Here is a 57,671-nt window from a genome sequence, read left to right as displayed (position 1 = left end):
CCCCGAAGTGCCACTTCGGAAAAAGGATACCGAAACATGATTTTACAAACAGAAAAAGAAAGACGAAAAGAAAAATGGAATTCAAATCACTAAAGAACATCGAGACGAGTTTCCGGCAGATACGTCTGTTCGGCATCGTCTATACGGCAGCCTGCGCCCTCGTGGTGGTCTGCTCGGTTGTGTGCGCCTTCCGCTTCGCCGAGGCACAGCGGCAGAAGATATACGTCCTCGACGGGGGCAAGAGCCTGATGCTCGCGCTCTCGCAGGACCTGTCGCAGAACCGTCCGGCGGAAGCGAGGGAACACGTGCGCCGTTTCCATGAGCTGTTTTTCACGCTCTCGCCGGAGAAAAGCGCGATAGAGCACAACGTGAAGCGTGCCCTGCTCCTGGCGGACAAGAGCGCGTATAACTACTACGCCGACTTCGCCGAAAAAGGCTTCTACAACCGCATCATCGCTGGCAACATCAACCAAGTGCTTCAAGTGGACAGCGTGGTGTGCAACTTTGACCGCTACCCCTACGAGGCGAGGACATACGCAAGGCAGATGATTATCCGCGAGAGCAACGTGACGGAACGCACGCTTGTGACCGCCTGCCGCCTGCTCAACGCGAGCCGCTCGGACGATAATCCGAACGGATTTACCATCGAGGGCTTCACGGTGCTGGAGAACAAGGACATCCGGACCATAGAAAGATGATGCGCGTATGGGAAAGATGAAAACTCTGATTGAAGGCTTGAAAGGCGGGGTACGCAGGAAACTGGAAGCCCTGCCGCCGAAGGCGCGTCTGGGGATAGTCCTCACGGCATTTGCCCTCTTCGCCGTCCTTTGCCTGTACATGACCGTCACCGCCATCGCCGGTTTCGGCAAGGGGAACGGGGCAATGGAGATACGGCACATCGAGAAATTGGACCTGCCTGTGCAGGAGAATATGAACCTATATAATAATGTATATGGAAAAGGAACAGAAGAAGAATGAACAGAAAGAGAAGAAGCCGCTGACCGAACAGCAGCGGCAGCAACGCAAGAAGATGCTGGTCTATCCGCTGATGGGACTGCTGTTCCTGGGCTGCATGTGGCTCATCTTCGCACCGTCCTCCGAGGACAAGGAGAAGGCAAAGCAGGGTCAGGGATTCAACACGGACATGCCCCTGCCCGAAGATTCGAAAATCATCGGTGACAAGGCGAAAGCCTACGAGCAGTTGCAGTTGGAGAACCGGCAGAAAGAACGCCGGGGCATGGTGGGCGACCTGTCCTCGTTCTGGCACGACGGCGCGGAAAAGCCGGACACGGCGGCTGCATCGGACGACTACCGCCTGACACAGACGGAACCGTCCGAAAATGAGCGTGCCGATAAGCAACAGGCGGGCATACGCACCTCCGCTGCCGCCTACGAGCGGCTAAACACTTCGCTGGGCACGTTCTACGAGCCGCCGAAGGAGGACCGGGAAAAGGAGGAGCTTCGGGAACGCATCGACGAACTGGAAGCCATGCTGATGGCGCAGGAGGGCAAGCCGTCCTCAATGGAGGAACAGGTCGCGCTCTTGGAAAAGTCCTACGAACTGGCGGCAAGATACCAGAACGGGAAGGGCAATGCCGGGCAGACCGCACAGCCCGAAGGGACGGAAACATCCGCCAAGTCTGACGAAAGGAGCATGAAGGCTGAACCGGTAAGCGGGGTGCGTCCGGCAGTGGTATCCGCCTTGCCGCAGCCCATGACGGACTCGGCTTTCATCGCGGACTACGCGGGTGAACGGAACTACGGCTTCCACACCGCCATCGGCACGGCGGAAGCGCCGGAAAAGAACACCATCGCCGCCTGCGTGCAGGGCGACCAGACCCTCACGGACGGGCAGACGGTGAAGCTCCGGCTGCTGGAGCCGATGCGCGTGTCGGGGCGCGTCATCCCCCGGAACACGCTCCTTGTGGGCGCGGCACGGTTGCAGGGCGAAAGGCTCGGCATCGGCATCATCTCGCTGGAACACGGGGGAAACATCATCCCGGTGGAATTGGAGGTGTACGACAGCGACGGACAGGCGGGCATCTTCATCCCCGGCTCGATGGAGATAGACGCGGCAAAGGAAATCGGGGCGAACATGGGCAGCTCGCTCGGCAGCAGCATCAACATATCGACCGACGCGGGGGCGCAGCTCGCCTCCGACTTGGGGCGAGGGGCGATACAGGGCATCTCGCAGTACATCTCGAAAAGGATGCGCACGGTCAAGGTACATCTGAAGTCAGGGTACAGGGTATTGCTCTACCAAAAAAAGGAATGAACAGTCCAAAAACATAAAGGCGAAAAAAGAAAAATAATCAACAAACTAATTTTTATTTACCACTAAATCCAACGTAAAATGAGTATCAAGAAAGTAATGACAATGTTTGCCCTGCTGATGGGCATCGCCTGTGCGAGCTACGCGCAGGGAGTGACGAACGACAGCACCGCCAAGGAGGACGGTCTGGAACTGGTGAAGGACGTCTATCCGCAGACGGAAGAGGACGGCGACCTGTACCACGGTCTGACGAAGAAGCTGATGTTCGACCGCATGATACCGCCGCACGGTCTGGAAGTCACGTATGACAAGACCGTCCACATCCTGTTTCCGGCGGCGGTGCGCTACGTGGACTTGGGTTCGCCCAACCTGATAGCGGGCAAGGCGGACGGTGCGGAGAACGTCATCCGTGTGAAGGCGACGGTCAAGAATTTCCGCAACGAGACGAACATGAGCGTCATCACGGAGGACGGGTCATTTTACACATTTAATGTGAAATACGCCGATGAGCCGCTTATCCTGAACGTGGAAATGAAGGACTTTATCCACGACGGCAGCACGGTGAACCGACCGAACAACGCGCAGGAAATCTACCTGAAGGAACTGGGCAGCGAAAGCCCGATGCTGGTACACCTCATCATGAAGTCGCTGCACAAGGAGGACAAGCGCAAGGTGAAGCACATCGGCTGCAAGCGTTTCGGCATCCAGTACCTGCTGAAAGGGATTTATGTCCACAATGACCTGCTGTATTTCTACACGGAGATAAAGAACCAAAGCAATGTGCCGTTTGACGTGGACTACATCACGTTCAAGATTGTGGACAAGAAGGTGGCGAAGCGTACCGCCATGCAGGAACAGGTGCTGTTCCCGCTCCGCGCCTACAACTACGCCGTCCGTGTAGCCGGGAAACAGTCCGAACGCACGGTGTTCTGCCTTCCGAAGTTCACCATCCCCGACGGCAAACAGCTCGTGGTGGAGATGAACGAGAAGGACGGCGGACGCCACCAGACGTTTACCGTGGAGAACGAGGACTTGGTACAGGCTGAAACCATCAACGAGCTGCGTGTGCGATGAAAGCGAGAGTCCTTTTCCTTGTAACGCTTCTGTCCGTCCTTTTCATGGGACGGGCGGAAGCCCAGCGGTGCCTGCCGAAGATGCGGGGCATCGAACTGAAAGCCGGGCTGAACGGGGCGGACGGCTATGTGCTGGGAGCCACGCTGTCAAGCTACGCGAAAGGCGGGAACAAGTGGGTGTACGGGGTGGAATATCTGCAAACCAACCATGATTATAGGAGTACGACCATCCCTGCGGCGCAGTTCACGGCGGAGGGCGGTTTCTACTACAACTTCCTGTCGGACGCGAAAAAGGTGGTGTTCCTCTATGCGGGCGCGTCAGCCCTTGCCGGGTACGAAACGGTGAACTGGGGCGAAAAGACGCTGTACGACGGGGCAAGGCTGAACAACGGGGATGCCTTTGTCTATGGCTGCGCCGCCACGCTGGACATGGAGGTGTACCTCGCGGACTTCATCGCGCTGACGGCTTCGCTCAGGGAGCGTTTCCTTTGGGGCGGCAGCATGGGCGTGTGCCATACGGAGTACGGGATAGGCGTGAAATTCATCATTAACTGACGGATGCCTATGGACATAGAAGCGATGAAACGGTTTCCCATAGAGGACTTCCTTGCACGGCTGGGGCATCACCCGGTGCAAAGGCGTGCCAATGCAATTTGGTACAGGTCGCCTTACCGGGAGGAGAAGACGCCTTCTTTCAAGGTGAACCCGGAGAAAAACCTCTGGTTTGACTTCGGCGAAGGCAAGGGCGGCAACATCTTCGCCCTTGCCGGGGAGTTCATCAAGACGGGCGACTTCCTCACGCAAGCGAGGTATGTGGCGGAAGTGGCGGGTATGCCGGCACAGGACTATGGACCGCAAAAAGCCGTTGATACGCACCGTTCCAACGGGCACAGCTTCGAGGATGTAGAGGTGCTGCCTTTACAGAACTGGGCGCTGCTCCATTACCTGCAAGAGAGGGGCATACCGTCCGCCGTCGCCATTGCGAACTGCAAGGAGATGCGCTACACCACGCACGGCAAGCGGTATTTCGCCGTGGCTTTCGGTAACGAAGGCGGCGGCTACGAGATACGCAACCCGTTCTTCAAGGGCTGCGTGCCGCCGAAGGACGTGACCCTGCTGTCGGTCGGCTCGGATGCCTGCAACGTGTATGAGGGTTTTATGGACTACCTTTCCGCCCGTGCGCTGGGCATCGGCGGCAGGGAGGACCACCTCGTGCTCAATTCGGTGTCCAATGTGGCGAGGGCGTACAGGCATCTGGACGGCTACGGAAGGGTGCAATGCTATCTTGACAACGACGAAGCCGGGTGGCGGACATTGGAAACCCTGCGCACACGCTACGGCGAAAGGGTGTCGGACTGCTCCGGCATATACAACGGATGCAAGGACCTGAACGAGTACCTGCAAAGCCGCCTGAAACAAAACGAGAAAAATAACAGGAACATCAGACTTAAAATGTAATGATTATGAACATGAATAAATTGAACAACAGACAAAAAGTGAGAAGAAACATAGTGAGAACCTTTGCTGCCCTCTGTGTGGGTATGCTCTCCATTGGCTTCACCGCCTGCGACGACAAATTGGACGTGACGCAAGCCTACCCGTTTACGGTGGAGACCATGCCCGTGCCGAAGGAACTGGCGCAGGGCGAGACGGCGGAGATACGCTGCGAGCTGGTACGTGAGGGCGAGTTTGACGGGGCGGTCTATACCATCCGCTATTTCCAGTACGACGGGGAAGGCACGTTGAAGCTGGACAACGGCCTGGTTTTCCGACCCAACGACCGCTACCTGTTGGAGAATGAAAAGTTCCGCCTGTACTACACTTCGGAGTGCGACGAATCGCAGAGCCTGACCATCACGGTGGAGGATAATTTCGGCAATGCCTTCGAGTGGGAAGTCGAGTTCAACAACGACACGGATGAGGACGTGGCAGTATCGGACACCTTGAACGTCAGCCGATGATGCGCATGGCGTTGCTCCTGCTGCTGGCGGCTGCCCTCTGTGGCAGTCTGCCGGCACAGAATATGGAGGAAACAGCACGGCTGCTGGCTCTGTTCAACAGCCACCCGAAAGCGGACATAGCCGTCGAGCTGATAAAGAAATACGAGGGGCTTCATGATCGTTCGGATTTCCCTTACTATGGTTACGGGCATAAAAGGTTGCCAAAGGAAAAGCTGTCCTACGACATGACGGAGGAAGAAGCCGAAGCCCTGCTCCGCAAGGACTTGGCGGTGCGTTACAGGCTGTTCCGCAACTATAAGAAGGACGCCTTGCTCCTGACCGTCCTAAGCTACAATGTCGGTCAAGGGGTACTGCTCGGTCATGGCAGGTACCCGAAAAGCAGACTCATCCGCAAGCTGGAAGCCGGAAACAGGGACATTTATCGTGAATACGTCGCCTACTGCCGGTACAAGGGCAAGCCCGTCCGCTCGATAGAGCGGCGGCGCAAAATGGAGTTCCTGCTGCTGTATGAGCCGTGAGGCTATGGTTGGCTGTACAACAAACAAAATCCGATGGTGCCTTTTGTGGCTTCATCGGATTTTTCCATATTATCGAAGATGGAAAGTAACGGTTTCTTTGCTACTTTCTTATCCGCCTGTCCTGCTCATGAAAGAAAGTAGCGGGCGGCAATTCCTGCCACCCGCCAAAGGGTCATCCTGCCATTATACGCTTCTGTATGCGTTCAAGGGTACGCTCGGCAATGGGGCGTGTGTCCTTTGTCCAAAGGTCATAGTCATGCACGGATATTCCCACGCTCCGCAGGTCACGGATATAGCCGGACACATAGTCTCCCGAAGGGAGGTAAACGAACTGCATCCATGCGTCCTTGCCGTCTGTCAGTATAAAATAGTATTTCATGATGCCTTCTCTTTTAATGGTGTTGGAAGTGTGGGCGGTGGTATCCACCGCCACGCACTCAAAATTCTCTCATATCAGCGATAGTCGTACAGTGTGTGAGCCATTCCTTTACGCAGGGCATGTTGTATTCGGAAGTGATGACTGCCGTATGCTCGTTTATTTGCGTAAACCTCGTACTTTCATAGTCCTCCACCCATCCTTTGAGGGTGTCAGTTCCCCATGCGTCCGCATCGGCAAACATTCTGTCCAACACACAAATGGGGTCGCTGTATGTCACAATCAGCGTGTCATAGCCTGCTGTCATAGCCTGTCCTCCTTCGTTTTAATCCATTCGTCACGTAACCGCCTGCACTCGTCCAGCGTGGGCTTCACGCAGGAGAACAACTCTCCGTCCGTATGGCGGTAGTCGTATTGCACGAAAGTGCGCCTTTTCCTGCCGATACTCATTTGGAAACTCTCGTATTTCTCCGTTCCTGCCGCTTGGCAGGTGCTTACTCCGTTAATGGTCATTCTCGTTGTCATAGCCTTATCAATTAAAATTCAACAATCAGTAGTCTGTTCTCCAAACATTGGTCGGGGTCGGATGCCTTCTTCTGCGTCACCCAATTATCAAAACCTTTTGATAATTGGATTTATCACAAGAAAAATAAAATCAAAAGTGGTATTGAACTTGTTTGCATAAACGACTGATTCACAAACAAACTCTTTTATTTTCCACTTTTGATTTTATTAGTATTAAATAAGCCCTTTCAGGAAAGCCTTCAGTTTAGGGTCTTTTTCCCAAGACTTCTCTATTGTGGGGGTTCCTATATTTTCATACGCCTTTTCTAATGCTTCTCTTTTTAGCTTAGAATCCGCTCTTGCATAAATTTCAGTAGTCTGTATTGAAACATGTCCGAGTATATCTCTTATGTATATAAGATTAACTCCCGCCTGCAACAAGTGCATTGCTCTGGAATGCCGAAGCACATGAGGACTTACAACACCGGGGAACAATTCCGCATTTTTTATTTTGGCTATAGAAACGTACTTTTGCAATATGTATGTCATACCCGTAGAGGTGAGCTTTTCTCCCCAGCAATTGCTGAAAAGGGGGCGGCTTTGGGTTGAAAACGAATTAAGGTTCTGTTCCTCCATGTATTCCATTAATAATTGCATAATTCCGTCCTCTATCGGAACAATTCTCCTTTTTTTTCCTTTGCCCAATAATTCGACAGTATATGGTTTTGATGTTCTGACAGATTCAGGGGTTAAATCAATGATTTCTTGTACCCGTGCTCCTGTATGATACATTAAAGCCAACAATGTCATATCCCTTCGCCCGTGTTTTGTGTCTTTGGGTATTTGTTCCAATAAATATTTTACAGCATCAATCGTGAGATAGGAAATACTTTTCTTAGAAGCCCTTTTTAGCCGTATGGTACAGATGTCTTTCCATTGTGACATATGCTTTGGGTCTTCGTAAATCATGAACCTGAAAAAAGAACGGATTGCCGCATATCTTTGATTTCGGGTGCTTGCGGAACTCCGGCGTTCATCCTGAAGCCAATTAAGAAAACCTATAACCGTTTTTCGATTAACATGATAAAATGAAAGGTTCTCCGCTTTCACATGCTCCTTGTCCTGCATGTAAGTAATAAACAAGACAAGCGTGTCACGATATGAACGTATCGTATGATGACTTGTTCCACGTTCCTTAACAAGGTACTCCATGAAAAATTTTTCTACACACCTTGCAAAATCTTCATATTCATTCATTCTTGTGTAATATTAAATGTTTTTTACGATACATGCCCCTTATATATACCGGATGTAACGTTTGGAAATTCGCTTATTAATTCCGGATACATACTTTGGGTAAGTCTTAAGTAATGTTCTGTATTTATGGGATTCTTATGTCCCATGAAAGTTGCAAGAATTGGAAGCGTACAGTATATGTCCATCCCGTTGCGAACCATATTAACCATTGTATGAACACATGCCGTATGACGGAGGTCATGTACCCTTGGTCCGTCATGGTTTCCGATATAAGGTATTCCTGCATTGATTATTATCTTATGAAACCAACGGCTTACCGTACTGGAACCGACTCTTTTTCCCGTACCGGAAACGAACAGATAGCCGTTCGGAGCAGTAATGTTTGGAACGGATAGCCTGTCCCTGTAACTTATATACTGTCGTAGCACAATTTCAAGGCTATCGTTTATTGGAACCAAACGCTGAATATGGTTTTTGAGGCTATCCACGACAATAAAATGTCTGTCAAAATTTATATCCCGATTCCGAATGTTCAATGCTTCGTTTATTCTCAAGCCTGTACTATAAAGTAATCTTATTAATGAAGGTAACACCATTAATATTGTATGTGAATGGTATTGACTTGCAATTCTTAGCCTGTCGCACTCTTTGAAGACCTTTTCCATTTCTTCATGTGAAAAGATGTAGGGAATAAAATCTGACGAGGGATTCTTATGTGGATACGGTATGTAGCAATCATTTCCGACCGTACACATGTATTTAAGAAAAGCTGTCATCATCAGTACCTTGGTGTGTATTGTGGTACGTTTTCGATTAACAGATGCCCACTCATACCAGCCATCATACAATTCTTTGGTAATCTGTGTAGAAGTCAGATTGTTCTGTTGAAAATAAATATCTAATTCATGGAAAAACCATTTGGTCTGGGTTACAGTATGTCCGATTGCCTCTTTCTCCTTTATATACGCATACATATATGGAGAAAGCACACTATTATATCTCATTTGATTAACCATATAGAACCCCTCCTTTCTGATTATAAAAGTCATCACTAACCGAAGGCACGGAAAGGGAGCACCGCAACAAGGCATTAATATCAATCTTTAAGTATGAAAGCGTAGTTTCGGTTGTACTGTGCCCAAGCACTTCTGAAATAACTGGCATTGAGATTCCATTTTCTAACATTCGTGATGCTAAACTATGTCTTAAGCTATGAGGTCCATGGTGTTTTTCTTGGAATTTGACACCTGATTCCCGAAAATATTCCACTAAAATACATCTGAAAGTTCCTATTGATAGTGGTCTGATTGGAGGGTTTAGAGACAAAAAGACAGTTTTAATATTCGATTGAGGGCGCACATAACGGAGATACTCAGCCAAAGCATTTCCAACTTCGGTCAATAGAGGAAGGACAACTTCCTGTCCAGTTTTTTGTTGGGTCAATCGTATAACATTATTCTCCCAGTCTAAATTGTCAAGATTGAGATTAACAATGTCAGACCCTCTCAGCCCCAATCTGGAAGCGAGCAATATCATGGCATAATCTCTTTTCCCTTTACAGCTACTTCTGCAGACCGCATTTTCAATAGCCAGCACTTCTTCTTTCTCGTAATAAGAAGGAAGTTTTGTTCCTTTTTGACGTACCATACCAAACAAGAGTTCTGACAAGTCTCTATTCGTTTTGCCTGCCGTGAAAAGATAGGATAGGAAGCGTCTTAAAGAAGAAAAACGGTCAGACTGTATATTATGCCGGGAACTGATAAAAGCATAAATATCCGTATCTGACAATGTAGAAAGTGTGACTCCACGCATTTCCATCAATACTGAAAAGTTATTCAGCTGAAACCTGTATTGTCGAATCGTTTCTTTACGGACACGGTTCTCCTCGCTGTAAATTTTTATAAACTCTAACGCAGCCAAACCGATTTCTCCCGGAAATGGGTAATCCTTGTATTGGTATCGAGGATGTTGTGGGATAACAAAAGTTTTTTGTCCTTCAATATAAGCATTTAATGCCTGAATAGCAGGTATTACTTGTCTGCATCTGTACTTGTTTACACTTTGCTCGTATAAATCGTTGATACATTGTTCGCCTATTTGGGGAACATATTCACATACATCATGTGACTCCATGTATCTGCAAAGAAAGGCACAGCCTTTGAGACAGCATCTTATCTGCTCTGCCGATAATTTGTAGATACAAAAAACCTTTTCCGCAAAAGGAATCAAATCTTTACGGGCTACTGATTTTATTTGCATAATCCTAAATATTTAATGGATGGCGACTTTGCCAACCCAATGCAATAATAAGAATTTTGAGTGATATTATCTATAAAGATTATCATAAGTATCACTGAAAAACAAGTATTTATAAAAAATAGTATTACTTACTTTTGATTTTATTTTTCTTGTGATAAACCCATAAATGGTGTGCGCCATACCCAAAGGCGAAAAGGACATTGAAAAGTTCCTTTCGGGCGAACACCTCCATTACACCCCTTACATCCTGCTCGTTCTTTGTCAGCACAAGCGTGTTCAACAGTTCAAGGAACATTTTGGGCAGTTCCTCGTGCCATCCGAAAACCATATTTTCTATTTTCACTTCCATATCATTAACTATTAGTTTGTTATACGATTATGCCACCTGCTTCATCCGCTGCCGTATCTGCTCGGCATTGTCCTCCACCAACTTGATGATGCGGTCGTGGTATTCGGTGTTGGAGTTGCATACGCCACGGCTCTGCACCACTTTCAACGTCTGTAAGTCCACCTCCACCGTTTCGATGCGCTCTCCGTCAATCCGTGCGGACAGTATCAGAGAGTTTTCATCATTGTAATAAGCATTGGTATAGACGCAATGGTGCATGGCTTTCCCTTCCTCGTAAAACTCGTCCACGCTTTGCAATACCTTTACAATGATAAGTCCGTCCGTCAGTATAAGGTTGAGGAAAGCGGCTTTCTTTCGGATATACTCGTCTTTCTCTTTCGTCATATCCTCCAAACGCTTCCGCTCACGCTCCAACCGCTCGGCTTCCCATATCATGCGCCGCCGTTCCCGTTCACGCTCCAATTGGGCTTGCCGTTTCTCCATATATCTGTCGTGAGCCGCCTTGAGGTCGGTCGGGCAAATGAAATGAGGGTTGCGCAAGTCTTTTCCCAATTTCTCCAACAGATATAGAAGGTCGCACCATAATGAAATGTCGGTTATGGCATATTTGTTCCGCATAGCTATCTTGTACGAGTGCCAACATCTGTCAAGTGCTTGCGGCTTGGAGAGGAAATAGCGCAAATGCTCGATGTTGCCCGACTTCATCAGGGTTTCCGCACGGCTGTCCGAAAGCAATGCAGGGATGAGTTTGGTCGGCACAATGCCATAAAAGTCACCCTTAAAACCGTTTCTGCGTAACGTGTCCGTCACCTTGAATTTAGGGTATATCGGAGAATGGGCGATGTGGTCGTATGCGATGTTGTCCTGCCGGATAGCCATAGGAGAGGCAAAAGAGAAAAGGTCAAGATACCTGCCCCAAATCCGCTGTTTGCCGACAACCGCCATGCGTCCTTCCTTGTTCCACCAGTACTGACCGATTTCAAGTACATAAGGGTCAGCCTTGCAGCCTTTCTCCATCTCCACGAAAAGGAGGTACATACGCAGCACTTGGTATTCCCCACACGTGGTAAGAACGGTGAAGTATTGTTTCTGCTGCACTTTGCGGACATAACTTGTTACCACTTCCAGCCTTGCCCCACATTCGGGGCAAGTGTAGTATTTTGTCTGTTTGTCCATAATCCAGCTATGACCGCAGTCCATGCAGGTGGTGCGTCCTTTGGGCAAACGGTGGGCGTAATGGTCAATGCACTCACGGAAAGCCCAATTCATCTGTGCTTTGGTTATGGGGCGGAGTTTCTTGCTCTGTGCAAGTACCGTTTTCTCGAATTTGTTTCTCGGTTTCATAGGTTCAGAATAATGAGAGTTCAACTTGTTGTACATTTGTCTTTTGGCTCGCCTTAGCCTTGCCTCGGTTCTGCAACTTGCGCAGTTCCTCGGCTTGGTATTGGCGGATGGCTTGCTGCCGTGCTTCCGCCTTTTCCTCGTCAGTCAGTTCTACCGTATGGTTCACGACTACTTGGCATTGCAGTGGCTTGCCCACTTCAATGTCGTCCTCGTCATAGTAGTGGACGGCTTGGGAATAGATTTCACCGTCCGTAAAGCCGTTGTAACCGCTTTTCTGTACCCAATTGAGGATATAGGTCACGCAATCCTCTATGTTCTTGTTAGGCTTGTTGTAATTTGCTGCAAACAGCTTGTCCTCGGCTGCACGTTGTTCCAAATAGGCTTGGATTGTACGCTTGAAATGGTCTGTTGTCTTGTTCATATCGTCAGATTTTAGATGTTGTCATTCGTGTAAAGTATGTCGCAGTCCTCCACTTCGGCTGGAAGTCCGAAAAGGGGATAACGTGAGAAATAGGGCTGTGTGTTGCCTTCTTCGTCCGTAAGGGGTGAGACAACCTGCACGTTCCACTTGCTCTGCCACTCGTCAATCATGCGGATTTCCTCGTCCGTCAGTCCCGTCATGTCACCGTTGATGATGTACCCCAAACTCCATGTGGGTATCTTTTCCGTTGTCCTGTTCATAAGGCTGTCAGTTGAAAAGTGTTCCGTCTGATAAGAATTCATATCCGTTGGCTTCGCAGTCATGCTCGAAGGCTTCCTCATCGATGCAATCCTCAACGTCCCTGCTGCAAAAGCGGAAGAAACTGCCGATGCACTCGTCCATAAGGTCATGCAGGTTCGTATGCTTGTCGGGTGCTTTCAGAAAGTCGTATATGGGCTTCAGGATGTCCATGTCAGCACAATAGCCTGTCAGCACGCAATCCTCGGTTACGGATATGCGGCTTCTGCGTTGTTTGTTGAAGTCCTTTCCGTGCCAATAGGTCTTGGGCTTGAAAAGGCTGTGCCAATAGTTGTTCACGATGAATTTCAATAACCGCACACCGCAAAGTTCTTCCTCTTCCTCGCTGTAATTGGAGGTGAAACGGTAGTAACACGTGCAGCCGTCATATCTCCAATCATATACACGTATGTTGAATATGCCTTCAAAGGCTTTCAGCGTTGCCATGTTCTCGCTCTGCCACGGATATTCATACCCTGCCAACCATCGGTTGTAAGCATTTTCCTTTGCCGTGAATGAAAGCTCGTCCACCTTATAAACATTGTATGTCCTTGTTTCCGTTCTCATAATCTTCTGTCTTAAAAGGTCGTCAAATGGTTTCTTTCAAAATCTCTCTCCAATAGACTGGCTCTACCTCGCTTAAAAGAAAGTCTATGAAATCCTTTCTTGCATCCTTGCACAACTCCTTGTACATTTCTCGGAATGTGCTGAAATTGCCGTTGATGTACGTTTCCACCATATACTCAAAGATGTTGTCCACCTCGTAAAACCTGCATTGCTGCGCTGCCGTCTTGCTGTTTCTTTTTGCCATATCCTTATGAATTAAAGGGTTAATAACCAAATGAATGTCCAAATAATTGTCACTATTGAAAGTAGTGCGGTGAGGATGCCGAACATGAAGTTCAACACGCCCAATAGGATTTCCCCTGCGATGCCTACCGCCAAACCTCCTGCGCAAAGGGTAATGCCCCATGCCGCTCTCGCTACTGCGGACAATACTTTCCGCAAAGCCTTTCCGATGTCGTTCAATGTCATTCTCATATCTTCCAATTTTTAAGTTGTTTTTATTTGTCTTACTCGGATGGGGAGGTCGGGTCGAGTCCTTTTTCTTTTCGCCTCTCCGTATGTCCGATGTTTCCTTGTGACGTCTTCCGACCGCGCATCGGTCGTTTTCGTTTCGGGGGCCATGCAAAGGTTAGGGAGTAGGTTCAGCAAATTTTTTCGACAGAATACTACCTGAGCTTGCGAAGTGTGGAGATTGTGGCTAAAAAATTTGTGTTCCTAATCCCGTCTTTACCTTTGCCCCTGCAACGAAAATGACCCACTGATGCCGTCTGGAATGGCGGCATGGGAATATCGGCATACTTGCTGGAGAGGCGGGAAGGAAAAGGGGAAGCATAGAGGATGGCGCAATGCGCCACGGGGAAGTTCAAAGGGCGGCGCAACGGACAAGGGGAAAGCCCCGCTTTCCTGCCGCCGTGACAGAAGTCCTGCAACCGTCATTGTCATGCGTGCATGGCTTGCGGTTGCAAGTTTTCTGCCGACGGCACATGTCTTCAAACGGTCTTGTCTGCCATGCCCGGTTTGGCAAAAGCATGGCAAGACGGTTTGAGGACAGGGAAGACATGACAGCCGGAAATAGTCGCAGGTGCAGATTCACGCTTGCCGTGCCCTGCATCCGGTGGCATTTCGGCTGCCAAAAGAAGACGAGAAAAAGAAAATGGATAAAACGGACTTGTCCGTTTTGCACAAGCATATAAAAGAAGTGCCCACGACGATGGCGGTGTCACTTGTGACATTGTGGTCGTCGTGGGCTTTTCTTTGCTTGTGCCGTTTCTGAAATGGGCTTACGCACATCAAGCCGGAAGCCGTTTTCAGAACGAGGTAACAGTAATATCCCTAAAAAATAGGTAATGATTTGGTGCTATGGGATAAAAAATGTATCTTTGCAAATACGAAAGAGTTGTTTGAATCTATGAGGTAAACCGCAGCAAGTCAGAGCGTTCTGAATGTCGCTAAATCGTTACCTAAAATCTCACACTCTTCAATTCCATTCTGTGTATCAATCAGATACAGCTTTTTTAATTATCCGCTGCAAAGATAACGATTTCTGGATATTTTGCAAACCGATTTTGTCCTGTATATACTTTGCACGGAATAAAATTGTGCATTTAGTGTAACGTAACTATTTTACCACAGCGGACACAGGGTATCACAGGGAAAAATTTAAAAGCCTCTGTGTCTGCTGTGGTGAAAAAATGCACAAACTTGTACCGCGCATGACATACATTACAGGCAAGAATACGACAGAAGAAAACATCGGCACCGCATGGCGTTTGCAGCAAACGACAAGTCTCGTGTGCGTGAAACAATTCCCTGCATAATTTTCCCTAAAACTCTTGACAACCGCCTTCCCAGATAGTATCTTTGTAAGACGCAGCCGCTTGCGGAAGTCCGCGGATATAGGTGCGCCGGCAAACGCATATAGGTGCATCCGGTGTAAGATTATTAATCTTCAGGCTGCAAGATTATTAATCTTACAAGCGGAAGATTAATAATCTTACACCGGACGAAGCCATCTGCGTTGGGAGAAGAAGATAATAACAACAACCTTTTAAATAATCTGAATATGATAAAGTACAGCTTAGTAATGCGCGGCGAACCCCGTCACCCGGAACGTCCGAAGCGGGCTTTCGCCTCGGCACAGTGTATCAAAACCCTCTCGCTGGAAGAAGTGGCACGGCACATCAGAGCCCACGGGTGCGCTTACAGCACGGGAGACTTCATCGCCATTACGAAGATGCTGGCGGAAGCTACCGCAAAGTTGCTGAAGGAAGGCTATCAGGTGGAACTGGATGACCTGGGCAAGTTTTACATTACCTTGGGATGCGAAGGAGCCGAAAGCATGGAAGCGTTCCAGCCCGACCGGCACATCAAAGAGGTGCGGGTAAACTGGGCGCCGGGAGAAGCCTTCGGTAACATGCGCGAAGGAGTAAACTTCGAAGAAAGCCTGAAACGGCACACGGAACGGAAGCTGCTGCGTGCCGAGCGGAACGGCGACAGCATACTGGAACTGTAATAGAAACTGTTTATACCCATCAGAAGTAAAAAGTTCAAAATGTCAGCAGATAAAAGGAGTTAGAAGGAGTTATGCCTTCGGCAGGAGTTAAATGCCGATAGCAAAGAAGCATTGGCTTTTAACTCCTTGCCGGCTTGTCTGATGGCAGCTTGTAGCAGGGAAGCGGCATTTTACAGTTTTATCTGTGTCCGATATTCAGACGGTGTGCGCCTGATGATTTTCTCAAATTGGGCAATGAAATGGGTGACGCTGTTATATCCTGATTCGTAGGCTATTTGCGAAATGTTCATAGTTGAATAAGCCAGCAATTTGCATGCGTGTTCAATCCGTATCTCTGCCAGACATCGGAAAATGCTTTTGTCCGTGCGTTGTTTGAAATACCGGCACAATGCCGTAGGGTTCTGGTTGGCATACTCCGCTATTTCCTCCAAAGTCACTTTTTCCTTGAAGTGGTTATACAGATAGGCATATACCTTATTGACGGGTTCTTTCATGTCGGGGACAGGATTCGCCTGATTGTATGCTGTACTGGAGAGCAATTTGAAATGCTGGCAATCATGCAGCTTTTCGAGCATGCGCAACAGGCAGACCATACGCGAGGTGTATTCGGAAGAATCGAAAGCCCGTACCATCTCCATCATTTCATCAAACAGACTTTCATCGTAGAAGCGGATTCCATATTGGCTTTTCTGCAGCAAATCGTAGATGAGGCGGTAATCCGGAATGTCTTTCATATTGTCGGGAAACATATCCGGCCTGAACTGTATGGCTTCTCCGGCACTCCATTCACCTTCCGGATGACTTGCTGATGTGGAATGCAGCTTGGTATGGCACAGGTGGAGATGAGGCACATTGCTTCCGATGAGGGCGATGTCTCCGGCTTTGTATTCGGATACACCTTCACCGACAAACTGTTTCCCGCTGCCTTGGGTGAACAGCATGATTTCGTACTCCACATGTTTGTGCAAGGGAAGCACAAAACGGGGGTAGGAAATATGGCTGCATACCGTCGCCATGTTATGTACAATCTTACGTTCTAATACGGGCATACTTTCATTTTTATCCGGATGCAAATATAATGGATAATACTGCAAATATAATGGAATCCCGTCTTCTTTATTGCTGTTATTTTTGCAATGTCAAATGAAAGGAAGATGCACAACAAAAAACATTACTGATTATGGAATATCGCAGACTGAACGGTTCGGGACTTTTTGTCCCGGCATTGACTTTGGGAACAGGAACCTTCGGCGGCTCTCATGGCTTCGAGGGCTGGGGACATACGGGAGTAGCGGAAGCCACCCGCATGGTGGATATGTGTCTGGAAGCCGGACTGAACATGTTTGATACGGCAGATATGTATTCGCGCGGACTTGCCGAGGAAATATTGGGGAAGGCCATTGCCGGAAAGCGGAACAGGCTGCTCATTGCTACCAAGGGGACATTTCCCATGGGCGAAAGCCGCAACGAGGAAGGGGCTTCGCGCTTCCATCTGATAGAGGCATGCGAGGCGAGCCTGCGCCGTCTGGGTACCGACCATATCGACCTGTACTACATCCACGGTTTCGATGCCAATACACCTGTAGAGGAGACGCTCCGGGCTTTGGATGACCTGGTGACGAGCGGCAAGATACGCTACATAGGCTGTTCCAACTTCTCCGGCTGGCAACTGATGAAATCGCTTTCGGTATCCGAGCGGCGCGGATGGAGCCGGTATGTGGCGCATCAGGTATATTACTCGCTGCTGAACCGTGATTTTGAATGGGAACTGATGCCGCTCGGCATAGACCAGCAGGTAGGCAGCATCATCTGGAGTCCGTTGGCTGCCGGACGTTTGGGAGGGCGCTACCGCCGGAACAACCCCATGCCGCAAGACGGAAGAGTGGCACGCGGAGGCGCACCCGTAAGGGATAACGTAGTGGCTTACGAGCGTCTGTATAATATAATAGATGTGTTGGATGAAGTGGCTGCGGAAACGGGAAAGGCTGTGGCACAAGTGGCATTAAACTGGTTGTTGCAACGTCCTACGGTGTGCAGCCTTGTCATCGGAGCCAGTTCAGAAGAACAACTCCGGCAGAACTTGGGGGCAGTAGACTGGAAGCTTACGGCAGAACAGATGCAACGCCTCGATGCAGCCAGCAAGACGGAGAAGCCTTATCCTTACTGGCACCAAGACGAACGGCCTGAACTTTCCTCCCAACTGTTTTAACACGGACTGTCATGAAATTAAAACTCATATTCATTCTGCTGCTTTGCGGATGGCTGTTCATTCCGGCAAGCGCACAAAATCTACAAAATATGTACACTTATAAGCAAATAGGCAACAAATATGTTGTCAGTATCCAAAATCGTGCGGAAATCGTCAAAGCCCTGAACGCTTTCTGCGAAGAACGGGGCATCCAGTCGGGAACCATTTACGGGATAGGGGCGATAGATGAATTAATCCTTCGCTTTTTCAATCCCCAGACCAAGCAATACGTGGACAAGACCTATCAAGAGCAGATGGAGATTGCCAACCTGACAGGAAACATCTCCCAAATGGACGGGAAGACCTATCTCCATTTGCACATCACCGTGGGACGCAGCGATTATTCCGCTTTGGCAGGACATCTGCTTTCCGCTACGCTGAACGGCGCCGGAGAGTTTGTGGTGGAAGATTTCGGAACCCCCGTCACCCGCGTTTATGTCCCGGAAATAGGATTGAACTGCTATAAATTGGACGAATAAAGCTTATGAAAACAAGATTGTTTTATGCTATTCTGGTTGCGTTCGGCATCTGCCTGCAAGGTTGCACCACCTCGTATGCGAAAGACAGAGAAGATGCGAAAGAAACTCCCGCAGGAGAACGGTTGGAGATTTCTTTCCGCTTCCAGCGTGGCGGCATTGCTTCCAGCCAATATGCCATTTGGATAGAAGACGAAACGGGCAAGTTGGTACGTACCTTGTATGTTACGTCTTTTACAGCAAAAGGAGGATATGAATACCGGAAAGATGCCGTTCCCACATGGGTTGCCAAAGCTGATCCGAAAAATAGGATATCCGACAATATTGATGCTTTCACTGGTGCCACTCCTCGGAACGGGACGTTACATTATGTGTGGGATGGTAAAAACAATGAAGGTATGCCTGTACCCAAAGGGACGTATATGGTTTTTATAGAAGGCACGCTGTATTGGGAGAGCAGGGTTGTTTTCTCCGCTAAATTGCATTGGGGAAGTTGCGAAGAGGAATCAGTTCTTGTATCTTCCCGATATTATGGAGCTCCTTCAGTGAATAAAGACATGATAACAGATTTGAAAGTCTTTCATATGGCAAAGTGAATTTTGTGTCTGTTGTTCATGCAGTTGGAAAGACATCGGAAACAGGAGAAAAACAAATCCGCCGGCTTCCTTGCTCACGCAAGCTTGCCGGCGGCATTTGAAATCTAAGAGAGTTTATAGATCAATGCTGTATTTAGTTGACTAGGTAACTAGGTACTAGTTGACTAAGTCTGTAGATACTAAGGTGTTTAGAACCTAGTTCCTAGTACCTAGTCACCTAGTGCCTATGAATTTATTCTGTCTTCAGGTTTTCCACCGGATTCTCTCGTGTGGCTTTCAGGCTGATGAGGTATACCGAAACCAGTGAGATGAGGGCTACCACGGTGATGGAAGCTATCGGAACCCACCACGGGAAGGTGCTGTCGAAGGTCACAATCTTGTCTATCTGGTGTACGCCGAATATCATCAGCGGGACGGCTATTGCTAAGCTGATACCCAAGGAACCGAGCGAGAACTTCATCAGCCTCTCCTGCTCGCTTAGCGAACTGGAGCCGAATACCTTGCGTATCGCCATGTCGCGCTTGCGCTGGGCGATGAAGTAAAGGCTCATGGCGGTTAGTCCCAAGAGGGAGATAAGCAGGGCGGCACCGGTAAAGATAAGCATCAGGCGGTTCATGCGGCTGAAGTCGGCGTAGAGGTCACGAAGCTGGTCGCCGTACCATGCCGACTCGAAGGAGAAATCCTTGGCGGCTATCTTGAAAAGCTGGTCCAGCTGTTTCTTGTAAGCGTTCAGGTCGCCGTCCTGCACTTCCACCGATACGTTCCATGGATAGATGCTGTCGGGGTGCTCTATCTGTATCTGGAGCGGATGGATATCGTGGTCTATCAGGCTTCGGCTGATGACAAAATCCTTGAACACGCCGGCTATCTGGGTGCGTCCGTAATTGTTGCTCGTGAAATAATCTTTGGTCCCGACAGGTTCCAACATCTTCATCGCCCGTTCGCTTAGAAAGAAATTGTTGCCTCCTATCGGCGTATGACGGTCTTCGGTTATCTGTATGTGGTAGATGTCGAGGAACGCCGAATCAACGATAAAGGTCTGGAAACTCATCACCAAGGTGCTGTCCGCCGAAGGAATATAGGTGGTATTGTTGTTCCCTCCGTCCAAGGGTACGCCGCATGAGAAAGAAACATGCTTCACGAAGGGCAGCTTCTTTGCTTCGGTGCGGAAGAGTTGCAGGTCCTTTTGAGAGCCGTAGGACGGATAAGTCAGCACATTGCCGTATTCGTAACCCAACGGTGCGTGTACGATGCGGTATATCTGCACGGAGAGATAGGCGGAACAAGTGAGCAGGGCAATAGTCAGTCCACACTGCACGATGTTGAGCACCCGCAGGTAGACGGCTTTCGTCTTGCGTCGGAAAGTCCCTTTTACTACATCCATAGGGTTGTAGTTGGAAAGTATCGTAGCCGGGATAAAGCCCGAAAGCAAGGTCAGTGCTGCAATGAACAGGATATAGACAATAACGGTGGTGGCATTGAGATCGCCCGTAATGTCAAGCTTGGCGTGAAGCAAGTCGATAGCCACAGGTTCGGCGGCTTTGGCAAGGAGGAAGCCTATGATAAACGAAACCAATGTGAGCAGTGCTGATTCGGTTATCATGCGCCAGAAAATGTCGGGGCGTGACGAACCGAGCAGGCGGCGTGTAGCCATTTCCTTGGCACGGTAGCTGGTCTGCGCCACGCTCATGCTGATATAGTTCAGCACCGCCATGAGCAGGATAAGCACGCCTACGGTAATGAAAATTACTACCAGCTTGAAGTCGTACTGGTTGAGGTAGACGGTGGCAGGAGTTTCGGAAAAGTAGAATTTGTGCCAAGGGATGAATTGGGCTTTCCGGAAAGTGTCGCCGCTGTCTCTGAACAGCCAGTAAAACTCTTTCAAGAATGCCGCTACGTCATCGGCTTTCCGGTTCAGGTCGGCGCCAGGAACCATACGGAAGAAGAGGGTGCTTCCTGCCGCATTGTTCATCTCGGTACATTCCATCGAACAACTCCATTGGATGTATTTCATGTTCTCGAACGGGATGAAGATGTCGATGTCCGAAGGGATGATAGAGTTGTCAATGTCCTTGACGATGCCCGTCACGGTAAATATCCCGTTATTACAAGGAATGATTTTCAGGGTCTTGCCCACGGCGTGCTCGGTGCCGAACAGGCGGAGAGCGGCGGAGCGGGTAAGCACCACGCTGTTGTCATCGGTAAGCAGTTGTTCGCGGTTCCCTTCCAGCAAGGGGAAGCGGAAGAACTCGAAGAAGTTTTTCTTCACGCTGGCGCCTAATACCTGCACCGGCTTGTCGTCCGGTTGCACATACGGGTTTGATACTTTGATGGCGCACCAGTCCTCTATCTCGGGATAGCGGCTTTGCAGGCGGTTGCCCAAGTTGTAATGTCCTCCTGCCCAGTGTTCGTTGGCAAACACATAGATGCGGTCGGCATCGGGCAGATCTTTATCCACGGTGAGCTGCCGTGTCACCATGTTGGCGATAAGGAGCACGAACATCAGCGAGATGCTCAGCCCCGCCACGTTGACGAATGTAAAGAGCTTGTTGCGCTCCAAGAAGGTGAAGTAAGTCTTCATTTCAATTAATAATTAACAATTAATAATTAATAGTTAATAGTTGGTTGGTGTCTTTTTCACCACAGATTACACGGATTTTTAAATTTATTAATCTGTGTAATCTGTGGTGAACTTTATTTCATTCTGTCTTGATACTGTTCGCCGGATTCTCGTTGGCGTTCTTCCAGCTTTGCACCGTGACCGTAATCATGGTGATGGCGGTGACGAGGAGGAAGGAGGTGAGGAATATCCAGGCACGGATAGGTGTGCGTTCGGCGAATCCTTCCAGCCAGTGCTGTCCTATCCACCAGCCGAAGGGAGCGGCAACGATGAAGCATCCTATCAGTATATACAGGTAACGGCGGTTGAACATACGGAGGATTTCGCCCGTGGTGCTTCCGAATATTTTCCGGATGCCGATTTCCTTGCGGCGGTACTCGCTCTCGAACATGGTCAAGCCGAATACGCCGATGATGCTGATGACAATGGCAAGCAGAGAGAAGAGCAGAATTTGCTTGGTGAATCGCAATTCATTGCGGTACGCATTGTCGAGCACTTGGTCCATAAAGCGGAAATGAAAGTCGTGTCCCGGCGTGAACTTCTCCATTGCCTTCTGCAGCGAACGGATGATTTCCACCTTGTCTGTTCCGGCAGAGACGCGGACGTTGACGGTGTTTTCGTAACTCCAAAGTTTGGCTTTGCTGACGTAAATGAAAGCCATTGGTTCGGTGCTGTCATTGTTTCGGAATGTGCTGAACTTGATATTCTCGCAGAAACCCACTACGTTCCAGTCGCCCGGAGTAGAGGGCATATCTACTGCCATCCATGGATATTTCTTCCGTGCGGCTTCATTGAAGATGTACACGCCATTATCGCTGGGCTTGAAATTACGTCCATCGGTAATGCGGATGCCCATTACGTCTAAGTAACGGTAGTCTACCGGGAAACAGGCGAAATTAATGCTCTTGTCTCCTTCGCCTCGTCCCCAACTCATATAGGTATCTCCCGAATTGAGCACGAATTGCGAAAACGCTACGCCTTCTACGCCCGATATCCGGGAAAGTTCTTCTACTACAGCGTCTTTTTGCTTCCGTGCTTCTTGAGTCATTTCGCCCACGATGATAGCATCCTTGTCATAGCCATATTCCGAGGTGCGGATGTATCGGCTTTGGGTGTACATGATTCCGATAGCGATGATGAGCATAAACGCCACGAAGAACTGGAAGCAGACTAATATCGTGCGCAGCTTCCTCCCTTTAGGCGAGAGCCCGAACGAACCTTTCAGCACGAGGGCAGGAGGGAACGAGGTGACGTAGAAAGAAGGATATAATCCCGCCAGCACGCCAATCAAAATACTGATGCCGAACGTGGCGGCTATTAAAGGAAGATGTTTGCTCAGGCTGAGGTTTGCCGTCACGAGGTCTTGCACGCCTGAATCGCGCAAGATGAGCAGCAATACGATGGATGCCGCAAAGGCTATGAGGCTGATGAGTACGGATTCCGCCAATAGCCCTCTGCGCAACGAACCGGTAGTGGCTCCCAATACCTTTTGCGTGTTGATGCTCTTGATGCGCATCGGCGTTTCGGCAAGGGTGAAGTTCATGAAGTTAATGGCAGCTACGATGATAATCAGGAACGATACGCAGATGAGCAGGTAGACCGTGGTGCGGCTGCTGGCGCTCTTGTTGCCGATTTTCGAGAAATGCACTTCCGATAGGGGAGCAAGGTTGAAGAAGTTGGAATTGTCTTTTTCTTGCTTGAGACCTTCCCTCAAGTCGCCTGGCGCAACTTTAAGAAGCTGCTGGAAAGCCAGCTTTTCCACTTCGGAAACATTTGCCGGATTGTCCAGCCGGTAATAGCAAGTGTAGTTCCAGTTTCCCCAGTCGTTTTTGTCTTGGTCAGGGTCAAACGGCATAAAAATATGATTGCCTATCTGCGAGTTTTCGGGAAAATCTTTGTAGACACCGCCTACGGTCACGGGTTTGTTGTCCGATTGTTTGCCTTGGAACAGCATTTTGCCTACGGCATCCGTGCTTCCGAACATACGCATAGCCATCGAGGCGGGAATCAGCACGTTGTCTTTCTTTTCCAACGCATCAGTAGAACCCGCTATCATTTCGGGCTGGAACACTTTCATAAAGTCGCCGAAACCGAAGGCGGTAGTTTCGTTGAACAAGTTTCCGTTCACTTCATAATCGTTGTCGTTTACCCATCCGGTCATGGCGTATGCCTGCACATGCGGCGAAGCTGTGCCAATCAGTTCAGCAATGGGGCGCGGAGTCCAAAGCTGCCAGCCCCATTCCTCGTTGGGTTTGATTTCCAGCCGGAATATCTTTTCATAATCCTTATACCCTTTATTGAAATTCAAATCATAGTCTACCTGCGTCATGATGACGAAGAAGGAGGCGAAGGCGATTGCCAGCCCGATGATGTTCAGGACGCTTGCCGTGAAGAAGCGCCGGAAGGTATGCGAGAAGTTGCGTGCTAAGGTGTTCATGTGGTTATTTACTATTTAGCGATTTACTATTTACGATTTCTTTTCACCACAGATTACACAGATTTTTTAATTGATATTTCTGTGTATCCTGTGGTCCTGTGTTTTAAATTTATTAATCTGTGTAATCTGTGGTGAACTTTATTTCATTCTGTCTTGATACTGTTCGCCGGATTCTCGTTGGCGTTCTTCCAGCTTTGCACCGTGACCGTAATCATGGTGATGGCGGTGACGAGGAGGAAGGAGGTGAGGAATATCCAGGCACGGATAGGTGTGCGTTCGGCGAATCCTTCCAGCCAGTGCTGTCCTATCCACCAGCCGAAGGGAGCGGCAACGATGAAGCATCCTATCAGTATATACAGGTAACGGCGGTTGAACATGCGCAGGATTTCGCCCGTGGTGCTGCCGAATATCTTGCGGATGCCGATTTCCTTGCGGCGGTATTCGCTCTCGAACATGGTGAGCCCGAACACGCCTATCATGCTGATAACAATGGCGAGCAGGGAGAAGAGCAAGATTTGGCGGGTGAAGCGCAGTTCGTTGCGGTAGGCATTGTCGAGCACCTGGTCCATGAAGCGGAAATGGAAGTCATGCCCCGGCGTGAACTTTTCCATTGCCTTTTGCAGGGAGCGGATAACGGCTACCTTGTCCGTTCCGGCGGAGATGCGGACGTTGACGATGTTTTCATAACTCCAGAGTTTGGCTTTGCTGACATAAATGAATGCCATAGGCTCGGCAATGTCATTGTTTCGGAACGTACTGAACCGGATGTTTTCGCAGAAACCCACTACGTTCCAGTCGCCGGGAGTGGCTGGCATATCTACCGCCATCCACGGATATTTCTTGCGTGCGGCTTCATTGAAGATGTATACGCCGTTGTCGCTGGGCTTGAAGTTGCGTCCGTCGGTGATGCGAATGCCCATTACGTCCAAGTAATGTTCGTCTACAGGGAAGCAGGCGAAATTGATGTTCTTGTCTCCTTCGCCTCGTCCCCAACTCATATAAGTATCTTGCGAATTGAGTACGAATTGCGAGAATGCCACGCCTTCCACGCCCGATATGCGCGACAGTTCGCTTACTACGGCATCTTTTTGCTTGCGTGCGTCTTGGGTTACATCGCCTACGACAATGGCATCCTTGTCATAACCGTACTCCGAGGTGCGGATGTAGCGGCTCTGTGTGTACATGATGCCAATGGCGATAATCAGCATGAACGCCACGAAGAACTGGAAGCATACCAACGCTGTGCGCAGCTTCCGTCCTTTGGGCGAGAGGCCAAACGAACCTTTCAGCACCAGTGCGGGAGGGAAAGACGTAACGTAGAATGAGGGGTACAGCCCTGCCAGCACGCCAATCAGAATGCTGATGCCGAACGTAGCCGCCAGTAAAGGCAAATGCTTGCCGAGGCTGAGGTCGGCTGTCACCAAATCCTGTATGCCTGAATTGCGTACGGCGAGCAGCAGCACCAGCGATACGGCAAAGGCGATGAGGCTGATAAGTACCGATTCCGCAATAAGTCCGCCGCGCAGGGAAGAAGTCTTTGCTCCCAGCACCTTCTGCGTGTTGATGCTCTTGAGGCGCATCGGCGTTTCCGCCAGCGAGAAGTTCATGAAGTTGATAGCGGCAACGATGACGATGAGGAACGACACACAGATGAGCAGGTAGACCGTGGTGCGGCTGCTGGCACTTTTGTTGCCTATCTTCGAGAAATGCACTTCCGATAAAGGGATTAAATGAAAGAAATCAGCGTTGTCTTTTTCTTCTTGTAACCCTTCTTGCAGTTCTTCAGGTGCTATTTTCATCAGTTTTTGGAATGCCAGCTTCTCCACTTCGGAAACGTTTGCCGGATTGTCCAGACGGTAATAGCAGGTGTAGTTCCAGTTGCCCCAGTTGTTTTTGTCTATGTCCGGGTCAAAAGGCATAAAGATATAGTTGCCTATCTGCGAGTTCTCGGGGAAATCCTTGTAGACACCGCCTATGGTCACAGGCTTGTTATCCGACTGTTTGCCTCGGAACAGCAATTTGCCAACGACGTCCGTGCTTCCGAACATGCGCATAGCCATTGAGACGGGAATCAATACGTTGTCTTTCTTTTCCAAGGCATCGGTAGAGCCTGCTACCATTTCAGGCTGGAACACTTTTATGAAGTTGCCGAAGCCGGTCATCACAGGTTCGTTGAAAAGGTTTCCATTCACTTCATAATCGTTGTCGTTTACCCACCCGGTAATGGCGGATGCCTGGATATGTGGCGAGGCGGTGCCAATCAGTTCGGCAATGGGGCGAGGTGTCCAAAGCTGCCAGCCCCATTCCTCGTTGGGCTTGATTTCCAGCCGGTAGATATTCTGGTAATCCTTATACCCTTTGTTGAAATTCAAATCATAGTCTACCTGCGTCATGATGACGAAGAAGGAGGCGAAGGCAATCGCCAGCCCGATGATGTTGAGGACGCTTGCCGTGAAGAAGCGCCGGAAGGTATGCGAGAAATTGCGTGCTAAGGTGTTCATGTGGTTATTTACGATTTTGCGATTTACTATTTACGATTTCTTTTCACCACAGATTACACAGATTTTTTAATTGATTTCTTCTGTGTATCCTGTGGCTCTGCATTTTAAATTTATTAATCTGTGTAATCTGTGGTGAACTTATTCCTCGACTTTCAGCCGGCGGTCATTGATTTTGCTTAAGAAGCCGTCTTTAATGTCTGCCGAACGCGCCTTGCCGCTCAGCTTGAGCGAACTGACTCCATCGGCACGAGCTTTCAGCTTATCGCAATACACGTTGACATTGCCTTTGCCCACACCGTCGATATCTATCTGTACTGTCTGACAATGCAGGTCGGCGATTTTTATAGTGCCGACGCCGTCTATTTCGAAACGGATGTCTTCGGCTTTTAGTGGTTCTTCGCATTCGAATGTACCGACACCATCTATATTCACTTCATCGAGCGTGGGGGCGGAGAGATAGAGGGTTGTACCTTGAATGTTCTGCTTCCGTTTGCCCTCTTTCCGTTGGTCGATGATTAGTGTGCCGTTTTTTACTGTGGTGGTGAGTCGGTCCAATTCTTCGGCTTTGCCTTCTATACGGCACGACCAAGTGTCGCTTTGCGCGAAGCGGACGGTTGCCACGCCGTCGATACGGATGGAAGTGTAGCCGCTGATGTTGCGTGTTTCGCTGGTCTGGTTGTCTTTTGCCATGCAGGCGTTGAGGCTTGCGCCGAGAAGTACGATGAGTGAAAGGATAATCTGTTTCATAAATTTTATGTTTTTAATGGTTGTTGTATCGTTCGAGGGGTCGAATCAGGCTTTTTTCACCACAGATTACACAGATTTATCAAATTATTATTCTTCATTTAATAAATCTGTGTAATCTGTGGTGAAAAATCCGTCATTTTAAGATGAGCACTTCGTTGTCCTTGTAGCTTTCGTAGCCGGAGACGATGACGCGTTCGCCCTGCTCCAGGCCTTCCAGCACCTCGTAGTATTGGGGGTTCTGACGTCCGATGCGGATTTGGCGGCGGTATGCTTTCTTGCCGTCCTTGTCGAGGACGAAAATCCAGTTGCCGCCCGTCACTTGGAAGAACGTTCCTTTCGGGATGAGGACGCTTTGGGTCGGTTCGCCCAATTGCAAATCGATGTAATACGTCTGTCCGCTGCGGATATTTTCGGGGCGGTTGCCTTCGAAGACGAGGTCGGTGCGGAAGCGGCCTTCGCGCACTTCGGGGTAGACTTTGCGCACCTTGAGGCTGAATGTTGCTCCCTGCCGTTCGAAGGTGGCTGGCAGCCCGTTGGTGACGCGGTCGATGTAGTGCTCGTCTATCATCGCTTCAATCTTGAAGTCGGAGAGGTCGTTGATTTGGCCTACCATCTGTCCGGCAGTGATGTTCTGTCCCAGTTCCACATCCAGCAGTCCCAGTTCTCCGTCTATCGGGGCACGCACTTCCAGCTTGTCCTTGCGCTCGCGGATGAGGAGGACGTTCTGGCGCATGTTGTGCAGGTTGTCTTCCATCTGGTCCATTTGGATGGTGCGGTAAATGGAGTCTTGCACGAGGCGTTCACTGATGAGGGCATGCTGCTTTTGGGCTACCTGATAATCTTCTTCCGCTTGCAGATATTCTTCGCGGCTGATGAGCCGTTCGTTGTAGAGCCGTTCGTATTGTTGGAAGGTGCGGAGCTTGCGGCGGGTATCTACGTCGAGCTGTACCTTTTCGGTCTCGTTGTTCAGCTTGTCTTGCTGCATGGTCACTTGCGTGTTACGCAAAAGGTTTTGTTTTTCGGCGAGTTCCGATTCGGCGTTCAATATCTGCAGGTCGAGGTTCGAGTTGCTCAGGCGGAGGATGACGTCGCCTTTCTTCACGTGCGCGCCTTCCTCGACTACTTTTTCCTGCACGATGCCGCCTTCTTCGGGGCTGAGCTGCACGATAGAAATGGGTTGCACTTGTCCGTTGAGGCGGATGTAGTCGTTGAACTCTCCGTAGGTGACGTCGGCGATGTTGAGCGCGTCGCCGTCGATGCGCAAGGTGGATGCGTGGTTGCCGAAGATAATCCATACCAGCAGGGCGAGGATGACCGCGCCGCCTGCGATGTAGGGGATGTGTTTCTTCTGAATGCCTTTTTTCTTTTCGAGTTGAATATCCATAATTTTAAAATTTACGATTTTACGATTTACTGTTTACTATTTGGGGAGTTAAGGAGTTAAGGAGTTATCACTCCGCTTCGCTTCGTTAGGAGTTAAGCCAATACATTTTGCAGATGTAATCCGTTTGCCAAACTATTGACTTAACTTCTTAACTACTTAACTTCTTAACTACTGTCGAATGATTTCCTCTCCTTTATAATAATCTACCAGGCGGCACTTCATTACGTAGGTGAGTTTGCTTTGCAGCAGTCCGGTCTGGCTTTCGAGGAGGGTGGATGCGTTGTTCTGCACGTCGAGCGAGGTCATCAGTCCTTCTTCGAACTTGCGGCGTGTGACGCGGTAGGCGATGGAGTCGGAGGTGACTTTCTTTTCCATCTGCAGGCTTTCCTTGAGGAATCCTTCGCGGTCTTGCACGGCTTGCAGCACCAGTTTCTGCAAGGCTTCTTTCTGTGCCTCGTATTGCTGGGTGGCGATGAGGTAATTGTTTTTTGCCTGCTTCACACCAATGGAACCGGACATGCGGTTGAAGATGGGGATGCTCATCGAGATGCCGAAGTAGGAACCGAAGTTGTTCTTCATCTGGTCGGCGAAGTTGTCGTAGCCGCTTTGGTGCAATTCCTTATAATAAGAGGAGGAGATACCGCCGAAGATGCTGATGGTGGGGAAGAGCGAGCTCCACGAAATCTTGCGGTTCATCCGCGCCACTTGCTTGTTCATTTCCGACTGGCGCAGGGTGGGGTTGCAGTTGAGGGCGATGCGGAACACATCGTCGGCATTGTCTGCCGAGAGCCGCACCTGTTCGATGACGGGTGTGTCTATCAGCCGGGTGTCGAGCACGAGGGTATCCGCTACGGGATAGTTCATCGTCTGCTTCAGGGTGAGCATCGCCGTCTCATAGAGGTTGCGCTGATGGGTCAGGTTGTAGGCATCGGTGGCTTGCTGGGCTTCCATTTGTGCCACGTCCGCCATGCCTTTCAGTCCCAACGCTTCTTGTCGGCGGGTCTTGTAAACTAATGAGTCGCTTTCTACCAGCTTCTGTTCTGCCAGGCGGGTCGTTCCGTAGTAATAAAGAGCGTCGATGTATGCCTGGAAGGTTTCGAGTGCGGTATTGTCTTTCGCTTCCTGCAGGGCGGCTTTGCCTAACAGTTCGTTCGCTCTTGCCCGCCGCACTTGGTTGATAAGGCTTCCTCCCTGAAAGATAGGCATCGAGCCTTCCATGGCATAGCCGTTGTTGAACGTAGATTGTGAGATGTAGGTGTTGGTTCCGGGGTCTACCGAACGTCCGTAACTGTACTGTGCACTCACGCTTCCGCTTACTCCGGGCAGGAATTGCCCGATAGCCTCTATCTTGTCCAGCCGGTAGTTGTCGGCTTCCAGTTTCCGCTGCTTCACGGTACGGTTGTGTTCTACAGCGTATGCCATGCAGCGGTCGATGTCCCATGCTTCTTGGGCGGTTGCCGACAGGCTGCACAGGCAGAGCAGCATGCCCATTGATTTTCGTATGTTCATATTCTTTTTCATATTTTGTCTTTGTTTCTGTCAAATCAATAACAAATATCGTGCCAGAAAATTAAATGATTGTTTTTCTGCTTGTTATAAAAAAGCTCATTTGGTGGAGTGTCAAAAAATTAGACACTTGGTGTCAAAAAATTAGACACTTCCTATGAAAGGGCGTATTGTTTCTTTGTGTATCTTTGCAGACAGAAAGATGAAACGCAGATTAACGCAGATTTTCGCGGATTAATAAAAATCAGCGTTAATCCGCGTTAATCTGCGTTGAAAAAATCAGAAACAACAATGGCAAAACAAGGAACTTTATTGGTGGTGGATGATAACCGCAACATCTTGACTTCTTTGCAATATTTGCTGGTAGATTATTTCGGGCAGATTCTGACACTTGACTCTCCCGTAACGATACCGACTGTACTGGCTCAAAACGGTGTAGATATAGTATTGCTGGATATGAACTTTTCTTCGGGCATCAACAACGGGAACGAGGGACTTTACTGGCTGAAGGAAATCCGTCGATTGCGTCCGCAGGCGGCAGTGGTGCTGTTTACGGCATACGCCGATATCGACCTTGCGGTAAGAGGGATTAAGGACGGTGCTGCCGACTTTATCGTGAAGCCGTGGAACAATGACAAGTTGATTCAGACTTTACTGGATGTATATCGTAAAGTATGCAACGGACGAAAGGAGAAAAAACGTGCAATGTTGGTCTCGGAAGGGAATGATACGACAATGTATTGGGGCAATTCGGCAGCTATCCGCCCTTTACGTGCATTGGTGGAAAAAGTCAGCACTACGGATGCCAATATTCTGATTACCGGCGAGAACGGTACGGGCAAGGATATGCTGGCACGTGAGATACACCGCCTTTCGAACCGGAAAGACGGACCGATGGTAGTGGTGGATATGGGTGCCATTACCGAATCGCTGTTCGAAAGTGAATTGTTCGGTCATGTAAAAGGTTCGTTTACTGATGCCCATGCCGACCGTATCGGACGCTTTGAGGCTGCCGATGGCGGAACCTTGTTTTTGGACGAGATAGCCAATCTGCCTTATTACCTGCAGGCAAAACTGCTGACCGCCATTCAGAAGCGGAGTTTCATCAAAGTAGGAAGCAACCTGCCGCAACCTACCAATATCCGCCTGATATGCGCCACAAACCGCGACTTGGATGAAATGGTACGCAAGGGGGAGTTCCGTGAAGACTTGCTTTACCGCATTAACACCATTCACTTGCACATCCCTTCGCTCCGCGAGCGGAAAGAAGATATTCTTCCGTTGGCGCGGATGTTTCTGGAACGCTATGCCAAGCAATACGGAAGGACCAGCGGCACATTTGCTCCGGACGCGGCAGCCCGGCTATTGGCATATCCGTGGTACGGGAATATCCGTGAATTGCAGCATACGATTGAGAAAGCTGTGATTTTGGCGGATGACGGTGAGTTGCGTGCCGAATCGTTGCAGTTGGCTGATATGGCAGAAAGAGAAAACGCATCGGGGACTGAAGAAAAAACAGAAATGGCATTTCACACCTTGGATGAAATGGAGCGTACGATGATTCAGCAAGCTATCGGACAGTGTGACGGCAACTTGTCACAAGCAGCCGCCAAGTTGGGAGTAACCCGGCAAACGCTTTATAATAAGATGAAACGGTATGGCTTATAAGTGGTTTTATGCAACGTTTGTCCGTCTGGTAGCTTTGATGGGTGGAATAGCATTGCTTACGGCCGGTATCTTGGAAAAGGTTTGGTGGGCAGGCATTGCAGGAGGAGGATTATGCGTTATAGTCGCATGGATATCCTATCAGATGCAACAACAATTGCGTGAGAAAAGCTGGCTGATGCTGGAAGCCATCCGTAACCGTGACTATTCGTTCCGCTTGCCTCTTTATGGCTTTTCGGGTGGAGAACGTGTGTTGCAGGAAACATTGAACCAGTTCGGTAGCCTGATGGGTGAACAGAAGCAACTGATGGAACAGCGGGAACGGTTCTACGAACAAATATTGTCGAGTGTAAGTTCAGGGGTAATCGTACTGGATGAAAATCACGTTGTCGTACAAACCAATCCGGCAGCTGCGCGGCTGTTGGGAATACCGATACTTAGCACGCTACGTCAGCTGGAACGTTTCGGTACCGAAGTTCCATACTTGTTGCGTACACTGAAAGCCGGAGAACGGTGCAATCTTCAGTACACAACAGGAAAAGGTGATGTGCAATTGTCGGTGCGGGCAACCGAGATGCAGCTGGGCGGGAAGAATGTGCGTATCCTTACTTTGAACGATATCCGCAATGAACTGGACGCAAAGGAATTGGATTCGTGGATTAAGCTGACTCGTGTGCTGACCCACGAAATTATGAACTCCATCGCTCCCATTTCTTCGCTGAGCGAAACATTCCTGAAACGGAAAGATGTCGTAAACGGTCCATTGTACGACGGTATCCGTGCCATTCACGAGACATCGACAGGGTTGATTTCGTTTGTAGACAGTTACCGCAAATTTTCAGCCTTACAGAAACCTTCTCCCGAACCTTTCTACCTGATGGACCTTTTGAAGCAGATACAAGGACTGAGTCTTGTGCCCGAGACAGTGGCACTTACTTTGCAGATAGAACCGGTAGAGCTGATGCTGTATGCCGACCCGAACCTGATTCGGCAAGTATTGATAAACATTTTGAAAAATGCGGTACAGTCTATCGGTGGGAACAAAGGGCGCATCCACATACGTGCCTACAGTGCAGCTGATGAGCATGTTTTTATTTATATCAGTAACGACGGTCCGGTAATTCCGGAAGAGGAAGCCGAACAGATTTTTGTTCCTTTCTTTACCACTCGTATCAACGGAAGTGGCATCGGTCTTTCACTTTCCCGCCAGATTATGAAGCTTTCGGGAGGGAGCATCAGCTTGTTGCGTGCCGGCACTAACGGATGGAACACCACGTTTGTCTTGGAGTTTGAATAATGTATTACTGGAGATTGTATCACATTAATATTCTATTACTATGCAGATAGACCGATTCTTGACTGCACAACAAAACACGTATGCAGAAGCTCTTGCCGAGGTAAAGGCTGGACGGAAAACTAATCATTGGATTTGGTGGATATTCCCACAACTGAGAGGGTTGGGTATAAGTGAAACTTCTGATTATTATGGTATAGCAGACCTGAAAGAAGCACAGGATTACCTGAAGCATCCTGTATTGGGAAATCGCTTGCGCGAAATCACCCTTGTTCTCCTGAATACGGATAAAAGTGCTGAAAGCGTATTTGGTACGCTGGACGCAATGAAAGTACGCTCGTGTATGACTCTGTTCAACCAAGTAGCTACAGACGACCTGTTTCGGCGTGTGTTGTGCAAGCATTTTGGTGGAGAACAGGACGCGCTTACGCTCCGCTTGCTTCGTTCTTCTTCGAAAAACTTTCTGGCAGGAGCTGCGGCAGGCGATATCATCGGTTCGGTTTATGAATGGCGTGGATGTAAAACCCCAGACTTTCCTTTGTTTGGCAAAGATTCGACATTTACCGACGATACCGTAATGACCGTAGCTAATGTTCGCTGGTTGCTGGAGAAAGGAAGCCTGACGGACATTATGCAGGACCTTGGACGCAGGTATCCCCATGCCGGGTACGGAGGTATGTTTAAGAAATGGTTGAAAGAGGAGTATCCTCAGCCTTATAATAGTTTTGGAAACGGAGCTGCCATGCGGGTCAGCCCTGTGGGATGGGTATTCGGTACACTTGAGGAAACCTTAGATGCGGCTCGGGAAAGTGCATCGGTTACTCATAATCATCCTGAAGGTATCAAAGGTGCACAAGCTACTGCTGCCTGCATTTTCCTGGCACGCAAGAATCATCCGAAAGAAGCTATTAAGGCATACATCGAGGAAACTTTCCATTACAATCTGGACCGTACATGCGATGAGATACGCCCCGCTTATCGTTTCGATTCCCGGTGTCAAGGCTCTGTTCCCGAATCTATTATCGTATTTTTGGAAAGTGCTGATTACGAAAGTGCTGTCCGGCTGGCTGTCTCGTTAGGTGGCGATACTGATACGATGGGTGCCATTGCCGGAAGCATTGCCGAGGCCTATTATGGAGGTGTTCCCGAAACTATTCGGGAAGAAGTCTTGAAAAGATTGCCGGAGGAATTTGCAGACTTGTTACACAGGTTTTACACAGAATATATGGAATTGGAAATAGATTAGGCTGCATGAGCGATTTACTGCATCGTTTGTAAGATTATTAATCTTACAGCGTGAAGATTAATAATCTTTCGGCGTGAAGATTAATAATCTTACAAGCAAGGCAGTCATGTTTCTTACCACAGACACAGAGGTGCACAGTGTTTTTTAAATTTTTCCTCTGTGGTACTTTGTGTCCTCTGTGGTGAGAAAATGCACAATTTCATACCGCGCAAAGTATAATGTTCTGGTTTGGCTTGGAAAAGAATCCGATGGACATAATGTGTACGGGCGCAAAATCCGGCTTGACAAACTTTTTGTAGAAATTCAAAACAGTTTTTAAATGAAAAGACCGTCTCAAATCAAGTTTGAAACGGTCTTTTTTATGTTGGGCTACTCGGATTCGAACCAAGAAAAACAGGACCAGAATCTGTTGTGTTACCATTACACCATAGCCCAAACACATAATATAATTATCTCCTCCCTGGAGACAATCACTTATTGAAGTTGGGCTACTCGGATTCGAACCAAGAAAAACAGGACCAGAATCTGTTGTGTTACCATTACACCATAGCCCAAAATCATGTCATTAACCGATGTTACGATTTTGACGCTGCAAAGGTACAACTTTTCTCTAACATAGCAAGGATTTTGAAGTTTTTTTTCAAAAAAATACAAAAGAAAGAGAGAATTAAGTGTCAATCTTTCGTGATGTACAGAAAACCAAGTATATTTGCCGCATGTTCTCTTTATATTAATAGAGAAGAAACCATTAAAAACAAATTTTTAAAACAAAACAAAGGACAGAACGTAATGAACGAAACAAAACTTTTAGTGCAAAAAATAACAGAAGGCATTCAAGAGAAAAAAGGCAAAAACATCGTAATCGCAGACTTAACTAATATAGGAGATACCATCTGTAAGTATTTCATCATTTGCCAAGGAAATTCCTCCAGTCAAGTTTTGGCTATTGCAGATTCGGTAAAAGAGTATGTAAAAAAAACGACCGGAGAAAGAGTATACGGTATGGACGGAGTGCGCAATGCACAATGGATAGCCATGGATTATGGCGATATTCTGGTGCATGTATTCTTGCCCGAAGTCCGTTCTTTCTATAATTTGGAGAATCTTTGGGCGGATGCAAAACTAACAACAATCCCTGATTTGGACTAACCATTCATTTTCATATACATCATGAGCGAAAATCAAAACAACAATATCAATAATACTCCGAACAATAAGCCTAAAATCAATGTGCCTCGTCCTAACCTGACGTGGCTTTACGTGGTAATAGCGCTTGTATTCGGCTTTCTTTACTTGTCAAGTGATGAAGGCAGTGCAAACAAAGAAATATCCTATACCGAATTTAAGGAAATGGTAAAAAAAGGATATGCCAGCAAAATCATCGCTTATGACGATAACACGGTGGAGATGTTTATCAAACCTGAACACATCGTGGATGTATTCAAACAAGATGCCAGCAAAGTCGGAAAAAGTCCTGCTGTGACTATTCAAGTCGGTTCTATAGATACATTGGATAAATTTCTTGATGAAGAACAAGCTAATGGACACTTTACGGGGTCTGTCAGTTATGAAAAGCGGAATAACTATTTTGGAATGATTTTCTGGAACATATTTCCGTTTTTGCTGCTGATAGCCATCTGGATTTATGCCATGCGGCGCATGAGCGGAGGTGCAGGACCAGGGGGAACTGGAGGTGTATTCAATGTAGGAAAAAGCAAAGCACAATTGTTCGAAAAAGGTGCCAACCGTGTGACATTCAAAGATGTGGCTGGTCAGGCTGCCGCTAAACAAGAAGTGCAGGAAATCGTGGACTTCCTGAAAGACCCGGAAAAATATACGAAGCTGGGAGGAAAAATTCCTAAAGGAGCTTTGCTGGTAGGTCCTCCGGGGACAGGAAAGACTTTGCTTGCCAAAGCGGTGGCAGGTGAAGCCGATGTGCCGTTCTTTTCGATTTCGGGTTCCGATTTCGTAGAGATGTTTGTGGGCGTAGGGGCATCGCGTGTGCGGGATCTGTTTCGCCAAGCCAAAGAAAAATCTCCCTGTATTATCTTTATTGATGAAATAGATGCCGTAGGACGTGCCCGTGGAAAAAACCCGAACATGGGAGGTAATGACGAGCGTGAAAATACCTTGAACCAGTTGCTGACTGAGATGGATGGATTCGGCTCGAATAGTGGAGTCATCATTTTGGCTGCGACTAACCGTGTAGATATTTTGGATAAGGCATTATTACGTGCAGGACGTTTCGACCGGCAGATTTATGTAGACTTGCCCGACTTGAACGAACGGAAAGAAGTATTCGGTGTGCATTTACGTCCGTTGAAGCTGGATAATACCGTCGATGTAGACTTGCTGGCACGCCAGACACCGGGATTCAGCGGTGCTGACATTGCCAATGTGTGTAATGAAGCTGCCTTGATAGCGGCACGTCACTCGAAGGAATCGGTGGGAAAGGATGATTTCTTGGCTGCTATCGACCGCATTGTAGGAGGTCTGGAAAAGAAGACAAAAGTAATGACCGCTGCTGAAAAACGTGCCATAGCCCTGCATGAGGCAGGACATGCCACTGTGTCTTGGCTGTTGGAGCATGCCAACCCGCTGATCAAAGTAACCATTGTCCCCCGTGGAAGGGCATTGGGGGCTGCCTGGTATTTGCCGGAAGAACGCCAACTTACTACCAAGGAACAAATGTTGGATGAAATGTGTGCTACCCTGGGAGGACGTGCGGCAGAAGAGATTTGTGTCGGACAAATCTCCACGGGTGCCATGAATGACTTGGAGCGTGTCACCAAACAGGCTTACGCCATGATAGCTTTTGCCGGCATGAGCGACAAATTGCCCAACCTGTGCTATTATAACAATGATGAGTACGCATTTAATAAACCTTACAGTGAACATACTGCTGAAATCATTGATCAGGAAGTGCAGAAAATGATCAATGAGCAGTACGCTCGTGCTAAAGAGCTGTTGCAACAACACCGTGAAGGACATGCACAACTGGCGCAGATGTTGATAGAGCGTGAAGTGATTTTTGCCGAAGACGTGGAAAAAATATTCGGCAAACGGCCTTGGACTTCCCGCTCGGAAGAAATCATGGCAGAGGAGCATAAGTCTGAAACGGCCCAAATAGAAGCCGGACAGCCTAAAGCATTGCCTGAAAATGCTGCCCGGGAAAAAAACGAAGGACAGGAAGAGGAGTCCCCAAAGACTTCGGAGCAAACTGGTGAAAACAAGTAAATAAGTCAATCGAGGGTGTATCAAAATAGAAATCGGCTTTCATTTTGTCATTCTGAGTGCTCATTTTCCGCAGGAAATAGGCACTCAGAATGACCTTACTTTTTGATTGTCGTTTTTTATTTTGAGACAGCCTCGGTTGATGGATAAACATAAGTACCATGAAAAATAATTTTCTACAACGGACTATTACAGGTGTCATTTTTGTCGCCGTATTGGTAGGATGTATTCTAGGAGGTCCTATCTCGTTCACCATTCTGTTTTGCGTCATCAGTGCACTGACCATCAACGAATTTGGCACACTGGTGAACGCAACCGGTCAGGTACAGATGAACAAATCTATCACTATCCTGGCAGGAGTGTTCTTGTTTCTTTGCTTCGGATACATTGGAGTCGTTCCGGGAAGTAACGAAATATTCATACCTTACCTGTTTCTTATCTTGTATTTGTTTATCAGTGAATTGTATAAGCAGCAAAAAGACCCTATCAACAATTGGGCATATTCTATGATGAGCCAGCTCTACATCGGTCTTTCGTTTGCCTTGCTGAACCTGCTGGCTTATCACAACAGTGCAGCGACTAGCGTTTCGCAGTATAATCCGGTATTACCTTTGTCTATTTTTATCTTTACATGGATAAACGATACCGGAGCTTATTGTACGGGTATGCTGTTCGGAAAGCACCGTTTGTTTGAACGTATATCTCCTAAAAAGTCATGGGAAGGCTCAATTGGCGGGGCTGTGTTTTGCATCATTGCAGCTGTTGTGCTCTCTCATTATTTTACCTTTCTCACAATGGGTGAGTGGATTGGCTTAGGATTGACCATCGTGGTGTTCGGCACATGGGGAGACCTGACCGAGTCACTTTTCAAACGGACATTGGGCATCAAGGATTCGGGAAACATCCTGCCTGGACACGGAGGTATGCTCGACCGTTTCGATAGTACACTGATGGCGGTACCTGCAGCTGTGGTTTACTTATATATTCTTTCATTGATATAACCGTTTCTTATATGCCGACAAGGCTTGCAGCATCTGGCGGGCAGCCCGTCCGGATGCTCCAGCCTTTCCTAGAATCTGTATCAGGCAATCGTAATTTTCCAGCATCCGTTTACGTCGCTCGCTGCCTGGCAAGATGTATGACAATTCTTGTTTGATTGCTTTTACCTGCATATCACCTGCTACCAGTTCGGTCACGACTTCCTTGCCGGCTATCAGGTTGACCAATGATACAAAGGGTACTTTTAGAATCATACGTCTCAATAGCGAGACCAGTTTTCCTGCAGCGGTGTAATAGCATACTACCTGAGGCGTACGGAAAAGTGCAGTCTCAAGCGTGGCTGTACCCGAAGTGACCAGTGCCGCTGTAGCATGGGAAAGCAAACGATAAGTTTCGCCAAAGACTATCTTTGTATCTGCATCCATGTACCGGCGGTAAAAGTCTGCCTCAATGCCTGGAGCACCGGCTACTACAAACTGATAGTCTGGAAAATATCGTGAGGCCTTTATCATCCTACGCAGGTTGTCTTTTATCTCTTGTTTTCTGCTCCCTGCAAGTAAAGCGATAATCGGTTTCTGCTCCCAGTTATGTGCAGAGACGAAAGTTTCGAATGTTTCGTTGAAGTTTTTCCGGAAAGCATCGACGGCATCCACGCACGGATTGCCCACATAATGTACCGGGAAATGGTATCTCTGATAAAACTCCACCTCGAACGGCAAGATGGAAAACATTGCGTCTACATCGTGCTGGATGTTCTTGATGCGGTATTCTTTCCATGCCCATATCTTAGGGGAAATGTAGTAAAAGATGGGGATTTCTGTGTGCAGCTTGATGTACTGGGCTATTTTCAGGTTGAAACCCGGATAATCCACCAGTATCAGCACATCAGGATTCCAGGCTTCCACATCGTTCTTGCAGAATTCCATGTTGCGGAGAATCGTCCGCAGGTGTAATAGTACAGGGATGAATCCCATGTATGCCAGTGATTTGTAATGCCGGACACACGTGCCGCCCACTTCTTTCATCAAGTCACCTCCGAAGAACCTGAATTCTGCCTTGGGGTCTTCCTGGAGCAATGCACGCATCAGATTGGATGCATGCAGGTCGCCCGATGCTTCTCCTACTATCAGATAATATTTCATACGTCAAAGTTCCACGTTTTCAGTTCACGTACCATAGCATAGGCGGTTACGTCGATTTGGGTCGGAGTTATCGCCACATAATTGTGTGCCAATGCCCAATGGTCGGTGTCTTCGGCATCAGGCTCCAGGTTCTTGTATTCGCCTGTTAACCAGAAATAGTTTCCGCCCCTCGGATGGTCGGCTTTTACAAACTCGTTCGTCCATACACCGTGTGTCTGCCGGCATATCAGTACTCCTTCTAAATCTGAGGTGTCGGGGAAATTCACGTTCAGGCATATCCCCTCGGGCAGTCCTTTTGCCAGGGTTTCTTCCACGATACGGCGTACGTAGGGCAATGTAGCAGAAAAATCAGCATCGGCACTGTGGTTGCACAACGAAAAGCCTATGGAAGGAATCCCTTTCAGACAACCTTCAATAACCACTCCCATTGTGCCCGAATAATGCACATTTACCGAAGAGTTGTCTCCGTGGTTGATTCCGCCAATCACCAAATCGGGCACGGCAGGCACAATGGCATGCAATGCCAGTTTTACGCAATCGACTGGAGTGCCCGAACATTTGTACAAAGCCAGCCCTGCTTCCTGCTGAAGCAAGGCATATTGTATGGGAGAAGCAGATGTGATGGCACCCGAAGCTCCCGAACGGGGACCGTCGGGGGCTACTACAATCAAATCTCCTACCGGGCGTAAGGCACGGATTAGTTCATGTATCCCTTTGGCATTTATGCCGTCATCATTCGACAACAGCAGCAGAGGTCTTTTCTTTGTCATATATTCCTTGATTTATATATCTGTTCTTGCAGACGCAAAGGTACAATAAATTTGCCAATGTGCCAAAATGACGAAACTCCTCAATGCATTTAATGCAGATAGCTTCGTGCAGGCTGGCACTTGTATGAAAGTTTGCCCGCATATAAGTGCATGGCTCTTTCCACCAGTGTGCAAAAGCATGATATCAGTTAATTTTACACAAGGCTTGATTAATCTTCACAAAGCAAGGCTGATTATTGCACAGAAATCGTTATATTTGCCCCGCGAAGTTATTAACAACCGGCGTAAGTTATCAACAGTTTTGCAAAATGTTGCAAGAATGAGATACGCTATTTCGCCAATTATTTGTTACTTCGCAATCAGATAAACTGATTAATATGGGAAAAATAATTGCTTTGGCCAACCAGAAAGGTGGGGTAGGGAAAACTACCACTACCATAAACTTGGCTGCATCATTGGCTACACTCGAAAAGAAAGTATTGGTAATAGACGCTGACCCACAGGCAAATGCTTCGTCGGGACTGGGAGTCGACCTGAAAGACATCGATTGTTCCATTTACGAATGTCTGATTAACCAGAACGACATACGGGAAGCCATTTACACGACCGATATTGACGGATTGGACATCGTCCCTTCACACATTGACCTGGTAGGGGCGGAAATAGAAATGCTGAACTTGGATAACCGCGAGAAAATCATGAAGAAGGCGTTGTCTCCGATGGCAAGCGAGTACGACTACATCTTGATAGACTGTTCGCCTTCGTTGGGGCTGATTACCATCAATGCCTTGACCGCGGCCGATTCGGTCATTATTCCGGTGCAATGCGAGTATTTCGCACTGGAAGGAATCAGCAAACTGCTGAATACCATACGGATTATCAAGACGAAGCTGAATCCTTCGCTTGAAATAGAAGGATTCTTGCTGACCATGTTCGACTCGCGCTTGCGTCTGGCAAATCAGATTTATGACGAGGTGAAACGCCATTTTCAGGAACTGGTATTCAAGACCATCATCCAGCGTAATGTAAAACTGAGCGAGGCACCCAGCCATGGAATCCCTGCCATCCTGTATGACGCCGATTCGACAGGAGCCAAGAACTATCTGGCGCTTGCCAATGAGATAATCAACAAGAACACAAAACAATAACGACCCGTAATAATTACGCAACAAGACATGGCGGTACAAAAGAAATATGCATTGGGCAGAGGACTTGACGCCTTGATTTCTACCAACGAGGAAATCAAGACCTCGGGCTCTTCGTCCATCAATGAAATAGAGTTGGATAAGATATCGGTCAATCCGAACCAGCCTAGGCGCGAGTTCGACCCGATAGCTTTGCAAGAACTTGCCGACTCGATTGCAGAGATAGGCATCATCCAGCCCATTACCTTGCGCCAACTGAATGAAGACTCTTACCAGATTATAGCAGGCGAACGGCGTTACCGGGCTGCTGTACAGGCTGGACTGAAAACCATACCTGCCTACATCCGGACGGCTGATGATGAAAATGTGATGGAAATGGCACTGATAGAGAACATCCAGCGCGAGGACCTTAACTCGCTGGAAATCGCCCTTGCCTACCAGCACCTCATCGAGCAATACGGACTGACCCAGGAAAGACTGAGCGACCGCGTGGGAAAGAAACGCGCTACCATTGCCAATTACCTGCGTCTGCTCAAATTGCCTGCCCCTATCCAGGTGGCATTGAAGAACAAGGAAATAGATATGGGACATGCCCGTGCCTTGCTGGCATTAGACGATCCCAAGACTCAGATACGCATCTTCAATGAAATCATTTCGCAAGGTTATTCGGTGCGGAAAGTAGAAGAAATCGTCAAGGCACTCTCCGTGGGCGAAAGTGTAGAGTCGGGCGGAAAGAAAATAACCCCTAAAGGAGCCAAACTATCTGAAGAATATACCCTCTTGCAAAATCACTTGTGTTCTTTCTTTGGAACCAAGGTGCAACTTTCGTGCAGCAACAAAGGAAAAGGAAAAATCAGTATTCCCTTCAATAGTGAAGCCGACCTGGAACGGATTATGGAGATATTGGATTCGTTACAACCTAAAGAATAAAAGCAGACTGTTTTGGAAAAGCAACCATTGACATACCTGACAACCCTTGTATTTTTGTTTTGCTTCTTATTTGGAGAAAGTACGGATGTATATGCCCAGCGTGCCCGCAAGCATCGTGAAGGAATATTAAAAGCAGACTCTATACGTGCTCAGAACCGGGCAGACAGCCTTGCTTTGCTTGACACGCTGGCTTGGCAAAGGCAACGCATTGAGGCACTGGAAGCACCGGTAGATACTGCCTTGCTTGCCCGTAAGAACGACTCTATCCAGCAGCAGATGCCGAAGATGGAAATCCAGAAGAAAAAATGGACTCCCAATGCCAATAGTGCCATTTGGCTTTCGCTTGCCATACCGGGAGCAGGACAAATTTATAACCATAAATATTGGAAACTGCCCATCATCTACGGCGGTTTCGTAGGATGTATCTATGCCTTGACGTGGAATGGACAAATGTATAAAGATTACTCTCAGGCATATCAGGACATCATGAGTGACAATCCTGCCAATGATAGCTATATGGATTTCTTACCGCTGGGATACACCCAAGAAGATGTCTTCAATCAGTTAAGCTATTTTCAAGACCTGTTCCAGCGACGGAAAGACGTATACCGGCGCCAGCGAGACCTTAGTATTTTCGCCTTTATCGGCGTGTACCTGCTATCGGTGGTCGATGCATACGTGGATGCTGAATTGTCAAACTTCGACATCTCCAACGACTTGAGCATGACATGGCAACCTGCTATATTTAATGACCCGCACCGTGGGCTACCACAAGGCATAGGCTTGCGATGCAGTATTAATTTTTAAGATATGATGAAAAAACTGTGTATTGGTATACTAAGTATGTTAGGGGCATCGGCCCTTTATGCGCAACAGACGGACGAAAACAGTATAACCGTCCGCTCGGAGTCGGGGACGGAAGAAGTTATCGGATTACCCGAAGGCATGTTGTCGGAAACTGATAGCTTGTATCTCGACTGGATATCGAAAAACTACATCAACATCGGTGAAAACTGTGAGATGAATGCCGGGAATCCGGATGTGAGCGACTCCGTCTATATCGATCGGCTGCAACGCATTCCTGCTATCATCGAAATGCCGTATAACGAAGTTGTGCGTAAATTTATCGACATGTATGCGACTCGCTTGCGTCAGAAAGTGGCATTCATGTTGAGCGCAAATAACTTCTACATGCCCATCTTCGAAGAAGCACTCGATCTCTATAACCTGCCGCTGGAACTGAAGTACCTGCCCGTCATCGAATCGGCGTTGAACCCGATGGCTGCATCTCGTCAAGGAGCTGTAGGCTTATGGCAGTTCATGCTGAACACCGGAAAAATCTATGGACTGAAGGTGACCAGCTTTGTAGACGAACGTCGTGACCCTATCAAGTCGACTCGTGCCGCCGCCCGTTACTTGAAAGATTTGTACGACATTTATCATGACTGGAACTTGGTACTTGCTGCATACAATTGTGGACCCGGTACTATAAATAAGGCTATTCGCCGTGCCGACGGGGAAAAAGATTTCTGGCAACTGTATAATTACTTGCCTAAAGAAACTCGCGGATATGTACCGGCCTTCATCGCAGCCAATTACATTATGACTTACTATTGCGAGCACAATATTAGTCCGATGGAAATGAAGTTGCCTGAAGGGACGGACACCATTCATATTTCACGTCCGCTCCATTTGCAACAAGTGGCAGAGGTGTGCAACATCAATATTGACGAGTTGCGTGCCTTGAATCCGGAATTTAAGAAAGATGTGGTGCCAGGCAACGAACAGCCTTATGCTTTACGGCTTCCAAGCAAGACGATGAGTTATTTCATCGATCATGAAGATAGCATTTATAATTATAAACCGGAAACTTATCTTACCCGGCGTTCCACCGTGGATATTCCTGAACCCAAAGCCGTGTATCACCGTATCCGTAATGGGGAAACATTGGGAGGAATTGCACGTAAATATGGTGTCAGCGTATCGCAGATACGGCGCTTGAATGGTATCCGAGGAAGCAATATCCGTGCAGGAAAATCTATCCGTATCCGATAGGTGAAGAAAAAATGTCCATATTTCTTGCAAAATTACTGATTTTTCCTAATTTTGCACTATTGATTTAAGATGGACTACCATGACGGACGAAAAATTGACTCAGGAACAAGCTGACGGGAAGCTGATAGACGATGCTTTCCAGGAATTGTTGGACCGATATTTAGAAAGCAGACACCGCAAAAAAGTAGAAATAATTACAAAGGCTTTCAACTTCGCCCGACAAGCGCATAAAGGAGTAAGACGCCGGTCGGGTGAACCATATATTCTACACCCCATCGCCGTTGCACGCATCGCCTGCGTGGAAATTGGCTTGGGTTCTACTTCCATCTGTGCCGCTCTATTGCACGATGTCGTAGAAGATACCGATTATACCGTAGAAGACATTGAGAATTTATTCGGGCCTAAAATCGCGCAAATAGTTGATGGGCTTACTAAAATATCGGGAGGTATTTTTGGCGACCGTGCATCAGCGCAAGCAGAAAACTTTAAAAAGTTACTTCTTACAATGAACGATGACATACGTGTCATCCTGATTAAGATAGCCGACCGCCTGCATAATATGCGCACACTGGGCTCAATGCTTCCGAGCAAGCAATATAAAATTGCGGGTGAGACCTTGTACATTTATGCTCCGCTTGCCAACCGTCTGGGGCTGAACCGTATTAAGACAGAGTTGGAAGATTTGAGTTTCAAGTACGAGCATCCTGAGACTTATCAAGAAATCCAAAACAAGTTGCAAGCCACTCAGGCGGAACGTGACACATTATTTGCCGAATTTACAGCACCTATTCGCGAACAACTTGACAAGATGGGGATTCCCTATCGCATTATTGCGCGTGTGAAGTCGCCTTACTCTATCTGGAATAAGATGCAGGCTAAACACATCACGTTCGAGGAAATATACGACATTCTTGCTGTACGGATTATTTTTACGCCTCGTAATCAGGAGGAAGAATTGAACGACTGCTTCGATATTTATGTGGCCATCTCGCGTATCTACAAACCGCATCCCGACCGTTTGCGCGATTGGGTAAGTCATCCGAAAGCTAACGGCTACCAGGCTCTTCATGTTACTTTGATGAGCAACAAAGGACAATGGATTGAAGTGCAGATACGTAGTGAACGGATGAACGATGTAGCTGAACAGGGGTTCGCCGCACATTGGAAATACAAAGAGGGCGGAGGAAGCGAAGACGAAGGAGAACTGAGCAAATGGCTTAAGACTATCAAAGAAATCCTGGATGACCCGCAACCTGATGCTCTTGACTTTCTTGACACTATTAAACTGAATCTCTTTGCGTCCGAAATATTCGTATTTACTCCGAAAGGAGAAATCAAGACGATGCCACAAAACTGTACCGCACTCGATTTCGCCTTCTCTATCCATACTTTCTTGGGGAGCCATTGTATCGGTGCAAAAGTCAATCATAAACTGGTTCCGCTCAGTCACAAGTTGCAAAGTGGAGATCAGGTGGAAATCCTCACTTCCAAATCGCAAAAAGTGCAACCTTCATGGATTAATTTTGCTACTACAGCCAAAGCAAAAGCTAAGATACAGGCTATCTTAAAACGTGAAAGACGCGAACAGCAACAACGGGGAGAAGACCTGATAGTTCAATTTTTCCAACAGGAAGGTCTGCCCAATACTGACGAAAACATCCGTAAGTTATGTGATAAGCATCAGGTAAAGACTTACGAAGAACTGGCATTGGCTGTGGGGCAAGGTGTATTTACACTGGGTGAGCCTGATAAAAATGAGCTGAAAGAAAAGCCGAATACTACAAACTGGAAAAAATATATCAGCTTTGCTTTTGGTGGTAACAAACAAAAACAACAGGAAAATAAAGGAGAATCTGAAAAGCAGCCGCTCAACATCGACAAGAAAGAAATTGTCAAACTCACTCCCGATGCTATCCAGAAAAATTATATCCTGGCTGATTGCTGTAAGCCTATACCGGGAGATGACGTATTGGGATACATTGACGACAATAACCGTATTGTCATACATAAACGCCAATGCCCTATTGCCACTCAACTGAAAACCAGTTTCGGTAACAGACTGATAGCTGTGCAATGGCAGACAGGAAAAGCGTTGGTTTTCCCTGTCAATGTATATATAAAAGGTATAGACGAAATCGGTGTGCTGAATAAAGTAACCGAAGTGATATCCCAACAGCTGAATGTCAATATTCATAAACTGTACATCGAGTCGGAAGACGGCATCTTCGAAGCACGCATCCAGCTCTACGTACACGATGTGAATGATGTAAACACCATCTGCAACAATTTGAAGAAAATCAACAATATTAAAAAAATAACCCGTATTGATGATTTTGACGACAATGCGGAGTAAGGTAGATGACCGAGATAGTGGATAGTTATGCTTAAGCAAATTATCCACTATCAATTCACTATGTCAAATAGTCCAGTTCTTTGCGAATGCTTACCAACTCATCACGGATTTGCTTGAGGCGTTTCACCAGTTCGGTAGTATTGCGAACTCCCTCTTTGTTTTGCTTCATCTGTTGTTTGGCTCCGGCCAGTGTCATTCCTTTTTCTTTCACCAGATAATAAACCTGACGGATGCTTTCAACATCTTCTTTCGTGTATTGGCGGATTTTTCCTCCAGCGCGTTTCGGTGCAATATCCGGAAATTCCTTTTCCCAGTATCGTATTAATGATTCGTTTACGCCGAACATCTCAGCCACCTCACGGATGGAATAATATAATTTCAATTGCTTATCTTGTTTCAGGGCCATGCTTCTTTTTCCTATACATTGGTTGTTAATCGAATACCTTGCCGTGGTTAGCGGCTATTTGAATCATCTTGTCATAATCATCAGCATCCAAGTCCATGAAATAATAATTGACAGGATTCATTATTTGTCCTTTTAAGTGTACTTCATAATGCAGGTGCGGGCCTGTGCTCTTTCCCGTAGTTCCCACTTCGCCAATGGTTTCTCCGCGCACTACTTTCTGGCCGGGATGTACCTTGATTTGGTTTAGATGTGCATAACGTGTCACGTAACCGAATCCGTGGTCAATGGTGATGCACTTTCCATATAAGCCCTCCCAACCGGCAGTTTTCACTGTTCCGTTTCCTGTAGCATATACAGGTGTGCCTACGTTCGCTGAAAAGTCCATTCCGGCATGAAATTTTACTGTCTTGTATATGGGGTCTATACGTGTGCCATATCCGGAAGCGGTCTGCTTTAAGTTTTTGTTTGATACAGGCTGAATGGCTGGTACACACATCAGCATCTCATCATGTCGCTTGCACAAGTCGAGCACCTCATCGAACGACCTTGACTGAATGTACACCTGCCTTGCCAGTACATCCATCTTTTGTGTGGTATTCACCACCAGTTTTGCATTCGCCAACTCTGTCAATTCTTCATAGCGGTTTGTTTTCCCATAGTTGGCATTTCGTATAGCCGACGGAACAGGATCTGCCTGCAGAATTACCCGATATAAGTTATCGTCCCTTTGCTGGAGGTGTTGCATTACGTCCAGTGCTTCGTCCAACCGTGTCGAGAGAATGTGATATTGTGCCAGCAGACGTGAGTTTTCCACCCGCAGGTCTTTTTCGGAAGGCGAACCGAAAATCAGTAATAACAGGATAAAACATCCTGCTCCCAGACCCATACCTACAAACAAATTGCGCAGGTAGCTCATCATACGCTGCCGTACTGTAGGATAAATACGGTCGTAAGTCCGTGTTTTCGGATTATATATATAATAGACTTTTCGCATAAATTTTTCTATTTATAAAAGGAGTCGAAGAAGTCATGGATACGCTTTACCGGTAATATTTGCTCGTCTATTGTCCCGCAGAAAAGGAGAAAGCCTGCTTCTCCAAAATCACGTGCTGCATGCAGGCAGCTGGTCATACTTCTACATATCAAAGCGGGGAGACTTCCTGGATATTTCTTCATCACTGGCCCTGCTTTGCGAACGATAACTCTTCAATTCCAAAAATTTTCCTCCAAACGTAGCGACAAAAATAATAAAACAGATTATCTTTGCAAATCGATTTTTAGAATATTAACGACAAGATAATAAGACTTATATGTTGACAGCAAACGAAATCCGCGACTCATTCGTAAAATTCTTTGAGTCGAAAGGACATCAGATTGTGCCATCGGCACCGATGGTCATCAAAGATGACCCCACGCTGATGTTCACCAACGCCGGCATGAACCAGTTTAAGGACATCATCTTGGGAAACCATCCGGCAAAATATAAACGTGTGACTGACTCGCAAAAATGTTTGCGCGTGAGCGGCAAGCACAATGACTTGGAAGAAGTAGGACATGACACCTATCATCACACTATGTTCGAAATGCTTGGCAACTGGTCATTCGGCGATTACTTCAAGAAAGAAGTTATCGGTTGGGCATGGGAATACTTGGTGGGTGTATTGAAAATCAACCCTGCCGACCTTTATGCTACCGTGTTCGAAGGTAGTCCGGAAGAAGGACTTGAACGCGACAACGAAGCTGCCGGATACTGGGAACAATTTCTTCCTAAAGATCACATTATTAACGGAAACAAACACGACAACTTTTGGGAAATGGGTGATACCGGACCTTGTGGACCTTGTTCTGAAATCCACATTGACTTGCGTCCAGACGAAGAAAAGGCAAAAGTGCCCGGACGTGAGCTGGTGAACCAAGACAACCCGTTGGTTATCGAAATCTGGAACCTTGTATTCATGCAATACAACCGCAAGGCAGACGGATCGCTTGAAGCTTTGCCCGCCAAAGTCATTGATACCGGAATGGGGTTCGAGCGTCTTTGTATGGTGTTGCAAGGCAAAAAGTCGAATTATGACACGGATGTGTTCCAACCCATTATCAAAGCCATCGGTAACCTGGCTGGAATGACCTATGGTACCGATCCGAAAGTGGATGTTGCTATGCGTGTGGTGGCCGATCACATACGTACTATTGCTTTCTCTATCACCGATGGACAACTTCCTTCCAACGCCAAAGCAGGTTACGTCATACGTCGCATCTTGCGCCGTGCCGTACGTTACGCCTATACCTTTTTAGGTCAGAAGCAGGCCTTTATGTTCAAACTGGTACCTGTGCTCATCGAAAATATGGGACAGGCCTATCCGGAACTGAAAGCTCAGCAGTCTCTTATTGAGAAGGTTATCAAGGAAGAAGAAGAAGCTTTTCTCCGCACGCTCGAAACTGGTATCCGTCTTTTGGATAAAGTAATGACTGATACAAAAGCAGCAGGAAAGACCGAAATCAGTGGTGTGGATGCTTTCACGCTCTACGATACCTTCGGATTCCCTCTTGACCTGACCGAACTCATCTTGCGCGAAAACGGAATGACGGTAAATGAAGAAGAATTCAATACCGAAATGCAAAAGCAGAAACAGCGTGCACGCAATGCCGCAGCTGTTGAAACCGGTGACTGGGTGGTACTGGAAGAAGGTGAGACACATTTCGTGGGCTACGATTATACCGAGTATGAAACCCGTATCTTGCGCTATCGTCAGATTAAGCAGAAAAACCAGACTCTTTACCAGATTGTATTGAATGAAACTCCTTTCTATGCCGAAAGCGGAGGACAGGTGGGAGACACTGGCGTGTTGGTTAGCGAGTTCGAAACGATTGATATCATCGATACCAAGAAGGAGAATAACCTCCCCATTCATATAGCCAAGCAACTTCCCGAACACCTTGACGCACCGATGATGGCATGTGTTGATACTGACAAGCGTGCTGCTTGTGCTGCTAATCACTCGTGTACACATCTGCTTGATGAAGCTTTGCGGCAGGTACTGGGTACTCATGTAGAGCAGAAAGGTTCGCTTGTTACACCCGAATCGCTGCGTTTTGACTTCTCTCATTTCCAGAAAGTCACTCCCGAACAGTTACGTGAGGTAGAACACCTGGTTAATGCTAAAATCCGTGCCGATATCCCCTTGACCGAATATCGTAACCTTCCCATCGAGAAGGCACGCGAACTGGGGGCTATCGCTCTCTTTGGTGAAAAATATGGCGATGAAGTACGTGTTGTCCAGTTCGGGTCATCTATTGAGTTCTGTGGCGGTACTCATGTGTCTGCCACAGGGAAAATTGGCATGGTGAAGATTATTTCCGAAAGTTCGGTGGCAGCTGGTGTGCGCCGTATCGAGGCTATTACCGGAGCTAAAGTGGAGGAAATGCTTGATACCGTGCAAGACACGCTCAATGACCTGAAAGCCCTCTTCAACAATGCTCCCGACTTGAAAACAGCCATCGCACGCTACATTGATGAAAATGCCGGTCTGAAAAAGCAGATGGAAGAATTTATAAAAGAAAAAGAAGCTCAGGTGAAAGCCAAGCTGATAGAAGGAGCGAAAGAAATCCATGGAGTGAAAGTCATCAAGGCGGTACTTCCTCTGCCTGCCGATTCGGTGAAAAACATTGCTTTCCAGCTGAAAGGTCAATTCCCTGAAAACCTTTTTGTTGCTATCGGAAGTGAGCGCGATGGCAAACCCATGCTTACGGTGATGTTGAGTGATGATCAGGTAAAAGCAGGTTTGAATGCCGGAAAACTGGTGCGCGAGGCTGCCAAGCTTATTCAAGGTGGGGGAGGTGGCCAGCCGCATTTCGCTACAGCCGGTGGAAAGAATTCCGATGGACTGAATGCTGCTGTAGACCGCTTGCTGGAATTGGCTGGATTTTGAAAAATAAAGAAGAATTATAGCAAGGGGATATAAATTAGGGAATGAAGCAAGAAGGGGCATCCTTTTCTGCTTCATTCCTTATTTTATTATACTTTATGAATTCCGCAATTAGCCGATTCGGCTGAGTTGCAAACGCAGTACTACTGCGTTTGCTGATGAAGTATATATCCGTAGGCGTATGCAGTATATATTCAACCGCGTATGCAGTATATATTCATTTTTCAGGGGTATATATTGGCTGTTTGCGGACATTCATCTTATACTTTGTAGAAGCTGTTTTGAATTTATCGTGCGATGATTTGGGATGAGTTTTTGAGGCATTTTCGCTTCTGTGATGAGGAAGATAGCGGGCTATCTGACGAAGAACAGGAGCGAAAAAGACCAAAAAATCGCCCAAAGCACACACGAAAACGGATACATCAAGCCAAGAAAAACTTTTTGGAGAAATTCAAAACAGCTTCTAAATACCTGTACCCTGATAATGCTGTGCAAAATGCCTCGTTGTAGCAGATATAATCCTTGTTGTCCGGATTTGCGAATACGTCATTAGAGTTTATAAATTGGCACATGAGGATATCTTTTTTTATGAATGCTGCTTTAAGTTTATAATTTCAGCACTACACGGTCGCCTGCCTGTTGCGCCATTATGCTTTGAGTTTCTTGCAGTTCCTTATAGTGTTTCATGATTTCCATGCAACGTTGCGAATCCTGGGCTACGATGGGATCGGTCAGTGCCTGCAGGGTATTTTTCATTTCTTCTTCTATAATGGAAAGCTTGAAGTCAAGCAACAAACGGGGTATCAATTCGTAGAGACGTTCTTCATCCGTTACGATTTTTTGTCCTTTCGAGTGGTATTTGCTCAATTGATAACGGTCGTTCACCAAGTCTGCCGCCAATTTGCTGACATTCGGGTCAGGATGGGCGATAAAATGTCGCTCGGCTATGAAGTTAGGGTCGTGTTGGTGTGCTTCACATTCTTGTAAAATCTGCCGGTGTATGGGGTCATGGAATTGCAGTTCGTCTTCCTTCAATCCTGTCGCAATGCATTCAATGACCGTATAAGGAACTTGTTCACCTTCATTGTTTTCTATATAGCACATTGTTTTTTCGCCATAGCGGATAAGCATCCGTACCAGGTCTTCTTCTTTGGCATAGAATACTTTTTGCTCGTTGCCTTCTGCCGGAATGTACGAAGTGTACGTATTTGCGGGAGTTGGTTCGGGTGGAAGAGGGGTACTGTTGTTTAGGTCAGGAGTTGTATCTGTTGCCTGTGGTTCGTTTGTCGGTGTATCAGGAACAGAAGGCTGAACCGCAGGAGTTTCAGTCATCCGCTGTTCGCGCTCCTTTTTACGTTGTTGTTCCTTGAATTTTGTTTCGCGTGCCTGTTCTATCAGTTTTGAAGTGGCTTCGATAAGTATCTTTTCTTCCATCTGCAGCAATTGGCTGCATTCGCGGATATATACAGAACGTACAATCGCATCGGGAATGACCGAAATGCTTTTTACAATGCTTGAAATCAATGCAGCGCGCTTGATAGGGTCTTTTCCGGCTTCTTCCAGCAGTAGGTTGGTCTTGAAACGGATGAAGTCTACTTCATGGTCGTTAATGTATGCTTGATAGTCGGTAGCATTGTGCTTGCGTGCAAAACTATCAGGGTCATCTCCGTCCGGCAACAAACATACTTTGATATTCATCCCTTCCTCCAGCAGCATGTCAATACCTCTGATACTAGCCTTTATGCCGGCTCCGTCACCGTCATAAAGGACAGTAATGTTGTTCGTAAAACGGTGAATCAATCGGATTTGGTCGGATGTAAGTGCCGTGCCCGATGAGGCTACCACATTTTCAATGCCGCTTTGATGCATGGAAATAACATCGGTATAGCCTTCTACCAGGAAACAGCGGTCTTGGCGCACGATAGCCTGCTTGGCAAAAAAGATGCCGTACAGTTCTTTGCTTTTGTGATAGATTTCTGACTCAGGCGAGTTGACATATTTCATCTGTACATTTTTGGTGGCGGCGCTGAGTACGCGTCCGCCAAAAGCTACGATTTTTCCGGAAATCGTATGTACAGGGAAAATGACACGTCCCCAAAAGCGGTCGCGTAAGGTACCGTCTTCCTTGCGGTAACACAGTCCGGTTTTTACCAGGAAGTCTTCCTTGTATCCTTTTTGCAGTGCAGCACGTGCCAGCGCATCCCGGTTGTCGGTGCTATAGCCAAGTTGGAATTTCTTGATGATGTCATCACGGAATCCACGTCCTCGCAGGTAGGTCATGCCGATGCGCTGCCCGTCAATGTTATTATATAAAATGTCTTGAAAGTATTCGGAAGCAAACTGGTTGACTACAAATAAACTTTCGCGTAAGCTGTGTGCCTGTTTTTCTTCGTCAGTCAGCTCACGTTCTTTGATTTCGATATTGTATTTTTTTGCCAGCCATTTCAATGCTTCGTAATAGGAGAGTTGTTCATGTTCCATGATGAAATGCACCACATTTCCTCCTTTTCCGCAGCTGAAGCATTTGCATACTCCTTTGCTGGGCGATACGCTGAACGATGGTGTCTTTTCGTTGTGGAAAGGACACAGTCCGATGTAGTTCACTCCCCGGCGCCGGAGTGTGACGAATTCAGATACCACGTCTACTATTTGGGCGGCATCCATTATTTTGTCTATGGTGGCTTGATCTATCATGATGTTGCAAAAATACGAATAAATTCATTATCTTTGCACCGCAAGAAAAAACAAAATATGAATTCCGTATTGATTGGCAATAAGGAGTTATTACAGCGTAGTACAGATATCGGAAAGAAGATTATCTCTGTTTTTTGAAAATATGAGGAATTCATTGAACAAAATGTGTCGATTGGTGTTATTCTACAGGGGATAATAGTTGATCAACTTTAAAAAAGAACCTATGTATCGATTCTTATGTGGGCTGGCAGCCTGCTTGTGTGTGATTGGTGTCCGGGCTCAAACACCGGTTTCTTCTCGTGTCGGTTGGAATTTGACTGCCATGACTGAAGGTGAATGGAATATGACGAGTGGAAACACGTCATGGGTGAATTATTTGGAAGTGGGAGTGGATGTCGGACTTTGGAAAGGTGCCTCATTCGAAGGTATGGCAATTGCAACTTGGCAAACAGGCGGTGCTGTAGATGATGATAACTTAGGTTTGTCGAATATCTATACCGATGAGAACCGTCCTTTTCGTTTGATGCAGGCTTCTCTGCGTCAGTCCTTTGGCGAATGCTTTTTTGTCTCTATAGGTTTACGTAACGTTGATGCCGATTATTTCACTACACCTGCTACCGGTTTGTTTACAGGAGCTGCAGATGCCGATTATCCCATTCTTTCATTGAATTATCCGCTTGCTACATTTCCGTTAGGAGCTATGGGTGTTCATCTGGAGTATCTTCCTGTCAGTCGGTTAACGTTGAAAGCGAGTGTTTATAATGGTGTGGCGAGTGATGATTTCGACCGTCAGTTCCGTTTTTGTCCGTCTGGCGATGGTATATTTACCATGGGAAGCATTTCATACGAAATACCTTCGAAAGGCGAGCAGGCTGCAAACTATACAATAGGGTATGTATATGGGAAAACACCTTCTGAAGACAGAAGCGTGCACGAGCGGGAAACTGGTTTCTGGGCTTTGCTGGAGCAGCCTTTGCTGATGGTGGGCAAATCGCAATTGGTCCTGTTAGGACAAGGGGCAGCTATGACCCGGCGTTACGTTCCCTGTAACGGATATTGGGGAGGCGGACTGGTGATGAACCGCATTGCCAGGAACGATATGACTGCCGGTATTGTGTTCAATCGTCTTCTCTTTTCCGGAGGTGATGAAACAGACATTGAATGTACTCTTCACTGTCACCTGACTCCCTGGCTTTCTGTTCAGCCTGCTTTACACATTATTCATCATAACAAGCATAATTTTGTGGCAGGGCTTTTACGGGTTTCTTTAGAATTTGGGAATAACAGGTAAATCGGCCCGAAAAGCTGTCGGTCCCGGACACTTTTATTATGAAATTACCGACCAGTTTACATTTTTACTCCGGAGTTCTTTCAGGTGTTGCCATACGATAGCGTTTTCAGGGTGTATGCCTTGCGGGTCTTCTTCAAGCAGGTGTCCTGCCACTTCGCGTACATACTGAAGGAGCTGGCCGTCTCGGGCAATATCGGCTATTTTTAAATCGAATGCTACTCCACTTTGCTGTGTCCCTTCCAAATCGCCTGGTCCCCGCAACTTCAGGTCGGCTTCTGCTATCTCGAAACCATCATTCGTATCCACCATTATCTGGATACGTTTTCGGGTATCTTCTGTCAGTTTATAACCGGTTACCAGGATGCAATATGATTGGTCGGCACCACGTCCTACCCGTCCTCTTAACTGATGTAATTGGGATAAACCGAAACGTTCGGCATTCTCGATGACCATTACCGAAGCATTCGGAACGTTTACACCTACTTCGATAACCGTCGTTGCTACCAGAATATGCGTTTCGTGATTTACAAAACGTTGCATTTCTTCCTCCTTTTCTGCTACTTTCATTTTACCGTGTACTTTGCTTACCTTATATTCGGGAAATGCTTCACACACGTGGAGGTAGCCATCTTCCAAATTCTTGATGTCCATTTTTTCACTTTCCTGAATCAAGGGATAAACGATATATGCCTGTCTGCCTTCCTGCAATTGCTTGCGGATGAAAGTATACATCGAAGCCCGCCGGTTATCGAACTGATGAATAGTCTGTATGGGTTTGCGACCGGGAGGCAGTTCATCAATGACCGATACGTCAAGGTCACCATAAAGGGTCATGGCAAGTGTACGGGGTATCGGAGTGGCGGTCATTACCAGTACATGAGGCGGGCACAGGTTCTTTCGCCACAACTTGGCGCGCTGTGCTACTCCGAAGCGATGCTGTTCGTCAATGACTATCAGCCCTAATGAAGAAAAGTTTACTGTGTCTTCTATTACAGCGTGTGTACCGATAAGTATCTGTATGTCGCCTGTCACTAAATCGCGTAAAATCGTTTCCCTGCGTTTCCCTTTTACATTTCCCGTGAGTAATTCTACCCGGACGGACATTCCTTGCAGAAAACGGGTAATGGTTTCATAGTGTTGGTTGGCAAGAATTTCAGTAGGTGCCATCATGCATGCCTGATAACCGTTATCAAGGGCTATCAACATTATCATCAGTGCTACTAAGGTTTTCCCGCTTCCCACATCACCTTGAAGCAGACGGTTCATCTGTCTGCCGCTTTTCATGTCGCGGCGCATTTCCTTAATGACCCGCTTTTGTGCACCAGTAAGTTGAAATGGAAGATTTTGGGCATAAAAGGTGTTGAAGATATCACCTACTTTGCCGAATATCAGTCCACGGAATTTGTTTCGTCGTTCTTGCGTATAGCGTAAGATATTCAGTTGTACATAAAAGAGCTCTTCGAATTTCAAACGATATTGTGCCCGGCGGAGCAATTCTGGATTTTGCGGAAAATGAATGTTGTGCAAAGCTTCTGTCAACGGCATCAGACGGTGTTGTTCTATCAGCCGGGAGCTCAAGGTTTCTTCAAATTCCTCATGCCGAAGTACGGCAAACAGGTTTTTCATCAACTTTTCTATCGCATGCGAATTAAGGTTGCTCCGTTTCATCTTTTCAGTCGTATTGTAATATGGCTGAAGTCCCATTGTGGATAAAGTTAACTCATCGGCAGGGTCGATGTCGGGATGAGCGATATTAACGCGCCCGTTGAATACGGTTGGTTTGCCGAACACGATGTAAGGCTCGTGTGCTTTGTATTTGCCTTCAACATATTTCAGACCTTGAAACCATATCAAATCTACGACACCTGTACCGTCGGAAAAATGTCCGACCAGACGTCGTTGCCTTCCTTCACCTAAGATTTCGAAACTCAAGATTTGTCCACGCAACTGGATATAGGGCATGTTTCCGTCTATCTCGTGAATGTAATACAAACGGCTGCGGTCTACGTATTTGTACGGGAAATAATACAATAAGTCTTTAAAGGAACAGATATTCAACTCCTTATTCAACAAAGTTGCCCGCTGGGGACCCACCCCTTGCAAGAACTTGATATCACGCGTAGACAAATCAAGCATATTCTTTCATTTTTAGGTCACAAGTCTGCACGTTGACAAAGATCTATGCAATGTGTCATGAAAATGCAAAAATCCGACCGTACATTGTATAAAATCTTGTCAACTTAATATCATTTCTGCCAGTTTCAGGTCAAACGGAGTTGTCAGCTTAACGTTTTCC

54 protein-coding genes and 2 tRNA genes (1 of these 56 cut by a window edge) are annotated in these 57,671 nt (G+C 47.4%); 26 read left to right on the top strand and 30 right to left on the bottom strand.

Features of this window, described 5'->3' with window-relative positions:
* The first annotated feature begins 74 nt into the window (after nucleotides 1-74).
* The 8 genes from traK (at nucleotide 75) to B5G04_RS09285 (ending at nucleotide 5,824) form a co-directional block, all read left to right on the top strand.
* Nucleotides 75-698: a conjugative transposon protein TraK gene (gene traK, locus B5G04_RS09320; protein ID WP_004322024.1), complete on the top strand. Its 624-nt coding sequence runs from the start codon at nucleotides 75-77 to the stop codon at nucleotides 696-698.
* 16 nt (nucleotides 699-714) lie between these two features.
* Nucleotides 715-978 carry a TraL conjugative transposon family protein gene (locus B5G04_RS09315; protein ID WP_087248062.1) on the top strand — a complete coding sequence of 88 codons (264 nt, stop codon included), beginning with the start codon at nucleotides 715-717 and terminating at the stop codon, nucleotides 976-978.
* Entirely contained in the window at nucleotides 947-2,275 is a 1,329-nt protein-coding gene (gene traM, locus B5G04_RS09310; protein ID WP_204245634.1) for a conjugative transposon protein TraM, read from the top strand. Before B5G04_RS09315 ends, traM begins: the two co-directional genes overlap by 32 nt.
* A gap of 84 nt (nucleotides 2,276-2,359) precedes the next feature.
* Nucleotides 2,360-3,346, top strand: coding sequence for a conjugative transposon protein TraN (traN, locus tag B5G04_RS09305; protein ID WP_087248064.1), 987 nt, complete (start codon nucleotides 2,360-2,362; stop codon nucleotides 3,344-3,346).
* A complete protein-coding gene (locus B5G04_RS09300) occupies nucleotides 3,343-3,900 on the top strand; it encodes a conjugal transfer protein TraO (RefSeq protein WP_087247980.1) in 558 nt (185 codons plus the stop codon). Before traN ends, B5G04_RS09300 begins: the two co-directional genes overlap by 4 nt.
* A gap of 3 nt (nucleotides 3,901-3,903) precedes the next feature.
* On the top strand, nucleotides 3,904-4,803 hold the full coding sequence (locus tag B5G04_RS09295; RefSeq protein ID WP_087340897.1) for a toprim domain-containing protein: 900 nt from the start codon (nucleotides 3,904-3,906) through the stop codon (nucleotides 4,801-4,803).
* Between the two features lie 5 nt (nucleotides 4,804-4,808).
* Nucleotides 4,809-5,306 (top strand): DUF3872 domain-containing protein, encoded by a 498-nt coding sequence (locus tag B5G04_RS09290; RefSeq protein WP_087248068.1) that lies wholly within the window; start codon nucleotides 4,809-4,811, stop codon nucleotides 5,304-5,306.
* Nucleotides 5,303-5,824: a lysozyme gene (locus B5G04_RS09285; RefSeq protein WP_087247982.1), complete on the top strand. Its 522-nt coding sequence runs from the start codon at nucleotides 5,303-5,305 to the stop codon at nucleotides 5,822-5,824. The genes B5G04_RS09290 and B5G04_RS09285 overlap by 4 nt, the downstream gene beginning before the upstream one ends.
* Before the next feature lie 172 nt (nucleotides 5,825-5,996).
* Here the strand turns inward: B5G04_RS09285 and B5G04_RS09280 are convergent, their stop codons facing one another.
* The 14 genes from B5G04_RS09280 to B5G04_RS20480 form a co-directional block, all read right to left on the bottom strand.
* Entirely contained in the window at nucleotides 5,997-6,203 is a 207-nt protein-coding gene (locus B5G04_RS09280) for a hypothetical protein (protein WP_072543936.1), read from the bottom strand.
* 58 nt (nucleotides 6,204-6,261) lie between these two features.
* Nucleotides 6,262-6,507, bottom strand: a complete 246-nt coding sequence (locus B5G04_RS09275; protein ID WP_087247984.1) for a hypothetical protein — start codon at nucleotides 6,505-6,507, stop codon at nucleotides 6,262-6,264.
* Complete coding sequence (locus B5G04_RS09270) at nucleotides 6,504-6,725, bottom strand: DUF3873 domain-containing protein (protein WP_087247986.1); 222 nt, start codon at nucleotides 6,723-6,725, stop codon at nucleotides 6,504-6,506. The genes B5G04_RS09275 and B5G04_RS09270 overlap by 4 nt, the downstream gene beginning before the upstream one ends.
* A gap of 213 nt (nucleotides 6,726-6,938) precedes the next feature.
* On the bottom strand, nucleotides 6,939-7,961 hold the full coding sequence (locus B5G04_RS09265; RefSeq protein WP_087396925.1) for a site-specific integrase: 1,023 nt from the start codon (nucleotides 7,959-7,961) through the stop codon (nucleotides 6,939-6,941).
* Nucleotides 7,962-7,984: 23 nt separating this feature from the next.
* Nucleotides 7,985-8,965 (bottom strand): tyrosine-type recombinase/integrase, encoded by a 981-nt coding sequence (locus B5G04_RS09260; RefSeq protein ID WP_087397096.1) that lies wholly within the window; start codon nucleotides 8,963-8,965, stop codon nucleotides 7,985-7,987.
* A 4-nt stretch (nucleotides 8,966-8,969) separates the two neighbouring features.
* On the bottom strand, nucleotides 8,970-10,220 hold the full coding sequence (locus B5G04_RS09255) for a tyrosine-type recombinase/integrase (protein ID WP_087396923.1): 1,251 nt from the start codon (nucleotides 10,218-10,220) through the stop codon (nucleotides 8,970-8,972).
* Between the two features lie 124 nt (nucleotides 10,221-10,344).
* Nucleotides 10,345-10,569 carry a hypothetical protein gene (locus B5G04_RS09250; RefSeq protein WP_087396921.1) on the bottom strand — a complete coding sequence of 75 codons (225 nt, stop codon included), beginning with the start codon at nucleotides 10,567-10,569 and terminating at the stop codon, nucleotides 10,345-10,347.
* Between the two features lie 27 nt (nucleotides 10,570-10,596).
* Entirely contained in the window at nucleotides 10,597-11,913 is a 1,317-nt protein-coding gene (locus B5G04_RS09245; RefSeq protein ID WP_087248070.1) for a PcfJ domain-containing protein, read from the bottom strand.
* A 4-nt stretch (nucleotides 11,914-11,917) separates the two neighbouring features.
* Entirely contained in the window at nucleotides 11,918-12,334 is a 417-nt protein-coding gene (locus B5G04_RS09240; RefSeq protein WP_087247990.1) for a PcfK-like family protein, read from the bottom strand.
* A gap of 11 nt (nucleotides 12,335-12,345) precedes the next feature.
* Nucleotides 12,346-12,594 carry a hypothetical protein gene (locus B5G04_RS09235; protein WP_087247992.1) on the bottom strand — a complete coding sequence of 83 codons (249 nt, stop codon included), beginning with the start codon at nucleotides 12,592-12,594 and terminating at the stop codon, nucleotides 12,346-12,348.
* A 7-nt stretch (nucleotides 12,595-12,601) separates the two neighbouring features.
* Nucleotides 12,602-13,198, bottom strand: a complete 597-nt coding sequence (locus tag B5G04_RS09230; protein ID WP_087247994.1) for a hypothetical protein — start codon at nucleotides 13,196-13,198, stop codon at nucleotides 12,602-12,604.
* Nucleotides 13,199-13,220: 22 nt separating this feature from the next.
* The gene (locus B5G04_RS09225) at nucleotides 13,221-13,442 is read right to left on the bottom strand and encodes a hypothetical protein (protein WP_087247996.1); all 222 of its coding nucleotides are present in this window, start codon (nucleotides 13,440-13,442) and stop codon (nucleotides 13,221-13,223) included.
* 11 nt (nucleotides 13,443-13,453) lie between these two features.
* Nucleotides 13,454-13,672 carry a hypothetical protein gene (locus tag B5G04_RS09220; protein WP_021963139.1) on the bottom strand — a complete coding sequence of 73 codons (219 nt, stop codon included), beginning with the start codon at nucleotides 13,670-13,672 and terminating at the stop codon, nucleotides 13,454-13,456.
* Between the two features lie 252 nt (nucleotides 13,673-13,924).
* The gene (locus B5G04_RS20480; protein ID WP_239414067.1) at nucleotides 13,925-14,140 is read right to left on the bottom strand and encodes a hypothetical protein; all 216 of its coding nucleotides are present in this window, start codon (nucleotides 14,138-14,140) and stop codon (nucleotides 13,925-13,927) included.
* A gap of 1,120 nt (nucleotides 14,141-15,260) precedes the next feature.
* Between B5G04_RS20480 and B5G04_RS09205 the strand changes: the two genes are divergently transcribed.
* Nucleotides 15,261-15,710 (top strand): hypothetical protein, encoded by a 450-nt coding sequence (locus B5G04_RS09205; RefSeq protein ID WP_022041278.1) that lies wholly within the window; start codon nucleotides 15,261-15,263, stop codon nucleotides 15,708-15,710.
* Between the two features lie 170 nt (nucleotides 15,711-15,880).
* Here the strand turns inward: B5G04_RS09205 and B5G04_RS09200 are convergent, their stop codons facing one another.
* Nucleotides 15,881-16,759 carry an AraC family transcriptional regulator gene (locus B5G04_RS09200; protein WP_087396919.1) on the bottom strand — a complete coding sequence of 293 codons (879 nt, stop codon included), beginning with the start codon at nucleotides 16,757-16,759 and terminating at the stop codon, nucleotides 15,881-15,883.
* A gap of 131 nt (nucleotides 16,760-16,890) precedes the next feature.
* On the opposite strand from B5G04_RS09200, the gene B5G04_RS09195 reads away from it, so the two are divergent.
* From B5G04_RS09195 to B5G04_RS09185, 3 genes are read left to right on the top strand one after another with little or no spacing between them, the layout of a single operon-like run.
* The gene (locus B5G04_RS09195; RefSeq protein ID WP_087251508.1) at nucleotides 16,891-17,919 is read left to right on the top strand and encodes an aldo/keto reductase; all 1,029 of its coding nucleotides are present in this window, start codon (nucleotides 16,891-16,893) and stop codon (nucleotides 17,917-17,919) included.
* An 11-nt stretch (nucleotides 17,920-17,930) separates the two neighbouring features.
* Complete coding sequence (locus B5G04_RS09190; RefSeq protein WP_087396917.1) at nucleotides 17,931-18,437, top strand: PPC domain-containing DNA-binding protein; 507 nt, start codon at nucleotides 17,931-17,933, stop codon at nucleotides 18,435-18,437.
* A 5-nt stretch (nucleotides 18,438-18,442) separates the two neighbouring features.
* Nucleotides 18,443-19,030, top strand: a complete 588-nt coding sequence (locus tag B5G04_RS09185) for a DUF2271 domain-containing protein (protein WP_087251506.1) — start codon at nucleotides 18,443-18,445, stop codon at nucleotides 19,028-19,030.
* Nucleotides 19,031-19,262: 232 nt separating this feature from the next.
* On the opposite strand, the gene B5G04_RS09180 is transcribed toward B5G04_RS09185, so the two are convergent.
* The 6 genes from B5G04_RS09180 to B5G04_RS09155 all read right to left on the bottom strand — a co-directional run bounded on the left by B5G04_RS09180 (nucleotide 19,263) and on the right by B5G04_RS09155 (nucleotide 30,228).
* Entirely contained in the window at nucleotides 19,263-21,611 is a 2,349-nt protein-coding gene (locus tag B5G04_RS09180; RefSeq protein ID WP_087396915.1) for an FtsX-like permease family protein, read from the bottom strand.
* Nucleotides 21,612-21,729: 118 nt separating this feature from the next.
* Nucleotides 21,730-24,087, bottom strand: coding sequence for an FtsX-like permease family protein (locus B5G04_RS09175; protein ID WP_087396913.1), 2,358 nt, complete (start codon nucleotides 24,085-24,087; stop codon nucleotides 21,730-21,732).
* Nucleotides 24,088-24,230: 143 nt separating this feature from the next.
* Complete coding sequence (locus tag B5G04_RS09170; RefSeq protein WP_087396912.1) at nucleotides 24,231-26,588, bottom strand: FtsX-like permease family protein; 2,358 nt, start codon at nucleotides 26,586-26,588, stop codon at nucleotides 24,231-24,233.
* Between the two features lie 138 nt (nucleotides 26,589-26,726).
* The gene (locus B5G04_RS09165; protein WP_087396910.1) at nucleotides 26,727-27,335 is read right to left on the bottom strand and encodes a DUF2807 domain-containing protein; all 609 of its coding nucleotides are present in this window, start codon (nucleotides 27,333-27,335) and stop codon (nucleotides 26,727-26,729) included.
* Nucleotides 27,336-27,468: 133 nt separating this feature from the next.
* On the bottom strand, nucleotides 27,469-28,719 hold the full coding sequence (locus B5G04_RS09160; protein WP_013618638.1) for an efflux RND transporter periplasmic adaptor subunit: 1,251 nt from the start codon (nucleotides 28,717-28,719) through the stop codon (nucleotides 27,469-27,471).
* Between the two features lie 168 nt (nucleotides 28,720-28,887).
* A complete protein-coding gene (locus B5G04_RS09155; protein ID WP_087397094.1) occupies nucleotides 28,888-30,228 on the bottom strand; it encodes a TolC family protein in 1,341 nt (446 codons plus the stop codon).
* Between the two features lie 288 nt (nucleotides 30,229-30,516).
* On the opposite strand from B5G04_RS09155, the gene B5G04_RS09150 reads away from it, so the two are divergent.
* The 3 genes from B5G04_RS09150 to B5G04_RS09140 are packed head-to-tail and all read left to right on the top strand — an operon-like array spanning nucleotide 30,517 to nucleotide 34,430.
* Complete coding sequence (locus B5G04_RS09150; protein WP_022041287.1) at nucleotides 30,517-31,893, top strand: sigma-54 dependent transcriptional regulator; 1,377 nt, start codon at nucleotides 30,517-30,519, stop codon at nucleotides 31,891-31,893.
* Nucleotides 31,883-33,187, top strand: coding sequence for an ATP-binding protein (locus B5G04_RS09145; RefSeq protein WP_022041288.1), 1,305 nt, complete (start codon nucleotides 31,883-31,885; stop codon nucleotides 33,185-33,187). The genes B5G04_RS09150 and B5G04_RS09145 overlap by 11 nt, the downstream gene beginning before the upstream one ends.
* 40 nt (nucleotides 33,188-33,227) lie before the next feature.
* Nucleotides 33,228-34,430: a DUF1810 family protein gene (locus tag B5G04_RS09140; protein ID WP_087396908.1), complete on the top strand. Its 1,203-nt coding sequence runs from the start codon at nucleotides 33,228-33,230 to the stop codon at nucleotides 34,428-34,430.
* Between the two features lie 364 nt (nucleotides 34,431-34,794).
* Here the strand turns inward: B5G04_RS09140 and B5G04_RS09135 are convergent.
* Both B5G04_RS09135 and B5G04_RS09130 read right to left on the bottom strand, forming a co-directional pair.
* Nucleotides 34,795-34,865: transfer RNA gene (locus tag B5G04_RS09135), tRNA-Gln, on the bottom strand.
* Nucleotides 34,866-34,913: 48 nt separating this feature from the next.
* Nucleotides 34,914-34,984: transfer RNA gene (locus tag B5G04_RS09130), tRNA-Gln, on the bottom strand.
* 235 nt (nucleotides 34,985-35,219) lie between these two features.
* Between B5G04_RS09130 and rsfS the strand changes: the two genes are divergently transcribed.
* The 3 genes from rsfS (at nucleotide 35,220) to B5G04_RS09115 (ending at nucleotide 38,665) form a co-directional block, all read left to right on the top strand.
* On the top strand, nucleotides 35,220-35,579 hold the full coding sequence (gene rsfS / locus B5G04_RS09125) for a ribosome silencing factor (RefSeq protein ID WP_087207267.1): 360 nt from the start codon (nucleotides 35,220-35,222) through the stop codon (nucleotides 35,577-35,579).
* Between the two features lie 21 nt (nucleotides 35,580-35,600).
* The gene (gene ftsH / locus B5G04_RS09120; RefSeq protein WP_022041292.1) at nucleotides 35,601-37,667 is read left to right on the top strand and encodes an ATP-dependent zinc metalloprotease FtsH; all 2,067 of its coding nucleotides are present in this window, start codon (nucleotides 35,601-35,603) and stop codon (nucleotides 37,665-37,667) included.
* Between the two features lie 158 nt (nucleotides 37,668-37,825).
* Entirely contained in the window at nucleotides 37,826-38,665 is an 840-nt protein-coding gene (locus tag B5G04_RS09115) for a phosphatidate cytidylyltransferase (RefSeq protein WP_022041293.1), read from the top strand.
* On the opposite strand, the gene lpxB is transcribed toward B5G04_RS09115, so the two are convergent.
* Both lpxB and surE read right to left on the bottom strand, forming a co-directional pair.
* Entirely contained in the window at nucleotides 38,654-39,805 is a 1,152-nt protein-coding gene (lpxB, locus tag B5G04_RS09110) for a lipid-A-disaccharide synthase (protein ID WP_022041294.1), read from the bottom strand. The two genes, B5G04_RS09115 and lpxB, sit on opposite strands and share 12 nt — an antisense overlap.
* The gene (gene surE / locus B5G04_RS09105) at nucleotides 39,802-40,575 is read right to left on the bottom strand and encodes a 5'/3'-nucleotidase SurE (RefSeq protein WP_022041295.1); all 774 of its coding nucleotides are present in this window, start codon (nucleotides 40,573-40,575) and stop codon (nucleotides 39,802-39,804) included. Before surE ends, lpxB begins: the two co-directional genes overlap by 4 nt.
* Nucleotides 40,576-40,952: 377 nt before the next feature.
* Here surE and B5G04_RS09100 point away from each other — a divergent pair, with 377 nt between their 5' ends.
* The 5 genes from B5G04_RS09100 (at nucleotide 40,953) to B5G04_RS09080 (ending at nucleotide 47,058) form a co-directional block, all read left to right on the top strand.
* A complete protein-coding gene (locus B5G04_RS09100) occupies nucleotides 40,953-41,723 on the top strand; it encodes an AAA family ATPase (RefSeq protein WP_022041296.1) in 771 nt (256 codons plus the stop codon).
* Nucleotides 41,724-41,750: 27 nt separating this feature from the next.
* A complete protein-coding gene (locus tag B5G04_RS09095) occupies nucleotides 41,751-42,650 on the top strand; it encodes a ParB/RepB/Spo0J family partition protein (protein WP_022041297.1) in 900 nt (299 codons plus the stop codon).
* A 12-nt stretch (nucleotides 42,651-42,662) separates the two neighbouring features.
* Nucleotides 42,663-43,457, top strand: a complete 795-nt coding sequence (locus B5G04_RS09090) for a DUF5683 domain-containing protein (RefSeq protein WP_022041298.1) — start codon at nucleotides 42,663-42,665, stop codon at nucleotides 43,455-43,457.
* Nucleotides 43,458-43,463: 6 nt separating this feature from the next.
* Nucleotides 43,464-44,705, top strand: coding sequence for a lytic transglycosylase domain-containing protein (locus B5G04_RS09085; protein ID WP_087397092.1), 1,242 nt, complete (start codon nucleotides 43,464-43,466; stop codon nucleotides 44,703-44,705).
* Between the two features lie 79 nt (nucleotides 44,706-44,784).
* Nucleotides 44,785-47,058, top strand: a complete 2,274-nt coding sequence (locus B5G04_RS09080) for a RelA/SpoT family protein (RefSeq protein WP_022041300.1) — start codon at nucleotides 44,785-44,787, stop codon at nucleotides 47,056-47,058.
* Between the two features lie 58 nt (nucleotides 47,059-47,116).
* Here the strand turns inward: B5G04_RS09080 and B5G04_RS09075 are convergent, their stop codons facing one another.
* Nucleotides 47,117-47,464 carry a MerR family transcriptional regulator gene (locus B5G04_RS09075; RefSeq protein ID WP_022041301.1) on the bottom strand — a complete coding sequence of 116 codons (348 nt, stop codon included), beginning with the start codon at nucleotides 47,462-47,464 and terminating at the stop codon, nucleotides 47,117-47,119.
* Between the two features lie 25 nt (nucleotides 47,465-47,489).
* Nucleotides 47,490-48,458, bottom strand: coding sequence for a M23 family metallopeptidase (locus tag B5G04_RS09070; RefSeq protein WP_022041302.1), 969 nt, complete (start codon nucleotides 48,456-48,458; stop codon nucleotides 47,490-47,492).
* A gap of 316 nt (nucleotides 48,459-48,774) precedes the next feature.
* Between B5G04_RS09070 and alaS the strand changes: the two genes are divergently transcribed.
* Nucleotides 48,775-51,393, top strand: coding sequence for an alanine--tRNA ligase (gene alaS, locus B5G04_RS09065; protein WP_087207237.1), 2,619 nt, complete (start codon nucleotides 48,775-48,777; stop codon nucleotides 51,391-51,393).
* Between the two features lie 294 nt (nucleotides 51,394-51,687).
* Complete coding sequence (locus tag B5G04_RS09060) at nucleotides 51,688-51,900, top strand: hypothetical protein (RefSeq protein WP_158098019.1); 213 nt, start codon at nucleotides 51,688-51,690, stop codon at nucleotides 51,898-51,900.
* 96 nt (nucleotides 51,901-51,996) lie between these two features.
* Here the strand turns inward: B5G04_RS09060 and dnaG are convergent, their stop codons facing one another.
* Nucleotides 51,997-54,084, bottom strand: coding sequence for a DNA primase (dnaG, locus tag B5G04_RS09055; protein ID WP_087207241.1), 2,088 nt, complete (start codon nucleotides 54,082-54,084; stop codon nucleotides 51,997-51,999).
* Nucleotides 54,085-54,307: 223 nt separating this feature from the next.
* Between dnaG and B5G04_RS09050 the strand changes: the two genes are divergently transcribed.
* Complete coding sequence (locus B5G04_RS09050; protein ID WP_087396906.1) at nucleotides 54,308-55,375, top strand: carbohydrate porin; 1,068 nt, start codon at nucleotides 54,308-54,310, stop codon at nucleotides 55,373-55,375.
* Between the two features lie 36 nt (nucleotides 55,376-55,411).
* Here the strand turns inward: B5G04_RS09050 and recG are convergent, their stop codons facing one another.
* Both recG and B5G04_RS09040 read right to left on the bottom strand, forming a co-directional pair.
* A complete protein-coding gene (recG, locus tag B5G04_RS09045; RefSeq protein WP_087207243.1) occupies nucleotides 55,412-57,511 on the bottom strand; it encodes an ATP-dependent DNA helicase RecG in 2,100 nt (699 codons plus the stop codon).
* Between the two features lie 99 nt (nucleotides 57,512-57,610).
* On the bottom strand, nucleotides 57,611-57,671 hold the final stretch of the coding sequence (locus tag B5G04_RS09040; protein WP_022041308.1) for a 2-C-methyl-D-erythritol 4-phosphate cytidylyltransferase. The gene runs 605 nt beyond the window's last position; 61 of the gene's 666 nt are visible here — the last part of the coding sequence; the start codon falls outside the window, past its right edge — the gene reads right to left on this strand; it ends in the stop codon at nucleotides 57,611-57,613.

It is taken from the genome of Bacteroides sp. An51A (assembly GCF_002161565.1).
GTDB lineage: Bacteria > Bacteroidota > Bacteroidia > Bacteroidales > Bacteroidaceae > Phocaeicola > Phocaeicola intestinalis.
This window is presented reverse-complemented; position numbering and strand designations above follow the sequence as displayed.

Bases quoted from the DNA above. Each gene is read 5' to 3' on its own strand.
- traK (WP_004322024.1), top strand. From the start codon at position 75: ATGGAATTCAAATCACTAAAGAACATCGAGACGAGTTTCCGGCAGATA.
- B5G04_RS09315 (WP_087248062.1), top strand. From the start codon at position 715: ATGAAAACTCTGATTGAAGGCTTGAAAGGCGGGGTACGCAGGAAACTG.
- traM (WP_204245634.1), top strand. From the start codon at position 947: ATGTATATGGAAAAGGAACAGAAGAAGAATGAACAGAAAGAGAAGAAG.
- B5G04_RS09300 (WP_087247980.1), top strand. From the start codon at position 3,343: ATGAAAGCGAGAGTCCTTTTCCTTGTAACGCTTCTGTCCGTCCTTTTC.
- B5G04_RS09295 (WP_087340897.1), top strand. From the start codon at position 3,904: ATGCCTATGGACATAGAAGCGATGAAACGGTTTCCCATAGAGGACTTC.
- B5G04_RS09290 (WP_087248068.1), top strand. From the start codon at position 4,809: ATGAACATGAATAAATTGAACAACAGACAAAAAGTGAGAAGAAACATA.
- B5G04_RS09285 (WP_087247982.1), top strand. From the start codon at position 5,303: ATGATGCGCATGGCGTTGCTCCTGCTGCTGGCGGCTGCCCTCTGTGGC.
- B5G04_RS09280 (WP_072543936.1), bottom strand. From the start codon at position 6,203: ATGAAATACTATTTTATACTGACAGACGGCAAGGACGCATGGATGCAG.
- B5G04_RS09275 (WP_087247984.1), bottom strand. From the start codon at position 6,507: ATGACAGCAGGCTATGACACGCTGATTGTGACATACAGCGACCCCATT.
- B5G04_RS09270 (WP_087247986.1), bottom strand. From the start codon at position 6,725: ATGACAACGAGAATGACCATTAACGGAGTAAGCACCTGCCAAGCGGCA.
- B5G04_RS09265 (WP_087396925.1), bottom strand. From the start codon at position 7,961: ATGAATGAATATGAAGATTTTGCAAGGTGTGTAGAAAAATTTTTCATG.
- B5G04_RS09260 (WP_087397096.1), bottom strand. From the start codon at position 8,965: ATGAGATATAATAGTGTGCTTTCTCCATATATGTATGCGTATATAAAG.
- B5G04_RS09255 (WP_087396923.1), bottom strand. From the start codon at position 10,220: ATGCAAATAAAATCAGTAGCCCGTAAAGATTTGATTCCTTTTGCGGAA.
- B5G04_RS09250 (WP_087396921.1), bottom strand. From the start codon at position 10,569: ATGGAAGTGAAAATAGAAAATATGGTTTTCGGATGGCACGAGGAACTG.
- B5G04_RS09245 (WP_087248070.1), bottom strand. From the start codon at position 11,913: ATGAAACCGAGAAACAAATTCGAGAAAACGGTACTTGCACAGAGCAAG.
- B5G04_RS09240 (WP_087247990.1), bottom strand. From the start codon at position 12,334: ATGAACAAGACAACAGACCATTTCAAGCGTACAATCCAAGCCTATTTG.
- B5G04_RS09235 (WP_087247992.1), bottom strand. From the start codon at position 12,594: ATGAACAGGACAACGGAAAAGATACCCACATGGAGTTTGGGGTACATC.
- B5G04_RS09230 (WP_087247994.1), bottom strand. From the start codon at position 13,198: ATGAGAACGGAAACAAGGACATACAATGTTTATAAGGTGGACGAGCTT.
- B5G04_RS09225 (WP_087247996.1), bottom strand. From the start codon at position 13,442: ATGGCAAAAAGAAACAGCAAGACGGCAGCGCAGCAATGCAGGTTTTAC.
- B5G04_RS09220 (WP_021963139.1), bottom strand. From the start codon at position 13,672: ATGAGAATGACATTGAACGACATCGGAAAGGCTTTGCGGAAAGTATTG.
- B5G04_RS20480 (WP_239414067.1), bottom strand. From the start codon at position 14,140: ATGACAATGACGGTTGCAGGACTTCTGTCACGGCGGCAGGAAAGCGGG.
- B5G04_RS09205 (WP_022041278.1), top strand. From the start codon at position 15,261: ATGATAAAGTACAGCTTAGTAATGCGCGGCGAACCCCGTCACCCGGAA.
- B5G04_RS09200 (WP_087396919.1), bottom strand. From the start codon at position 16,759: ATGCCCGTATTAGAACGTAAGATTGTACATAACATGGCGACGGTATGC.
- B5G04_RS09195 (WP_087251508.1), top strand. From the start codon at position 16,891: ATGGAATATCGCAGACTGAACGGTTCGGGACTTTTTGTCCCGGCATTG.
- B5G04_RS09190 (WP_087396917.1), top strand. From the start codon at position 17,931: ATGAAATTAAAACTCATATTCATTCTGCTGCTTTGCGGATGGCTGTTC.
- B5G04_RS09185 (WP_087251506.1), top strand. From the start codon at position 18,443: ATGAAAACAAGATTGTTTTATGCTATTCTGGTTGCGTTCGGCATCTGC.
- B5G04_RS09180 (WP_087396915.1), bottom strand. From the start codon at position 21,611: ATGAAGACTTACTTCACCTTCTTGGAGCGCAACAAGCTCTTTACATTC.
- B5G04_RS09175 (WP_087396913.1), bottom strand. From the start codon at position 24,087: ATGAACACCTTAGCACGCAACTTCTCGCATACCTTCCGGCGCTTCTTC.
- B5G04_RS09170 (WP_087396912.1), bottom strand. From the start codon at position 26,588: ATGAACACCTTAGCACGCAATTTCTCGCATACCTTCCGGCGCTTCTTC.
- B5G04_RS09165 (WP_087396910.1), bottom strand. From the start codon at position 27,335: ATGAAACAGATTATCCTTTCACTCATCGTACTTCTCGGCGCAAGCCTC.
- B5G04_RS09160 (WP_013618638.1), bottom strand. From the start codon at position 28,719: ATGGATATTCAACTCGAAAAGAAAAAAGGCATTCAGAAGAAACACATC.
- B5G04_RS09155 (WP_087397094.1), bottom strand. From the start codon at position 30,228: ATGAACATACGAAAATCAATGGGCATGCTGCTCTGCCTGTGCAGCCTG.
- B5G04_RS09150 (WP_022041287.1), top strand. From the start codon at position 30,517: ATGGCAAAACAAGGAACTTTATTGGTGGTGGATGATAACCGCAACATC.
- B5G04_RS09145 (WP_022041288.1), top strand. From the start codon at position 31,883: ATGGCTTATAAGTGGTTTTATGCAACGTTTGTCCGTCTGGTAGCTTTG.
- B5G04_RS09140 (WP_087396908.1), top strand. From the start codon at position 33,228: ATGCAGATAGACCGATTCTTGACTGCACAACAAAACACGTATGCAGAA.
- rsfS (WP_087207267.1), top strand. From the start codon at position 35,220: ATGAACGAAACAAAACTTTTAGTGCAAAAAATAACAGAAGGCATTCAA.
- ftsH (WP_022041292.1), top strand. From the start codon at position 35,601: ATGAGCGAAAATCAAAACAACAATATCAATAATACTCCGAACAATAAG.
- B5G04_RS09115 (WP_022041293.1), top strand. From the start codon at position 37,826: ATGAAAAATAATTTTCTACAACGGACTATTACAGGTGTCATTTTTGTC.
- lpxB (WP_022041294.1), bottom strand. From the start codon at position 39,805: ATGAAATATTATCTGATAGTAGGAGAAGCATCGGGCGACCTGCATGCA.
- surE (WP_022041295.1), bottom strand. From the start codon at position 40,575: ATGACAAAGAAAAGACCTCTGCTGCTGTTGTCGAATGATGACGGCATA.
- B5G04_RS09100 (WP_022041296.1), top strand. From the start codon at position 40,953: ATGGGAAAAATAATTGCTTTGGCCAACCAGAAAGGTGGGGTAGGGAAA.
- B5G04_RS09095 (WP_022041297.1), top strand. From the start codon at position 41,751: ATGGCGGTACAAAAGAAATATGCATTGGGCAGAGGACTTGACGCCTTG.
- B5G04_RS09085 (WP_087397092.1), top strand. From the start codon at position 43,464: ATGAAAAAACTGTGTATTGGTATACTAAGTATGTTAGGGGCATCGGCC.
- B5G04_RS09080 (WP_022041300.1), top strand. From the start codon at position 44,785: ATGACGGACGAAAAATTGACTCAGGAACAAGCTGACGGGAAGCTGATA.
- B5G04_RS09075 (WP_022041301.1), bottom strand. From the start codon at position 47,464: ATGGCCCTGAAACAAGATAAGCAATTGAAATTATATTATTCCATCCGT.
- B5G04_RS09070 (WP_022041302.1), bottom strand. From the start codon at position 48,458: ATGCGAAAAGTCTATTATATATATAATCCGAAAACACGGACTTACGAC.
- alaS (WP_087207237.1), top strand. From the start codon at position 48,775: ATGTTGACAGCAAACGAAATCCGCGACTCATTCGTAAAATTCTTTGAG.
- B5G04_RS09060 (WP_158098019.1), top strand. From the start codon at position 51,688: ATGATTTGGGATGAGTTTTTGAGGCATTTTCGCTTCTGTGATGAGGAA.
- dnaG (WP_087207241.1), bottom strand. From the start codon at position 54,084: ATGATAGATCAAGCCACCATAGACAAAATAATGGATGCCGCCCAAATA.
- B5G04_RS09050 (WP_087396906.1), top strand. From the start codon at position 54,308: ATGTATCGATTCTTATGTGGGCTGGCAGCCTGCTTGTGTGTGATTGGT.
- recG (WP_087207243.1), bottom strand. From the start codon at position 57,511: ATGCTTGATTTGTCTACGCGTGATATCAAGTTCTTGCAAGGGGTGGGT.